The sequence below is a fragment of the Azospirillum sp. TSH100 genome (assembly GCF_004923295.1).
GTDB lineage: Bacteria > Pseudomonadota > Alphaproteobacteria > Azospirillales > Azospirillaceae > Azospirillum.
The window spans coordinates 1,030,001-1,077,500 of sequence record NZ_CP039635.1; the positions used below are offsets into that span (position 1 = coordinate 1,030,001).

Annotated in this window: 36 protein-coding genes and 2 rRNA genes (2 of these 38 cut by a window edge); 21 read left to right on the forward strand and 17 right to left on the reverse strand. The window is 68.2% G+C overall.

Annotated features, from left to right (window positions below):
* A 23S ribosomal RNA gene (locus E6C72_RS17255) occupies positions 1 to 736 on the forward strand (it extends 2,011 nt beyond the left edge of the window).
* Between the two features lie 148 nt (positions 737 to 884).
* Positions 885 to 1,000, forward strand: a 5S ribosomal RNA gene (gene rrf, locus E6C72_RS17260).
* A gap of 107 nt (positions 1,001 to 1,107) precedes the next feature.
* Here the strand turns inward: rrf and E6C72_RS17265 are convergent.
* On the reverse strand, positions 1,108 to 1,527 hold the full coding sequence (locus E6C72_RS17265; RefSeq protein ID WP_109085640.1) for a hypothetical protein: 420 nt from the start codon (positions 1,525 to 1,527) through the stop codon (positions 1,108 to 1,110).
* 160 nt (positions 1,528 to 1,687) lie between these two features.
* On the opposite strand from E6C72_RS17265, the gene E6C72_RS17270 reads away from it, so the two are divergent.
* A complete protein-coding gene (locus E6C72_RS17270; RefSeq protein ID WP_109085639.1) occupies positions 1,688 to 3,487 on the forward strand; it encodes a thiamine pyrophosphate-requiring protein in 1,800 nt (599 codons plus the stop codon).
* A 54-nt stretch (positions 3,488 to 3,541) separates the two neighbouring features.
* On the opposite strand, the gene E6C72_RS17275 is transcribed toward E6C72_RS17270, so the two are convergent.
* The 6 genes from E6C72_RS17275 to kdpF all read right to left on the reverse strand — a co-directional run bounded on the left by E6C72_RS17275 (position 3,542) and on the right by kdpF (position 11,629).
* Entirely contained in the window at positions 3,542 to 4,258 is a 717-nt protein-coding gene (locus tag E6C72_RS17275) for a response regulator (RefSeq protein ID WP_247875681.1), read from the reverse strand.
* Positions 4,203 to 6,989 carry a sensor histidine kinase KdpD gene (locus tag E6C72_RS17280; protein WP_199228732.1) on the reverse strand — a complete coding sequence of 929 codons (2,787 nt, stop codon included), beginning with the start codon at positions 6,987 to 6,989 and terminating at the stop codon, positions 4,203 to 4,205. The genes E6C72_RS17275 and E6C72_RS17280 overlap by 56 nt, the downstream gene beginning before the upstream one ends.
* 143 nt (positions 6,990 to 7,132) lie before the next feature.
* The gene (kdpC, locus tag E6C72_RS17285) at positions 7,133 to 7,714 is read right to left on the reverse strand and encodes a potassium-transporting ATPase subunit KdpC (protein WP_109085637.1); all 582 of its coding nucleotides are present in this window, start codon (positions 7,712 to 7,714) and stop codon (positions 7,133 to 7,135) included.
* A 13-nt stretch (positions 7,715 to 7,727) separates the two neighbouring features.
* Positions 7,728 to 9,791, reverse strand: coding sequence for a potassium-transporting ATPase subunit KdpB (gene kdpB / locus E6C72_RS17290; RefSeq protein ID WP_169055237.1), 2,064 nt, complete (start codon positions 9,789 to 9,791; stop codon positions 7,728 to 7,730).
* A gap of 14 nt (positions 9,792 to 9,805) precedes the next feature.
* Positions 9,806 to 11,515 (reverse strand): potassium-transporting ATPase subunit KdpA, encoded by a 1,710-nt coding sequence (gene kdpA, locus E6C72_RS17295; protein ID WP_109085641.1) that lies wholly within the window; start codon positions 11,513 to 11,515, stop codon positions 9,806 to 9,808.
* 24 nt (positions 11,516 to 11,539) lie between these two features.
* Positions 11,540 to 11,629, reverse strand: coding sequence for a K(+)-transporting ATPase subunit F (kdpF, locus tag E6C72_RS17300; RefSeq protein WP_063828251.1), 90 nt, complete (start codon positions 11,627 to 11,629; stop codon positions 11,540 to 11,542).
* 357 nt (positions 11,630 to 11,986) lie between these two features.
* Between kdpF and E6C72_RS17305 the strand changes: the two genes are divergently transcribed.
* From E6C72_RS17305 to E6C72_RS17375, 14 genes are all read left to right on the forward strand, one after another.
* Positions 11,987 to 12,493: a response regulator gene (locus E6C72_RS17305; RefSeq protein ID WP_247875680.1), complete on the forward strand. Its 507-nt coding sequence runs from the start codon at positions 11,987 to 11,989 to the stop codon at positions 12,491 to 12,493.
* A gap of 94 nt (positions 12,494 to 12,587) precedes the next feature.
* Positions 12,588 to 13,529, forward strand: coding sequence for an NAD-dependent epimerase/dehydratase family protein (locus tag E6C72_RS17310; protein WP_136700796.1), 942 nt, complete (start codon positions 12,588 to 12,590; stop codon positions 13,527 to 13,529).
* A 70-nt stretch (positions 13,530 to 13,599) separates the two neighbouring features.
* Positions 13,600 to 14,496 (forward strand): endo alpha-1,4 polygalactosaminidase, encoded by an 897-nt coding sequence (locus E6C72_RS17315; RefSeq protein WP_109865383.1) that lies wholly within the window; start codon positions 13,600 to 13,602, stop codon positions 14,494 to 14,496.
* Entirely contained in the window at positions 14,493 to 16,766 is a 2,274-nt protein-coding gene (locus tag E6C72_RS17320; RefSeq protein ID WP_109865382.1) for a hypothetical protein, read from the forward strand. Before E6C72_RS17315 ends, E6C72_RS17320 begins: the two co-directional genes overlap by 4 nt.
* A 7-nt stretch (positions 16,767 to 16,773) precedes the next feature.
* Positions 16,774 to 19,779, forward strand: a complete 3,006-nt coding sequence (locus E6C72_RS17325; RefSeq protein WP_109865381.1) for a tetratricopeptide repeat protein — start codon at positions 16,774 to 16,776, stop codon at positions 19,777 to 19,779.
* 97 nt (positions 19,780 to 19,876) lie between these two features.
* Positions 19,877 to 21,484 (forward strand): hypothetical protein, encoded by a 1,608-nt coding sequence (locus tag E6C72_RS17330; protein WP_247876155.1) that lies wholly within the window; start codon positions 19,877 to 19,879, stop codon positions 21,482 to 21,484.
* Positions 21,485 to 21,525: 41 nt separating this feature from the next.
* A complete protein-coding gene (locus E6C72_RS17335) occupies positions 21,526 to 22,239 on the forward strand; it encodes a hypothetical protein (RefSeq protein WP_199229013.1) in 714 nt (237 codons plus the stop codon).
* On the forward strand, positions 22,236 to 23,654 hold the full coding sequence (locus tag E6C72_RS17340; RefSeq protein WP_247876154.1) for a GAF domain-containing protein: 1,419 nt from the start codon (positions 22,236 to 22,238) through the stop codon (positions 23,652 to 23,654). Before E6C72_RS17335 ends, E6C72_RS17340 begins: the two co-directional genes overlap by 4 nt.
* Positions 23,651 to 24,775: a hypothetical protein gene (locus tag E6C72_RS17345; protein ID WP_109865380.1), complete on the forward strand. Its 1,125-nt coding sequence runs from the start codon at positions 23,651 to 23,653 to the stop codon at positions 24,773 to 24,775. The genes E6C72_RS17340 and E6C72_RS17345 overlap by 4 nt, the downstream gene beginning before the upstream one ends.
* On the forward strand, positions 24,772 to 26,325 hold the full coding sequence (pelF, locus tag E6C72_RS17350; RefSeq protein WP_109865379.1) for a GT4 family glycosyltransferase PelF: 1,554 nt from the start codon (positions 24,772 to 24,774) through the stop codon (positions 26,323 to 26,325). The genes E6C72_RS17345 and pelF overlap by 4 nt, the downstream gene beginning before the upstream one ends.
* Position 26,326: 1 nt before the next feature.
* Complete coding sequence (gene pelG / locus E6C72_RS17355; RefSeq protein WP_109865378.1) at positions 26,327 to 27,706, forward strand: exopolysaccharide Pel transporter PelG; 1,380 nt, start codon at positions 26,327 to 26,329, stop codon at positions 27,704 to 27,706.
* Entirely contained in the window at positions 27,703 to 28,164 is a 462-nt protein-coding gene (locus tag E6C72_RS17360) for a hypothetical protein (protein WP_109865377.1), read from the forward strand. Before pelG ends, E6C72_RS17360 begins: the two co-directional genes overlap by 4 nt.
* A 377-nt stretch (positions 28,165 to 28,541) precedes the next feature.
* Positions 28,542 to 29,924, forward strand: coding sequence for a YcjX family protein (locus tag E6C72_RS17370; protein ID WP_109442705.1), 1,383 nt, complete (start codon positions 28,542 to 28,544; stop codon positions 29,922 to 29,924).
* Positions 29,921 to 30,937, forward strand: a complete 1,017-nt coding sequence (locus E6C72_RS17375; protein WP_109442706.1) for a TIGR01620 family protein — start codon at positions 29,921 to 29,923, stop codon at positions 30,935 to 30,937. Before E6C72_RS17370 ends, E6C72_RS17375 begins: the two co-directional genes overlap by 4 nt.
* 7 nt (positions 30,938 to 30,944) lie before the next feature.
* Here E6C72_RS17375 and E6C72_RS17380 read toward each other — a convergent pair whose 3' ends face one another.
* The 9 genes from E6C72_RS17380 to E6C72_RS17420 all read right to left on the reverse strand — a co-directional run bounded on the left by E6C72_RS17380 (position 30,945) and on the right by E6C72_RS17420 (position 41,993).
* The gene (locus E6C72_RS17380; RefSeq protein WP_109442707.1) at positions 30,945 to 31,475 is read right to left on the reverse strand and encodes an arsenate reductase ArsC; all 531 of its coding nucleotides are present in this window, start codon (positions 31,473 to 31,475) and stop codon (positions 30,945 to 30,947) included.
* A gap of 129 nt (positions 31,476 to 31,604) precedes the next feature.
* The gene (locus E6C72_RS17385) at positions 31,605 to 32,303 is read right to left on the reverse strand and encodes a pirin family protein (RefSeq protein WP_109442716.1); all 699 of its coding nucleotides are present in this window, start codon (positions 32,301 to 32,303) and stop codon (positions 31,605 to 31,607) included.
* A 119-nt stretch (positions 32,304 to 32,422) separates the two neighbouring features.
* Positions 32,423 to 33,871 (reverse strand): ATP-binding protein, encoded by a 1,449-nt coding sequence (locus E6C72_RS17390; RefSeq protein WP_109442708.1) that lies wholly within the window; start codon positions 33,869 to 33,871, stop codon positions 32,423 to 32,425.
* Between the two features lie 93 nt (positions 33,872 to 33,964).
* A complete protein-coding gene (locus E6C72_RS17395) occupies positions 33,965 to 34,645 on the reverse strand; it encodes an RluA family pseudouridine synthase (protein WP_109442709.1) in 681 nt (226 codons plus the stop codon).
* Positions 34,646 to 34,652: 7 nt separating this feature from the next.
* Complete coding sequence (locus E6C72_RS17400) at positions 34,653 to 34,970, reverse strand: CcdB family protein (RefSeq protein WP_109442710.1); 318 nt, start codon at positions 34,968 to 34,970, stop codon at positions 34,653 to 34,655.
* Positions 34,967 to 35,209: a type II toxin-antitoxin system CcdA family antitoxin gene (locus tag E6C72_RS17405; protein WP_109442711.1), complete on the reverse strand. Its 243-nt coding sequence runs from the start codon at positions 35,207 to 35,209 to the stop codon at positions 34,967 to 34,969. Before E6C72_RS17405 ends, E6C72_RS17400 begins: the two co-directional genes overlap by 4 nt.
* A 142-nt stretch (positions 35,210 to 35,351) precedes the next feature.
* Positions 35,352 to 36,977: a fumarate hydratase gene (locus E6C72_RS17410; RefSeq protein WP_109442712.1), complete on the reverse strand. Its 1,626-nt coding sequence runs from the start codon at positions 36,975 to 36,977 to the stop codon at positions 35,352 to 35,354.
* Positions 36,978 to 37,220: 243 nt separating this feature from the next.
* A complete protein-coding gene (locus tag E6C72_RS17415) occupies positions 37,221 to 41,327 on the reverse strand; it encodes a Pls/PosA family non-ribosomal peptide synthetase (protein ID WP_109442713.1) in 4,107 nt (1,368 codons plus the stop codon).
* Positions 41,328 to 41,690: 363 nt separating this feature from the next.
* Positions 41,691 to 41,993 (reverse strand): hypothetical protein, encoded by a 303-nt coding sequence (locus tag E6C72_RS17420; RefSeq protein WP_136700798.1) that lies wholly within the window; start codon positions 41,991 to 41,993, stop codon positions 41,691 to 41,693.
* 63 nt (positions 41,994 to 42,056) lie between these two features.
* On the opposite strand from E6C72_RS17420, the gene E6C72_RS17425 reads away from it, so the two are divergent.
* Together E6C72_RS17425 and E6C72_RS17430 are read left to right on the forward strand one after the other, a co-directional pair.
* Positions 42,057 to 42,836: an SDR family NAD(P)-dependent oxidoreductase gene (locus E6C72_RS17425; protein ID WP_247875903.1), complete on the forward strand. Its 780-nt coding sequence runs from the start codon at positions 42,057 to 42,059 to the stop codon at positions 42,834 to 42,836.
* A 53-nt stretch (positions 42,837 to 42,889) separates the two neighbouring features.
* Positions 42,890 to 44,167: an MFS transporter gene (locus tag E6C72_RS17430; RefSeq protein WP_109442714.1), complete on the forward strand. Its 1,278-nt coding sequence runs from the start codon at positions 42,890 to 42,892 to the stop codon at positions 44,165 to 44,167.
* Between the two features lie 7 nt (positions 44,168 to 44,174).
* Here E6C72_RS17430 and E6C72_RS17435 read toward each other — a convergent pair whose 3' ends face one another.
* Positions 44,175 to 44,657 (reverse strand): Lrp/AsnC family transcriptional regulator, encoded by a 483-nt coding sequence (locus tag E6C72_RS17435; protein ID WP_109442715.1) that lies wholly within the window; start codon positions 44,655 to 44,657, stop codon positions 44,175 to 44,177.
* 132 nt (positions 44,658 to 44,789) lie between these two features.
* Here E6C72_RS17435 and E6C72_RS17440 point away from each other — a divergent pair, with 132 nt between their 5' ends.
* Positions 44,790 to 47,201 (forward strand): transketolase, encoded by a 2,412-nt coding sequence (locus tag E6C72_RS17440; protein ID WP_136700799.1) that lies wholly within the window; start codon positions 44,790 to 44,792, stop codon positions 47,199 to 47,201.
* Between the two features lie 89 nt (positions 47,202 to 47,290).
* Positions 47,291 to 47,500, forward strand: the start of a protein-coding gene (locus tag E6C72_RS17445; protein ID WP_136700800.1) for a hypothetical protein. 246 nt of this gene lie beyond the right edge of the window; only the first 210 of its 456 coding nucleotides appear in the window; the start codon lies at positions 47,291 to 47,293; its stop codon lies off the right edge, out of view.

The window sequence follows — 47,500 nt, forward strand, 5'->3', positions numbered from 1 at the left end:
GGGTGGAGCCAACCTTGAAATACCACCCTTGAAGTCTCTGGCATCTAACCGTGGCCCGTTATCCGGGTCCGGGACCCTGCATGGCGGGTAGTTTGACTGGGGCGGTCGCCTCCCAAAGTGTAACGGAGGCGCGCGATGGTGGGCTCAGAGCGGTCGGAAATCGCTCGTCGAGTGCAATGGCATAAGCCCGCCTGACTGCAAGACTGACAAGTCGAGCAGAGACGAAAGTCGGCCATAGTGATCCGGTGGCTCCACGTGGACGGGCCATCGCTCAACGGATAAAAGGTACGCCGGGGATAACAGGCTGATGACTCCCAAGAGTCCATATCGACGGAGTCGTTTGGCACCTCGATGTCGGCTCATCACATCCTGGGGCTGGAGCAGGTCCCAAGGGTTCGGCTGTTCGCCGATTAAAGTGGTACGTGAGCTGGGTTTAGAACGTCGTGAGACAGTTCGGTCCCTATCTGCCGTGGGTGTCGGAGTTTTGCGAGGATCTGTCCCTAGTACGAGAGGACCGGGATGGACATACCTCTGGTGCACCGGTTGTCACGCCAGTGGCATGGCCGGGTAGCTAAGTATGGACGGGATAACCGCTGAAAGCATCTAAGCGGGAAACCCACCTCTAAACCAGAGCTCCCTTGAGAGCCGTGACAGACCATCACGTCGATAGGAGGCATGTGGACGGGCAGCAATGTCTGAAGCTAAGCCTTACTAATCGCTCGATCGGCTTGATCTCGACCCCACAAACCGCGCCATGCGCAGCAGCAAGCCTGCTCACAAAACAGCAGCTTGACAGCACGCGCCGCAGTTCGATACTCCTCCCTCACTTGCACTGAACAAGCTACAAGCTTCGGAAAAACAGCGTCGGTCTTGAGCCTGGGTGACCTGGTGGTCATGGCGAGGTGTCAAACACCCGATCCCATCCCGAACTCGGCCGTGAAAAGCCTCCGCGCCAATGGTACTGCGTCTTAAGACGTGGGAGAGTAGGTCGCCGCCAGGTCACTCAGCCTCAAGAGACGCTCAACACAAAGCTCATCCTTGCATCTTCACCCGCCATCCAAAACGCCCCGGCCCAAAAAGCCGGGGCGTTTGGCGTTTCGTATTTTATCATCCGCCGTGGAAGCCGGTCAGCCTCTCTTCGCCGCGACCGATGTCCGGCTTGAACCGCACCCCTTTCGCGGTCTCCACCAGCTGATCGATGAATTTGCGGTACTCGTCGGCGGCCTCGCCTGGAGTTTCGCCGGTTGGTTCGACCGAGCCGGAATAGGGATCGGCGGCTTCGGCGGCGCTGTCGTGACTGCGGAAAGCCGCAACGAAGACGGTGTCTCCCCCAGGGTTTCCTTCCCCGACATGCCGCGTGCTGCGCGAAAGCTCGATCCGCCCGTCGGGATCGGCGGCGGACAGGATGGTCACGCCATGAACCGTCGTCGCGTCGCTGCGCGCGTTCGCCGCCGCATCCTGTTCGAAGGCGTACCGGTCATAGGCCCGTTCGAGGCTTGAGCGGTCATCGATGTTGGCCTCGGCCATCGCGGTCTCCCTGTTGCTGCAAACGATAACGCCCTGCCGGCCGGATCGGTCCGACAGGAGGATGGGCAAAAAAAACTGCGGCCTCCGGCGAACCGATGGGGCGGCACACAGTTGAAACAGGAACGGCGGTGACATCCGAGCAGAGACAAGAGAGGCGACAATGGCTCCGAACGTCAGCGACTTTTTCTGGCAGCGGCTCTCCGAGTGGGGCGTGAAGCGGGTCTTCGGCTATCCCGGCGACGGCATCAACGGGCTGGTCGGCGCGCTCGCCCGTGCCGGCGACCGGTTCGAGTTCATCCAGCCCCGCCACGAGGAGCTGGCGGCCTTCATGGCGACCGCGCATGCCAAATACACCGGCGAGATGGGCGTCTGCCTCGCCACCTCCGGCCCCGGCGCCATCCACCTGCTGAACGGCCTCTATGACGCGAAGCTCGACCACCAGCCCGTGCTCGCCATCGTCGGCCAGCAGGCGCTGACGGCACTCGGCGGGCAGTACCAGCAGGAGGTCGACCTCGTCTCCCTCTTCAAGGATGTGGCCGGCGAGTATGTGCAGATGGCCTCCACCCCGGCGCAGGTGCGGCACATCGTCGACCGCGCGGTGCGCGTCGCCAAGGCCGAGCGGACGGTGACCTGCATCATCATGCCCAACGACCTGCAGGAGATGGACGCGGTGGAGGCGCCGGCGCGGGCCCACGGCACCATCCATTCCGGCGTCGGCTATTCAGCTCCCGTCGTGCGCCCGGCCGAGGCCGACCTGCGTCGCGCCGCCGATGTGCTGAATGCCGGCTCCAAGGTGGCGATCCTGGTTGGCGCCGGCGCGCTGAACGCCACCGACGAGGTGATCGGGATCGCCGACATCCTGGGGGCCGGCGTCGCCAAGGCGCTGCTCGGCAAGGCGGCGCTGCCCGACGACCTGCCCTTCGTCACCGGCTCCATCGGCCTGCTCGGCACCCGGCCGAGCTACGAGATGATGGTGAACTGCGACACGCTGCTGATGATCGGCTCCGGCTTCCCCTATTCGGAGTTCCTGCCCAAGGAGGGGCAGGCGCGCGGCGTACAGATCGACATCGACCCGAAGATGCTGAGCATCCGCTATCCGATGGAGGTGAACCTCGTCGGCGACAGCGCCGGCACGTTGCGCGAGCTGATCCCGTTGCTCGAACGCAAGCAGGACCGGTCCTGGCGCGAGTGGATCGAGACGGGTGTCGCCGAGTGGTGGCAGGTGCTGGAAGCCCGCGCCATGAACGATGCCACGCCGCTGAACCCGCAGCGTGTCTTCTGGGAACTGTCGCCACGGTTGCCGGATGACGTGGTGATTGCCTGCGACACCGGGTCGGGCACCAACTGGTATGCCCGCGACATCAAGATCCGCCGCGGCATGAAGGCGACGCTGTGCGGCGGCCTCGCCACCATGGGGCCGGGCATGCCATACGCCCTGGCCGCCAAATTCGCCCATCCGGACCGCCCGGTGCTGGCCATCGTCGGCGACGGCGCCATGCAGATGAACGGCATGAACGCGCTGATCACGCTGTCCAAATACTGGAAGCGGTGGAGCGACCCGCGCTTCGTCGTGCTGGTGCTGAACAACCGCGATCTCAATCAGGTGACCTGGGAGATGCGCGCCCAGAACGGTGATCCGAAATTCGAGGGCTCGCAGGAGCTTCCCGATTTCCCCTATGCCCGCTATGCCGAGCTGCTCGGTTTCAAGGGCCTGTTCGTCGACAAGCCTGAAGACCTCGCCGGTGTCTGGGACGAGGCGATGGCGACCCGGGGCCCGGTGCTTGTCGAGGCCTACACCGATCCCAACGTCCCGCCGTTGCCGCCGCACATCACGCTGAAGAACGCCGCGGCGATGATGGCGACGCTGGCCAAGGGCGATCCGGAGGCTTGGGACATGTTGAAGGACACCGCCAAGGACCTCGTCCAGAGCTACCTGCCGCATGGAGGGAAGAAGCGCTGACGATCGTCGCGGCCTGGCGGAGTTTTGGAGGAGGAGAGGCGCCATCACTCTCCTTCACTCCACCCCCGTCCTGAACCGGTACCCCACCCCCGGTTCCGTCACGATCAGCGCCGGCAGGTTGGGGTCGGCCTCCAGCTTCTGGCGAAGCTGCTTCACATAGACCCGCAAATAGGCGGTGTCATGCACATGGGCCGGCCCCCAGACCTCGCGCAGCAGGTCGGTGTGGGTCAGCACATGGTCGGCATGGCGGGCCAGCATCGCCAGCAGCTCGTACTCCTTGCGCGACAAATGGAGCTCGTCGCCATCGCGTTCCACCACCCGGCGGGCGAGGTCGATGGTGATCGGGCCGGCCGTGATGAGGGTGGCCGGCTCCGCGTCGGCCGGACGTTGGCGCAGGACGGCGCGCACACGGGCCATCAACTCGCCGACGCCGAAGGGTTTCACCACGTAATCGACGGCGCCGCGGTCCAGGGCCTCCACCTTGTCATATTCCTGGGCGCGCACCGACAGCACGATGATCGGCACCGTCGAGGTCTGGCGCAGCGCGCTGATCACCTCCTGGCCGTCGAGGTCGGGCAGGCCGAGGTCGAGGATCACCAGATCGGGCCGCTGGCCGGCACAGGCCTCGACCCCCTCGCGTCCGCTTTCCGCCTCCACCACCCCATAGCCGTTGGCCGACAGGCTGATGCGCAGGAACTTGCGGATCTGCGGCTCGTCATCGATGACCAGGATTTTCGCCGCCGGACTCTTCGCAGCCAGACTCTTCGCCACTCGCGCTGTCTCCTTCGATGTCGGCGATCTCCGGCCCGGCCGGGACCGGCAGCTGGAGGACGATGCAGGTGCCCATACCGTGATTGGTGGCCCCGTCGTGCCCGGGCAGCGCCCGGATGCTGCCGCCATGCGCCTCCACGATACCACGGCAGATGGCGAGGCCAAGGCCGGTCCCGGCGCTCTGCGTGTCGCCGGCCTCCACGCGATAGAACATGTCGAAGATGCGTTCGCGGTCGGCCTCCGGAATCCCCGGTCCGCGGTCGCACAGCTCGACCCGCACCTCCGCGTCACGGCAGCGGGCGGCGATGGTGATCGGGCTGCCCTCGGGCGAGTATTTGCAGGCGTTGTCGATCAGGTTGAAGAACACCTGTCCGACCAGCACCGGGTCGAGCCGCAGCAGCGGCAGCCCCGGCTCCAGCTCCAGCCGCAGCGGACGGTCGCCCAGCATGCGCTTCGCCCGCTCCAGCGCCGCCGCGATCACGTCGGAAAGCTCGACCCAATCGGTGCGCGGCTTCAGCGTGCCTGATCCGATCCGCGTCATGTCCAGCAGGTTCTGCACGAAGCGGTTCAGCCGTTCCGCTTCCTCCTGGATGGTCTGCACCAGCTCCGCCCGTTCCGGCGGGGCCAGCGTCTCGCCATAGCTGGTCAGGCTGGACGAGGCGCCGAGGATGGAGACCAGCGGCGTGCGCAGATCGTGCGACAGCGAGGAGAGCAGTGCCGAGCGCAGCCGCTCGGTCTCGGCGGCGACGCGGGCCGTCTCGATGTCGGCGACCAGGGCGGTGCGTTCGATGGCGACCGCGGCCTGATCGGCCAGCGTGTCGAGAAGCCGGCCCTGCTCCGGCGACAGCAATTGCTGCCCCGCCATGGCCTGTCCCTGCATCGCCTGCACGCCCAGCACGCCGATCGGACCGCGCCCGGTGCGCAGCGGCAGGAACAGCCAGTCGGCGGCGGGCAGGGTGGTGGAGCCGCGGCCGGCGGTCTTGCCGTTCTCCCAGGACCAGCGGGCCGCCGCCATCGACTTCTCGTCAAGCGTATCCTCGGGCGGATAGCCGGCGGCGACCTCCAGTCGGCCGTCGCGCGGCAGCAGCACCAGCGAGCGGCCGTTCATGGTGGCGGCGACATGGTGCACCACAGCCCACAGCACGTCGTCCAGCCCGACCGCCGCCGAGACGCGGCGGTTGAAGTCGTAGAGGTTCGCTGTGCGCCGGGCGCTCAGCCGCGTCGTCTCCACCTGGGCGCGGACGCGGGCGGCGAGGTTGGAGGTGATGACCGCCGCCACCAGGAAGAAGAACACCGTCATGATGTTCTGCACGTCGGTGATGGCGAAGGTGTATTTCGGCTCGGTGAACAGGAAGTTGAAGGTGAGGAAGCTCAGCACCGACGCATAGATCGACGGCGCCAGCCCGTAGCGGATCGCCACCAGCAGCACGCCGACCAGATAGGCGACGGAGATGTTGGGAAGCGGCAGCCACACATCGATCAGCAGCCCGACCGCGGTGGCCGCGGCGACGGTCAGCGTCGCCACGATGTAGGCCGGCCAGTCGAGCACGGGGGAGGGCGCCCGCGTCTCCAGGCTGCGCGCCGGCCGCTCCTCCTCGCCGGCCACCACCATCACGTCGAAATCCTCGTCGCGGGCCAGCAGGTCGGTGGTGACCGACTGGTGCAGCACGCGCAGCCGGCGCCGGGGATGGGCGCGGCCGACGATGATCTGGCTGACGTTGCGGGCGCGGGCGAAGGCCAGGATTTCCGCCGCCGCCCGCTCGCCCTGGACCACCGCCGTCTCGCCGCCCAGCTGTTCGGCCAGCCGCAGCGCCTGGGCGATGCAGTCCTTGTCCTCCTCCGACAGGGAATGGTGGCGGTGCGTCTCGACATAAAGAGCCACCCAAGGGGCGTCTCGCCGCTCCGCCGCGCGCTTGGCGGTGCGCACCAGCCGCAGGGCCTGCGGTCCGTCGCCGATGCACACCAGGATGCGCTCGCGCGTCGGCCAGGGGCCGGCGATGGCGTGGGTGCGCATGTAGCGCAGCATCTGCGCGTCCACCCGCTCCGCCGCCTGCCGCAGCGCCATCTCGCGCAGCGCGGTCAGCGTTCCGGCGGAAAAGAAATGGTCGGCGGCGCGTTTCGCCTGTTCGGGCACATAGACCTTGCCCTCCTGCAGGCGGCGGATCAGCTCCCGCGGCGGCAGGTCGATCAGCGCGATCTCGTCGGCCCGCTGCAACACGCTGTCCGGCAGCGTCTCGCGCACCTTGATGCCGGAGATGCGCTCGACGACGTCGTTCAGGCTTTCCAGATGCTGGACGTTCAGCGTGGAACAGACATCGATGCCGGCATCGAGGATCTCCTCCACATCCTGCCAGCGCTTGACGTGGCGGCTGCCGGGGATGTTGGTGTGGGCCAACTCGTCGACCAGCACCAGCTTCGGCCTGCGGGCCAGGATGGCGTCCAGGTCCATTTCCTGGAATGCCCGCCCGCGATAGTCGATCCGCCGCCGCGGCAGGATGTCCAGTCCGTCCAGCAGCGCTTCGGTGTCGCGGCGCCCGTGGGTCTCGACCACGCCGACGACCACCCCGGTGCCGTCGCGCATCCGGGCGCGGGCATCCTCCAGCATCGCATAGGTCTTGCCGACCCCGGGGGCGGCGCCGAGGAAGATCTTCAGCCGCCCGCGGCGCTCGCGGTTGGCTTCCTCCAGCAGCGCGTCGGGCGACGGGCGGTCGTCGGTGTCCGGGTCGGCCATCAGCGTGCCGGTGCGCTGGATGTGGTCATGGTGAACCTCTCAGGGGCGGAGCAGGGTGGCGGCATCGCTGCGCGGCGTCAACGGATGGGAGGCCTCCCTCTCCCTGATCGGGAGAGGGAGAGCTTCGGTGCGTCAAGGCACGCTCACCGCCCCAACGGCATCCTCTCGTCCAGCGCCAGGTTCAGCAGCAGCACATTCACCCGCGGCTCGCCGAACAACCCCAGTTGCCGGCCTTCGGTGAACTCCGCCACCAGGGCGCGGACCTGGTCCGCCGGGACGTTGCGGGCCTTGGCGACGCGCTCCACCTGGAAGGCGGCACCGGCCGGCGAGATGTGCGGGTCGAGGCCGCTGGCCGACGCGGTGGCGAGGTCGGCCGGAACCGGACCCTGCGCATCGGGATTCTCCGCCTGCAACTGCGCCACCGTCTTGCCCAGCGCGTCCACCAACGCCTTGTTGGTGGCGCCCAGGTTGCTGGCGCCGCTGCCGCTGGCGTCATAGCCCTGACCGGCGGCCGACGGGCGCGGGTGGAAATAGGCCGCCCCGGCAAAGGACTGCCCGATGAGGGACGAGCCGACGACCGTGCCGTTGCGCTCGATCAGGCTGCCGGCGGCCTGCGCCGGAAACAGCACCCGCGCGGCGCCGGTGATCGCCAGCGGGTAGAGAAGGCCGGTCAGCACCGTCATCACGACGATGAGGACGAAGGCCGGGCGAAGTTCCCTGGTCATGCGATGAGACTCCTCACACGAGGCCGAGCGTGGTGACGGCGATGTCGATCAGCTTGATGCCGACGAAGGGCACCGCCAGACCGCCCAGGCCATAGATCAGCAGGTTGCGCCGCAGCAGGCTGGCCGCGTCGGCCGGGCGATAGGCCACACCCTTCAGCGCCAGCGGGATCAGCGCGACGATGATCAGCGCGTTGAAGATGATGGCCGACAGGATGGCGCTCTGCGGGCTGGCAAGCCCCATGACGTTCAGCGCCTGCAGCTGCGGATAGGCGGCGATGAACAGCGCCGGGATGATGGCGAAATATTTCGCCACGTCGTTGGCGATCGAGAAGGTGGTCAGCGCGCCGCGGCTCATCAGCAGCTGCTTGCCGATCATGACGATCTCGATCAGCTTGGTCGGGTCGCTCTCCAGATCGACCATGTTGCCGGCTTCGCGCGCCGCCTGGGTGCCGGTGTTCATGGCGACGCCGACATCCGCCTGGGCCAGCGCCGGCGCGTCGTTGGAGCCGTCGCCGCACATGGCGACCAGCCGCCCTTCCGCCTGAAAGGCGCGGATCAGCTCAAGCTTCCTTTCCGGCGTCGCCTCGGCCAGGAAATCGTCGACCCCGGCCTCGGCGGCGATGGCGGCTGCGGTCAGCGGGTTGTCGCCGGTGACCATCACCGTCTTGATGCCCATGCTGCGCAGGGTCTGGAAGCGCTCGCGGATGGCGGGCTTGACGATGTCCTTCAGATAGACGACGCCCATCGCGCGGCCATCGCGCGCCACCACCAGCGGCGTGCCGCCGGCCTTGGCGACCCGCTCCACCGCCAGCGTCAGGTCGCGGCCTGCGCCGCCGATCATCGAGACGATCGTGTCGGGCGCACCCTTGCGGATCCGTGTTCCCACCCCGGCGATGCCCAGTCCGGCGACATCCACCCCGCTCATCCGTGTCTGGGCGGTGAAGGGGATGAAGGTCAACCCGCCGCGATCCAGCGCCGCCGGGTCGAAGCCGAAGCGCTGCTGGGCCAGCGCGACGATGGACTTGCCTTCCGGCGTGTCGTCGGCCAGCGAGGAGAGGAAGGCGGTTTCGGCAAGCTCGCGCTCGGCGACGCCGCCGACCGGGATGAACTCCGCCGCCTGCCGGTTGCCCAGCGTGATGGTGCCGGTCTTGTCGAGCAGCAGCACGTCGACGTCGCCCGCCGCCTCCACCGCGCGGCCGGACTTGGCGATGACGCTGAAACGGACGAGGCGATCCATGCCGGCGATGCCGATGGCGGACAGCAGGCCGCCGATGGTCGTCGGGATCAGCGTCACCAGCAGGGCGATCAGGAACACCACCGGGATGGCCGCGCCGGAATAGGCGGCGAAGGCCGGCAGCGTCATCACCACCAGCAGGAAGATGATCGACATGCCCGCCAGCAGGATGTTCAGCGCGATCTCGTTGGGCGTCTTCTGCCGCTTGGCGCCCTCCACCAGCGCGATCATGCGGTCGAGGAAGCTTTCGCCCGGATTGGCGGTGATGCGGACGACGATGCGGTCCGACACCACCCGCGTGCCGCCGGTGACGGCCGAGCGGTCGCCGCCTGATTCGCGGATGACGGGGGCGGATTCGCCGGTGATGGCGCTTTCGTCCACCGTGGCGATGCCGGACACCACGTCGCCATCGCCGGGGATCACGTCGCCCGCCTCGACCAGCACGAGATCGCCGGCGCGCAGGCTGGCCGCCGGCACCGCCTGATGGGTCGTGGCGTCGATGGCGGCCAGCTTCCTCGCGGCCGTTTCGGTCTTGGTCCTGCGCAGGCTGGCGGCCTGGGCCTTGCCGCGCCCCTCGGCGACGGCCTCGGCAAAATTGGCGAACAGCACGGTGAACCACAGCCATGCCGCGATCTGGCCGGCAACACCGATACCGGTGCCGCCATGCCCGAACCCGGCGAGGTCGCGCAGGACCAGCAGGGTGGACAGCGCCGCCACCACGGCGGTGACGAAGATCACGGGATTCCGGACCAGTTCGCGCGGGTCCAGCTTGCGGACGGCGACACCGGCCGCCTGGACGGCGATCTTCACGTCGAACAGGGAACTCTCCGAAGTGCGGTGCATCATCGGTGGCATCCTCAGAAGAAGGTCCCGGTGCCGAGCATCAGGTGCTCCACCACCGGCCCCAGCGCCAGCGCCGGGAAGAAGGTCAGGCCGCCGACGATCAGCACGATGCCGACCAGCAGGCCGATGAACAGCCCGCCATGCGTCGGGAAGGTGCCGGCCGACGCCGGAACCGTCCGCTTGGCCGCCAGCCCGCCGGCGATCGCCAGCACCGGCAGGATCACCAGGAAGCGACCGAGCAGCATGGCGAGAGCGATGGTGGTGTTGTGGTACAGGCTGTTGGCGGCGAAGCCGGCGAAGGCCGACCCGTTGTTGCCGGTGGCGGAGCTGTAGGCGTACAGCACCTCGCTCAGCCCATGCGGACCGGGATCCTGGATGCCGGCCAGCCCGGCCGGCAGCACCAGCGTCAGCGCCGAGAAGAAGAGAACGCCCAGCGGCAGGGTCAGGGTGGCGATCATCGCCAGCTTGATCTCCTTCGCCTCGATCTTCTTGCCGAGATACTCCGGCGTGCGGCCGACCATCAGACCGGCGATGAAGACGGCGAGGACGACGAAGATCAGCATGCCGTAGAGCCCGGCCCCGACCCCGCCGAACACCACCTCGCCCAGCATCATGTTCACCATCGGCACCATGCCGCCGAGCGGCATGAAGCTGTCATGCATGGCGTTGACCGACCCGTTGGAGGCGGCGGTCGTCGCCACCGCCCACAGGGCGGAATTGACGATGCCGAAGCGGACCTCCTTGCCCTCCATGTTGCCGGCGGCCGCATCCAGCCCGGCGGCGACGGCGGCCGGATTGGCCTGGTATTCGGCCCAGCAGGCGACGCCGAGGCCGGCGAGGAACAGGATGCCCATGGCGGCGAAGATGGCCCAGCCCTGGCGCCGGTCGCCGACCATCCGCCCGAACGTGTCGGTCAGGCCGGCGGCCAGCATCAGCAGGAAGACCATCTCGACGACGTTCGCCAGCGGCGTCGGGTTCTCGTACGGGTGCGCCGAGTTGACGGAGAAGAAGCCGCCGCCGTTGGAGCCCAGCTGCTTGATCGCCTCCTGCGAGGCGACCGGGCCTTGCGCGATCACCTGCCGCCCGCCCTCCACCGTGGTGGCGACGGTGTAGCTGTCAAAATTCTGCGGCACGCCCTGGCTGACCAGGAACAGCGCCGTGACGATGCTGAGGGGCAGCAGCACATAGAGCGTGGCGCGCGTCACATCGACATAGAAATTGCCGACCGTGCGCGCCGAGCGCCGCGCGAAGCCACGGATCAGCGCCACCAGAACGGCGAAGCCGGTGGCGGCCGACACGAAATTCTGCACGGTCAGCCCAGCCATCTGGCTGAGGTAGCTCAGCGTGCTTTCGCCGCCATAGGCCTGCCAGTTGGTGTTGGTCATGAAGCTGATCGCGGTGTTGAAGGCGAGGTCGGGCGCCACCGGCGCCATCCCGGCCGGGTTCAGCGGCAACCAGCCTTGCAGGCGCAGCAGCCCGTAGAGCAGCAGGAAACCCAGCAGGTTGAAGGCCAGCATGGCCAGCGCATAGGCGGTCCAATGCTGTTCCTGGTCGGCGCGGATGCCGCACAGCCGGTAGATGCCCCGCTCCACGGGGCCGAGAATGCGGTCCGGCAGAACACGCTCGCCGGTGAAGACGCGGGCCATATAGCCCCCGACCAGCGGGGTGAGCGCGATCAGGACGAGGCAATAGAAGATGATCTGGAGACTGTCCCCGGCATTCATCGGAGAATTCATGGGCGTTGCTCCTCAGAACCGCTCGGGACGGATCAGGGCATAGCCGAGGTAGCCGAGCAGCCCCACGGCCACCAGCCCGCCCAGGATGAGATCGACGGTCATGGTCGGTCGCCTTTCCCGCTCACAGCCGGTCGAAGGCGCGGATGGCGGCGACGCTGGCTCCGAAGAACGCCAGCGTCACCGCCAGGAATAGAATGTCGAGCACGCGATTGCCCTCCCTTGTTACGCGTGCCTTTTCAATTGCGCAGGTTCGCGTAAAGGGTCGATGCGGATTTCCGCAGCCGGGATAAAGATTTCATAAAGAAAACCTGCCGGCACGATTGTTCGTGCAGCATGCTTTCTTCGCGCCTCCGTCGGGCGCCGGTCCTTCCGCCACACGGAGGAGGCGCATAACCCGGCGCAATTTCCATGAGACACTTCCCCAATCGGGGTAGGGGATTGTCGCGGATGGCTTGACCGGTGACGCAAAAAGGGATAGACAGCAAATCATGCGTGAAATTCGGTATTGCTGCGCAGCGTAGGGTCGCGCCATGCCCGGCATCGGCGGGGCCGCTCACGCCGCAAGGTCTGGATGGCGAGATGTTGGACACGGTCGAAAAGACGCGGACGATCCTGGTGGTCGAAGACAATGTGTTGATGCGCAAGCTCTTCGTCCGCTGCCTGGAGGAAGGCGGCTTCACCGTTGTCGAGGCGTCCGACCCCAGTTCGGTGCTCGACCTGATGCGCGACATGGCGCCCGATCTCGTCGTGATGGACATTGTCATGCCCGGCCTGTCCGGGCTGGATCTGATCCGTCAGATCCGCGCCGATGGCGATCTCGCCGCCACGCCGGTGCTGGCCGTCACCAACCTCGCCACGCCCGCGGACAAGCGTCGCCTGGCCGATGCCGGCTTCGACGGTCATGTCTCGAAGCCGATCAAGCCCAAGGAATTCCAGGCCGCCGTCGCCGGTTTTCTCACCGCCTGATTTTTTCCGCGCCCGATATGAAATTGTCCAAATCCGGCGGCTTTGACTTCGCGTATCACTCCAAACACACGCAAAAGCCGAGGGAGCCGCAGCGATGGCGCGTTATCTTGTCACCGGGGGTTGCGGATTCATCGGCTCGCACCTGATCGAACGGCTGCTGGCGGCCGGGCACGAGGTGCGGGTGCTCGATGACCTGTCCACCGGCAAGCGCGAAAACCTGCCGGACGGCGTGCCGGTAACGATCGGCGATGTGGCCGATGCCGAGGTGGTCCGGGCCGCGATGTCGGGAGAGGACGGCAAGGGGGTGGACGGCTGCTTCCATCTGGCCGCCGTCGCCTCGGTCGACCGCTCGCGCGAGGCGTGGCTGGAAACCCACCATGCCAACCTGTCCGGCACCATCGCCGTCTTCGATGCCGCCCGCCATGCCAATCCGGCCGGTCCGGTTCCGGTGATCTACGCCTCCTCAGCCGCCGTCTATGGCGACAATCCCGACATGCCGCTGAGCGAGGACGCGGCGACCCGTCCGCTGTCGGCCTACGGCGCTGACAAGCTGGGCTGCGAACTGCATGCGCGGGTGGCCGACGGGGTGCATGGCGTGCCGACCGCGGGTTTCCGCTTCTTCAACGTCTATGGTCCGCGCCAGGACCCGAAATCCCCCTATTCCGGTGTCATTTCGATCTTCGCCGGCCGGATCGCCAGGGGAGAGCCGATAACTGTCAATGGGGACGGCGAGCAGGTGCGTGATTTCATCTTTGTAAAGGATCTGGTGCGATATTTGACCGCTGCGATGGGACATCCGCAGCCGGGCGCCCCGGTCTACAATGTCTGCACCGGCCGTCCGACCTCGGTCAACCGGCTGGCGGAGGTGCTTGCTGAACTGTCGGGCCGGCCGCTCGACCGCCGTTACGGTCCGGCGCGGCCGGGCGACATCCGGATGTCCATCGGCGATCCCACGCGTCTGATCGCCGCCTTCGGCATGAGCTGCGACACGCCGCTGGAGGATGGGCTGCGCCAGACGCTGGCGTGGCTTGATTGAAAGCTTTGCCGGGACATTCCCGGCACAGAAATTCGATAAAAGTTCGTCTGGACAATAGGGCAGGGGTGGCGTGATCGGTGGTTTGATCAGGCGGCGGGCGGTCTTCGGCGGGCTTTTGTCGGGTGCGGCGCTGCTGGCGCTGCCCAACAGAACTTCGCGGGCCGCGACCTCCGCTCAAGCTTCCGGTCAATCCGCTGCGGCTCCCTGGGCGGTCTATTATGCCGACGCCGCACCTCTGACCGCCTTCCAGCCTTATCGCCTGCTGGTCCTCGACAGCCGCACCCACCCGCCGCTGCAACCGCTGGCCGACCGCGGCAAGACCCTGCTCGGCTATCTCAGCGTGGGGGAGGTCGAGACGCACCGCCCCTGGTTCGACCGAGTGAAGAGCTGGGGCATTCTGGATCAGGAAAACCCCAACTGGCCCGGCAGCTTCTATGTCGATGTGCGCGACCGCCGCTGGGTCAAGCTGGTGGTGGAGGAGCTGGTCCCCGCCATCCTGCGCGAGGGGTTCCACGGCCTCTTTCTCGACACGCTGGACAATCCGCCGCATCTGGAGCGCACCGACGCCAAGCGCTGGCATGGCATGACCGACGCGGCGGCGGCGCTGGTGCGGGCCATACGCCGCAACTGGCCGGACATCGGCCTGATGCAGAACCGCGCCTATGAGATCCTGCCGCAGACCGCCCCGCTGCTGAGCCACGCGCTGGGCGAGAGCGTCTATGCCGGCTGGGATTTCGCCGCCAAGCGTCCGCACCGTCAGAGTGCGGAGGATTACCGGTTCCAGGTCGACGCCCTGAAGGCCGCCGGGGCGCTGAACCCGACGCTTGCGCTTCACACGCTGGATTACTGGGATCCGGCCGACGCGGCGGGGATCCGGGCGATCTACGACCTGCAACGGGCCAACGGCTTTTCCCCCTATGTCGCGACGGTCGAACTCGACCGCCTGATCCCGGAGCCGCCGCGATGAGGGGCCTGTTCAAAGCGGCGGCCCTCGCCTTTGCCATGCTCCTGTCCGGCATGGCCGTGTCGGCCCACGCCGCCGGCTCGCCGCCCGCGACGGCCCAGCAGACCGTGCCGCGCACCATTCTGGCGCTGGTCGACCTGCGCGAGGAACGCACGATCCGCCTCAGCCGCATCCACACGATGGCGGAGATGCCGCTGAACCATCTCGGCCTGTCGGTGGTCTATTGGAACGTCGCCGACGGGCTGCCCGACCTGTCGCGCTACCCCGACCTGCGCGGCGTCGTCACCTGGTTCGCCGGCGAACCCTTCGCCGATGTCGGCGCCTATGTCGGCTGGGTGGCCCGCGCCATCGACCGTGGCGTCCGCTTTGCCGTGCTGGGCCAGCCCGGAGTACGGCTGGAGCATGGCGGCAAGCCGGTGCCGCTCGCCGTCTCCAACCGCTTCTTCGCCCGCTTCGGACTGCGCGACGACGACGGCTATTCCGACCTGACCTACAAATCCAAGCCGGCGCTGGCCGACGGCATGATCGGCTTTGAACGGCCGCTGTCGGGGGTGTTGCCCGGCTATCCGCTGTTCCGCAAGACCGACGAGCGCTTCGCCTCCCATCTGGTGATGCGGCGCGGCGGCGATCCGGCCAGCGACAGCCATCTGGTGGTCACCGGCCCGTCCGGCGGTCTGGTGACGGAGGGGTATGGCCGTTATTTCGACCCCGAATACAACCGGCGCCAATGGATCATCGATCCCTTCGCCTTCTTCCGCGACAGCTTCGCCACCGACGATCTGCCGAAGCCCGACGTCACCACCCTGTCGGGCCGCCGGCTCTATTTCAGCCACATCGACGGCGACGGCTGGCGCAACGTGACGGAGGTGGCGCCCTATGCCGCCCGCCGCGTCCTGTCCGCCGACATGGTGCGGATTGCCGCCATCGAACCCTTCCCCGACCTGCCGGTGTCGGTCGCTCCGATCGTCGGCGACCTCGATCCGACCTGGAAGGGCACGCCGGAGTCGCTGGCGGCGGCCAAGGCGCTGTTCGCCCTGCCGCAGGTCGAACCGTCCAGCCACACCTGGACGCATCCCTTCCAATGGGCCTTCTTCAAGGACTACAGCCGGCAGAACGAAACCCCTTTTCTCGACCGCGAGGGCAAACGCAAGTCCGGCAGGGGTCCCGGCAATGGTGACGACCACGCGGCGGAGGAGGCCGGCGAGGTGTCGGACATCGGCCGCTACGCCGTGCCGCGCGCCTATCTGCAACAGCCCTTCGACCTCGATCAGGAAATCGGCGGCGCGCTCGATTATTTCACCCGGCTGGCCCCGGCCGGCAAGCGGGCGGTGCTGGTGCAATGGTCGGGCGACACCTCGCCCTTCGAGGCGGCGCTGGCTGCGGTGCGCAAGGCGGGCGGGGTCAACATCAACGGCGGCGACGCCCGCTTCGATGCCGATTTCCCCTCCGTCACCGGCCTGCCGCCCATCGGTCTTCCGGTGGGGGCGGAACGCCAGATCTACGCCGCCGGCAGCAATGAGAACACCTATACGGAACTGTGGACCAGCCGCTTCTACGGCTACCGCAATCTGGTCAACACCATGCGGCATGCCGGCAGCCCGCTGCGGCTGAAGCCCTTCAACGTCTATTACCACATGTACAGCGGCCAGAAGGCGGCCAGCCTGAACGCGCTGGTCTTGGTCCTGACCGCCGCTCATGCGCAGGAGTTGGCGCCCGTCGCCGCCTCCACCTATGCCCGCATCGCCGAAGGCTTCTACAGCATCCGTTTCGAGGCGCTGGACGGCGCCCGGCGCTGGCGCGTGCGCGACCGCGGGGCGCTGAACACGCTGCGCTTCGACCATGCCAGCGCCGATGCCGTCGATTTCGTCCGTTCCAGCGGTGTGCTGGGCCAGCGCCACAGCCAGGGCAGTCTCTATGTGGCGCTCGACCCCGCGGTGGCGGAGCCGGTGGTGGCGTTGGCGGAACCCGGCCGCGCCGACCGCGACCCGCCCGCAGCACGGCCCTATCTGGTCGAGGGCCGCTGGGCCTTCTCCGCCCTTACGCCGGAGAGCCAGGGATTTCACGTCGCCGCCACCGGCTATGGCGGGGGCAGCATGGTCTGGCAGGTGCCGCGTCCCGGCCGCTGGACCGTCACGGCGGAGCGTGACGGCACCCGGCTATGGACCGGCAGCGCAGATGCGGACCCCGGCGGCCGGCTGGCGCTGAGCGTGCCGGTGTCGGCCATCGCACCGCTGCTGCTGCGCTTCCGCCCGGCCGACGGTGCGGCGGGGTAGGGCGGCGATGCGCGCGAACATCCTCGTCGTCCTGCTGATCCTGCTCGCCGGCATCGGCGCCAGCCTGCTGCTGATTCCGCACGGCGCCGAGCTTGCCCTGCAGAAATTCCGCGACCGCGATTATGACAGCGCCCGCGCCGCCTACGAGCAGCGCTATGCCGCCGGCGACCGCAGCGGCGCCACGGTGATGCCGCTCACCCGTCTGACATTGGCCCAGGGCGACGTCGACCGCGCCATCGCGCTGACCGAGGCGTTCCTGGCCGCCGAGCCGTCCTCCGTCGAAGCGCGCGAACTGCTCGACCGCCTCTATCAGGATGCCCAGCGGCCGGGCGACCGGCTGGAGAACCTGAAGGCGCTGGCGGAGATGCGCAACAGCGCCGACCTGTTCCGCGAACTGGCCTATGCCGCCGGCTTCCGCAACCGGATGGCGCTGAAGGCGGAGGCACTGGTCCGCTATTGCACCCTGCGGCCGGAGGATGTCGAGGCCCAGCAGGAACTGGCTGCCCTGCTGGCGTCGCGCGGCGACCATGCCGGCGCGGTGGACTGGCTGCTGCGCGCCGACGACCGCGCCAGGGGCAACATCGAACCCGACAGCCGCGAACTGCTGATGAGCCTGCTGATCGACCTCGTCCGCGAGGACGAGGCCTATGAGCGCGCCCGCCGCTGGCTGGGCGAGCGGCCGACTGTCGCCGACATGATCGGTCTGGCGAGCCAGCTTGCCGCGGCAGCCCGTCCCGATCTCGGGCTGCGGCTGATCGAGCCACAGGTGACAGGACCACAGGTGACCGGCCGCGCGCATGATCTGGCGCTGGAGCTGACCTACATCGACCTGTTGATCGCCACCGACCGGCGGGAGCAGGCGCGGACCCGCTTGTCGGCGCTGAGCGGACCGGTGGAGGACGTGCAGTTCGGCCGGCTGCTGGCGCTTGAGGTGAATGCCGGCATGCTGCGCGCGGCGCTGGAGGCGACCAAAGGGCGCGATCTGCATCTGGTGCCCGACTGGGTGCTGGCCGGGCTGGCGGAGACCGCCCTGCGCGAGGGTGATCGGAACTTTCCCGACCGGCTCTACCGCGAGCTGGGTGACGAGTTCCTCGACGATTACCCGCTGCTGGCCGCCAACATCGCGCTCGGCCGTGGCGACCCGGCGGCGGCGGCGCAGTGGGCGGAGCGCGGGTTGGCCGGCGATGGGCTGGCGACGGGCGACCGGCTGGGCGCCATCCGCATCCTCGACCGCGCCGGCCGCCACGCCGCCGCCTCCGCCGCCTTCGACCGGCTGCCGCTGACGGGCAATGTCCCGGAGGAGTCGCTGGAGGAGCTTGCCGCCCTGTTCATCGACCTCGACCGTGCGTCCGCCGGCCTCGCCTGGTTCACCGCGCGGCGGCAGGCGATGCCGTCTGCGGCGGCCGGTCAGGGCTGGGCACGGCTGGCCGCCAAGGCCGGTGATCCCGCCGCCGTCGCCGACTGGCTGGCCGGTCAGCCCAAGCTGCCGCTCGCCCTGTTGCAGGACATTGCCGGCAGTGCCGCCGAACGCGCCGCCTCCGGTTCCGATGCCAATCGTCCCGCCGCGGCATTGGCGCTGGCCGCCGCGCAGCGTGCCTTCGCGCTCGATCCTTCGCCGCGCAGCCGTCTGGCGCTCGCCACCGCCTTGACCGCCACCGGCCGGCCAGCCGACGCGCTGCCCTTGCTGGCCCCCCTGCTGGATGCCGGTGGCGCGGAGGTGGAGGCCGCCTATATCGCAGCACTGGACGGCGCCGGCCGGTCGGAGGAGCTGGCCCGCCACCTGACCGCCAAGCTGGCGCGCGACAACCTGTCCGATGCCGACCAGCAGGCGATCGTCACCATGCTGCTGGACCACAAGGCCTACCGTGCGGCACTTCCTCTGCTGCGCGGCTGGGCGGAACGGCAGGGCGGGGACTGGCTGAGTGTCTATGCCGACGCGGCGGCCAAGGCGAACGCGCTGCCCGATCTCGCCGACCTGCTGCAAAGCCGCGCCGCCGCCGCGCCGCTGGCCGAGTCCGAGGATTCCCTTTACCGCGACACGCTGACCAGGCTGGGCCGCAAGGCCGATCTGCGCCGCTACCTGCTGGCCCGCGCCACCGACGACCGGCTGCCGGCCGACCGGCGGCGGGAGCCGGCATCGTCCCTGCTGGCGCTCGGCGACAAGGCGGGGGCCGAGCAGGCGCTGCAAAGGCTGGCGGCGGGGCAGGGGCCGCAGAGCGAGGATTTCAAGCAGCTCGCCTATCTCTGGGGACCGCGCCCGCCGGCCGCCGGCCTGGACTGGATCGAGGCGCGGGCCAAGGCGGCGACCAGCCCGGCCGAGCAGGCGGCATGGTACGAGCGCCTTGCCGACTATGGCGGTGGCCGCCGGGTCATCGCCGGGCTTGGCGGACAGGGTGCCACTCCGGGCCAGCCTGCGCTCAAGACCCCCTACATCGAGGCGTTGGCCGCCGCCGGCAAGGGCAAGGAGCTGGCCGACGCCGTGCGCGCCGCCTTGGCCGAGGAAAACTCGCCGGACCGCTTGCGCCGCTACGCCCGCCTTGCCGAGCAGACCGGCCAGCGGGCCGCCGCAGCCCAGGCCTGGACCGTTCTGCTGGCGCGCAAGCCGGACGATGCCGACGCGCTGCGCCAACTCGGCATGCTTGCCTATGACGAGAACCGCCTCGCCGATGCCGAGCGCCTGCTGCGCCGCTATGTCGCCTCCGGTCCCGACGATTACGAGGCGCATTATTTCCTGGGCGAGGCGCTGACCGCGCTGAAGCGCCCCGCCGCCGCGGTTCCCTTCTACCGCACCTCCCTGACTCAGCTGCGCGCCCGCGCCGGCCGCGGCGACGCGGCGATCCAGACGGAGGCGAACCTGTTGAACCGGCTGGGCAAGGTCGACGACGCCGTGGCGCTGTTCGAGGGCTTGCGCAAGCGCCGCCCGGCCGACCGCCAGCTGAGGGCCGACTATGCATCGATGCTGATCGAAAACGGACGACTGCCGGAGGCCCGCCGTGTCCTGGCCCTTCCGTGATCGCTTTCCACGTCTCGCGCTTTACACCCCCTCTCCCCCCCGGGGAGACGGTCGGGGTGAGGGGGAGGCATCGCGTGACTTCCCGAGAATCCTCGCCGTGCGACCCCCTCACCCTAACCCTCTCCCCGGGGAGGAGAGGGGATTTCTGCCGGTCCTGATAACCCTCGCCCTCCTCGTCGCCACGCCGGCTCACGCCCAGCCGGTGCGCCTGGAGGCGGTGCGCGAGGACCGCACCGCCCGCTTCGCCCTGCATTGGCCCGGCAGTGTCGCCACCGAAACCCAGCGCGACGGCCGCGAACTCGTCCTCCGCTTCAGCCGTCCGCTTGGGGGCGTCCCGCTCGACCGCGTGCCGGAGCGGCTGGAGTCCTGGGTCGACAACATCCTGTACGGCTACGACAGCGTCGTGCTGGTGCTTGGCCCCGGCGTCGAGGCTACGGTCGCCACCGACCCCGCCGGCCTCAGCGTCGCCTTCACCCGCTCCCCCACCGCCGCTCCCAGCCGCGAGGCGCAGGCCGCCGACCGGGCGGCTCAACGGCGCCTCGACTATTTCCGTGCCCTTGCACTGGTGGAGGGTGGCGACCTTCGGCCGGCGCGCGCCCTGTTGCGCGCCCTGCTGGCGCAGGGCCAGAAGGACGCCCAGTCCACCGCCCTGCTGGCCCAGGCGGAGGAGCGGCTCGGCCGCTGGCGCGACGCGATCATGGCCTATGACACGGCGCTGGAGCTGACGCCCGACGAACCCTCGCTGGTCCAGGGCAAGGCGCTGCTTCTGCACGAGAATGCCGACCGCAGCCGCCTCGACCTCGACTGGCAGAAGGTGCGCAACGCCGACATGCAGCGCATCGCCCGCTTCAGCGGTGTGCAGGAGTTCGGCCGTTCCACCGCCCTCACCTGGAGCATCGAGCGCCGCGAGGTCGATGTCGACGGCGCCCGTCGCGGCGACGGCCGGCTGGAACCCTTCCACGGCGCCCGCTCCCGGCTGGAGGCGGCGCTGGTTCATGACTGGCCGGAGTTGGAGCGCTCGACCCTGGCGCTCTACGCCGCCCCGCAGACCCTTGGCGCCGGCTACAGCCATTTCTGGCGCGGCGACCAATCCGAGACCCGCGCCGGCTTCGCCTGGAGCGAACCGAGCTTCGCCTTTCTGGAGGGCATCGTCGATGGCGGACGGCGCGACCGCCTGTTCGTCCAGCACGAGGACCGGCTGTCCGACCGCTGGTCGCTGTCGCTCGGCGCCGGCTACAACCGCTATGGGTTGGCCGGCACCGCCGATCTGGCGCGCAGCGCCACGCTGGAGGGATCGCTGCGTTACACGCTGAACCAACCGGGCCCGCTGACCAGCGTCGCCTATGTGCTGGACGCCGAATATGTCGCCCATCGCGAGGAAAGGCGCAGCGGTGACCGGCAGGACGCCGACGGAAACATGATAGAGGGCCAGCCCTACGTCCCGTTGCCGGCGGCGACGCGCGAGGTCCATGCGCTGCAGCTGAACGTCGAGGATTACCTGACCGACTATGTCCGTTACGCCGCGCAGATCGGCTACGCCTATGACCGGCGGGGCCGCAGCGGGCCGCAGGGGGCGCTGTCGCTGGGATGGGAGCCGACGGACAATCTGGAATTGGGATTCCGCGCCAGCCATGCCCGCTCCACCGCGCGCGGCACCGCCAGCGCGGTGAACAGCGCCGGGGTCACGCTGGTCTGGCGTTATTGACGGTGTGTCAACTCTTCATGGTTAAAAAAGGTGGACGAGAGATGCGGCAGACGGGTGCGGGGATGATGGGCAAGGGCGCACGGAGCTATGCGGCGCTGCTGGCGGCGGGTCTGCTGCTCGCGGGGTGCAGCTTCGGCCGGATCAACAGCCGCGATTTCGCCCAGCCGGGCGCGGTGCTGCCGATCGGCACGACCGTGGCCGTCCTGCCCTTCGAGAATCTGACCAACCACCCGAACGCCGGCCAGATCGCCGCCGACCTCGTCTCCACCGAACTCTACGGCGTCGAGGGCCTTCGCACCGTGGAAGCCAGCCGCGTCCGCAGCCGCCTCTCCGCCGCCAAGCCCGTGGGCGATGCCGCCTCAGCCACCGCCACCGCCACCGACGGTCAGTCCGACGCCGCTCCGCTGGACGCGCAGGCCGCCGGCCGGGCGCTGGGGGTGGATGCCGTGCTGGCCGGCAGCGTGTCGGAATACGGTTACCAGCATGGCCTGCGCGAGGAGCCGGTGGTCGGTCTGAACGCCCGGCTGGTCCGCACCTCCGACGGCGCGGTGCTGTGGACCTCCAGCCAGTCGGAGGCCGGCCGCGGCTATTTCAGCCGCGACAGCGTCAACAACGTCGCCCAGCGCGTGGTGACCCGCATGATCGACAGCCTGCGCCCGGTCGTCGCGACTCCTGCCGTCCAATCCTCTCCGTGGGCCTCTCCGGGTGCCGCAACCCCGGAATCCGACTTCCCGAACGATTTGCACCGCGAATGAGCACGCTCGAGTCCAGCCCTGCTCCGGCTCCCGCTCCGGCCCCCGTTCCGGCATCGCCCCGCCGCTGGTTCGGTCTGCGGCCGGTCGCCCTGCTGGAACTGATGCTGTTCTTCGGCGTCGCGCTGGGTCTTGATGCCTGGATTGGATCCGGATTGCGCTTCGAGGGGGTGCAGCCGCATCCCTTCTGGATCCCGGTCCTGCTGCTGGCGATCCAGTACGGCACCAACGAGGGCGTGCTGGCCGCACTGGTGGCCTCGGCGGCCCTGCGGCTCGGCAACATGCCCGATGCCGGGATCGACCAAGACCTCTACGACCATCTCTTCACCCTGACGCGCGAGCCGATCCTGTGGCTGGTCGCCGCCGTGCTGTTCGGCGAGCTGCGGATGCGCCAGCTGCGCGAGCGCGAGGAGCTGCGTGCCGGTCTCGCCACCGCCCGGCAGGAGGCGGAGGCGATCGCCCGGTCCTACCGCGCCCTGAAATCGGTGAAGGAAAGCCTGGAAACCCGCGTCGCCGGCCAGCTGCGCACCGTCTTCACCCTCTATCAGGCCGCCAAGTCCATCGACCATCTCGACGAGGGCGAGGTGATGCTGGGCATCGCCGACCTCGTCCGCACCGTCATGAAGCCGGAGAAATTCTCGCTGTTCCTGCTGAACAACGACGTTCTCGAATCGGTGACCAACGAGGGGTGGGACGATGAGAACGACAGCTACGCCCGCTGGTTCGACAGCGGGACGCCGCTGTTCCAGACCGTCATCGCCCGCCAGCGCCAGCTTTGCGTCAACCGGGCCGACGACGAGCGCATCCTGGCCGGCGAAGGCGTGCTGGCCGGTCCGCTGATCAGCAGCGACACCGGCGAGGTCGTCGGCATGGTGAAGATCGAAAGCCTCGGCTTCACCGACCTCAGCGTCAACACGGTCGAGAATTTCCGCATCCTGTGCGAATGGATCGGCACCGCGCTGGCCAAGGCACGCCAATACCGCACCGCCAACGAGCAGCGCGTCTTCACCGACGAGGCGCTCTACTCCTCCAGCTATATCGGCCGGCAGGCGGAGTTCCTCGCCCTGCTCGGCCGCCGCATGGGGTTCGAGACCACCGCCATCACCATCCGCCCCACCGGCCTGTCGCGCCTGTCCGTCGCCCAGCGCGCCGATCTTGCCGCCGCCATCGGCGAGGCGGTGCGCGGCAGCCTGCGCGACACCGACCTCGCCTGCGATTTCGGCCATCAGGGCACGTCCTTCGGCGTGGTCCTGGCCGGCACGCCGCTGGAGGGCGCCAAGCAGGTGGAGGCGAAGCTGGAACGCGCGGTGCGCGAGGCGCTGCCCGCCGGCCTGTCCAACATCCCCATCGGCTTCGTCACCCGCCGCATCGACCCGCCCGAATCCGCCGCGCCGAGTGCCGGGGAGGGCATGGCATGACCGGTTCCGCTTCCGCCGCGCCCGAGGCCGATGGCGCGCTGGCGGGCGACCGCCCGGCCCCGGGCACGGCCGAACTGGCGGCGGTGACGCTTGCCGCCGGGCTGCTCGACGGCGGAGCGCTGGCGCTCGGTCTGTCGGACATGCCCCATGCCGTCTGGTCCGCCGCGGCGCTGCATCTGCTGTTCTGCGCCCTGGTCGGGCTGTGGCTGCGCAGCCGGGCGCGGCGCCGGCGCGACCTGCGGCTGGCCGGGCTGCTGCTGGTCACCCTGGGTCCGCTGGGTCCGCTGGGCGCCGTCTGCACGCTGGTGGCAACGGCGCTGCTGGCGGTGTTCAGCCGTTATGCCACCGGTTTCCAGGACTGGTATCTCTCTCTCTTCCCCGACAGCGAGACCGGCCCGGCGCAGGAACTGTACGAGCTGATCGTGACCGGCCGCGAGAACGCCCATCTGGTGGCCGGCGAATCCTTCACCGACGTGATGTCGGTCGGCTCGCCGCAGCAGAAGCAGGCGGTGATCGCCCTGGTCGCCCGTCATTTCCGCCCGGCCTTCACGCCGGCCCTGAAGGCCGGGCTGGCCGACGCCGACCCGTCCGTCCGCGTCCAGGCCGCCACCGCCACCGCGCGGGTGGAGCATGAGTTCAACGAGCGCTGGTTGGCGCTCGACCACACCGCCCGCAGTCATCCCGACGATGCGAATTCCCTCGCGGCGCTGGCCCGCCATCTCGACGACTATGCCTTCTGCGGCCTGCTGGACTCCAACCGCGAGGCCGAGATCCGCGACAAGGCGCTGGACGGCTACCGCCGCAGCCTGGACCTCGCCCCCGCGGACGACGGCATCCGCCACGATCTTGGCCGGCTGCTCCTGCGCTGCGGGCTGGCGGGCGAGGCGGCGGACCGGCTGGCGCCGATGATCGACCGTACGACCGACCGCCGCATCCTGTTCTGGTATGCCGAGAGCCTGTTCCGGCTGGGCCGCTTCGCCGATCTGCGCGCGTTGCCCTTTCGTCGGCCCGACCTGCTGGGCGATCAGGCGGACCTGCCCGACACGCTGAGCGACGTCTTCGCCCTGTGGCGCGACGATGCGGCCGATGCCGGCTATGCGACGACGGAGCTGGCCGCATGAGCCGATCTCTCCCTGAAGCTCCCCGGGCCCCGAAGGCCGACGTCTGCCTGCTGATGGAGGGATCCTATCCCTATGTCGCCGGCGGCGTGTCGACCTGGACCCACGACCTGATCCGTTCCCATGCCGACCTGACCTTCCACATCGTGGCCCTGGTCGCCGACCGCAGCGCCCGCAAGCTCGCCTACGACCTGCCGCCCAACGTGACCGGCCTGACCCATGTCCATCTCCAGGATCCCCCCGCCGGCTGGCGCTGGCAGCCCGGCACCGGCCGGCTGCTGCGGGATCTGGAGCGGCCGCTTGCCCGCTTGCAGCAGGGGGGAGGGCTGGCCGAGGTGGCCGAGGTTCTCCGGCTGCTGGCGCCGCGCCGCGGCCGGATCGGCAAGCGGGCGCTGCTGAATTCCGAGGACGCCTTCCGGATGGTGGTGCGCATGTGCAGGGCCGCCCTGCCGGACGCTTCCTTCCTTGAGTATTTCTGGGGCAGCCGCGCGTTGATGAGCGGTCTGTTCGCCACGCTGCTGGTGCCGATGCCGCAGGCCGCCGTCTACCATGCCATCTCCACCGGCTATGCCGGGCTGTTCGCCGCGCGGGCGCGGCTGGAGACCGGCCGGCCGGCCCTGCTGACCGAACACGGCATCTACACCAACGAACGGCGCATCGAGATCCTGATGGCCGAATGGCTGTTCGAGGGGGCCGACACCTCGCTGGCGCTCGACAAGAAGAAGCGCGACCTGCGCGATCTGTGGCTGGACACCTTCGCCAGCTATTCCAAGGCCTGTTACGACGCCTGCGACCGCATCATCACCCTGTATGGCGGAAACCAGGAGTTCCAGCGCCGCCAGGGCGCCGATCCGGCCAAGCTGATGATCGTGCCCAACGGCATCGACTATGCCGGCTATTCCCAGGTGCAGCGCGATTCCACGCCGCGCCCGCCGACCATCGCCCTGATCGGCCGCGTCGTGCCGATCAAGGACGTGAAGACCTATATCCGTGCCGCAGCCATCCTGCGCGAGGACATCCCCGACCTGAAGGCGATGATCCTGGGACCGCTGGAGGAGGATCCCGGCTATGTCGAGGAATGCCGCACCATCGTGAAGCATCTGGGGTTGGAGCAGACGGTGATCTTCGCCGGCCGGGTCAGGCTGACCGACTGGTTGGGAAAGGTCGATGCCATCGCGCTGACCAGCGTCAGCGAGGCGCAGCCGCTGGTGATCCTGGAGGCCGGGGCGTCCGGCGTGCCGACCGTGGCGACCGACGTCGGGTCCTGCTCCGAACTGCTGATGGGCCGCCCGGACGAGGTGCCGCCGCTGGGGCCGGGCGGGGCGGTGACGCCGCTGGCCAGCCCGCTCGACACCGCGCGGGAGCTGCGCGCCCTGCTGCTCGACCGTCCCTGGCGCGAGCGCTGTGCCCAGGCCATCGCCCGGCGCGTCGCCCAGTCCTACGACAAGGTCGCCATCGACCGCATCTATCGCGCCATCTATGACGAGCACATCGCCATGCCGACCCGGCCGACGCATGACCAGCAGGACTTCCAGCTGAGCGGGGCCGCCTGAGATGGCCGGCATCGGCTTCGCGCTCCGCCGGCTGGCCCGGCGCGACGACCTGCTGGGCGTGTTGCAGGGCTATGCCCATTCCGCCTTCATCACCTCCGGCCCCTGGATGTTCACCATCCTGGCGCTGGCCGGCATCACGCTGTTCGGCCGCGATCTGGTGGGGGTGGAGGAGCTGACGCTGTTCCGCGTCGTGGTGATCTACAATTTCTGCTTCTCGGTCGTCTTCACCGGACCGCTGGTGCTGGTCGCCACCCGCTATCTCGCCGACGCCATCTATGCCAAGGAGGTGGAGGCCGCACCCGGCATGCTGCTGGCGACGCTGGGTCTGGCCTATGCCATCGCGGCCTTGACCGCCGGCCCCTTCTATCCGCTGTTCAGCGGCCTGCCGATGCCGGTCATGCTGGGCGGGCTGGTGAACTTCTTCCTGGTCTGCGGCATCTGGGTGGTGTCGATCTTCCTGTCGGCGCTGAAGGACTATCTGGCCGTCACCGTCGCCTTCGGCGTCGGCATGGCCACCGGCATGGCCGGTGCCGTGCTGCTGGGCGACCGCTTCGGCGCGGCGGGGATGGTCTGGGGCTTCTCCGCCGGGCTGGCGGCGATCCAGTTCGGGCTGATCGCGCGGGTTCTGGCCGAATATCCCTATCCGGTGGGGCGGATGTTCGCCTTCCTCGGCTATTTCCGCAAATACGCCGATCTTGCGCTGATCGGCCTGTTCGCCAACGCCGCGGTGTGGACCGACAAGTGGATCATGTGGTTCGCGCCGGAACGCGAACTGGTCTCCGGCGCCATGGCGATCTACAGCGCCTATGACGGCGCCATGTTCATCGCCTATCTGACGACCCTGCCGGCCTTGACCCTGTTCACGGTGAACATCGAGACCCGCTTCTTCGAGCATTACCAGGGCTTCTATCGCGACATCCAGAAGCACGCGACCTACGACCAGATCGCCCGCAACCACAGCGCCATCATCGCCGCCCTGCTGGACAGCAGCCGCAACCTGATCATCCTGCAAGGGGCGGTCTGCGCCGTCTGCATCTTCCTGGCCCCGGCCATCGTCGGCGTCCTCGGCCTGCAATACCAGCAGATCGGCATGTTCCGCTTCGGCGTGCTCGGGGCCTTCTTCCAGGTGCTGTTCCTGTTCTGCACGGTGATCCTCGCCTATTTCGACCTGCGGGCGCGGAACCTGACGGCGCAGCTTGTCTATCTGGTAACCAACGGCGGCTTCACCCTGCTGTTCAGCGGCATGGGCTTCCCCTGGTACGGCTACGGTTATTTCCTCGCCTCGCTGCTGGCCTTTGCGGTCGCCTATCTGATGGTGGCGGACGCGGTGCGCCGGCTGCCCTATTTCGCCTTCGTCGCCAACAACCCGTCGGTGCGATGACCCGCCGCCTCGCCGCCCTGCTGCTGACCGTTGTTCTGCTTCCCGCTGCCGCCGGGGCGCAGGAGGTTCTGCGCACCGACCGCACCGAACCCGGCCATCTGCGTCCGCCCTTCCGCGCCTATGAACCGCCGCCGCCCGGCCACGAGCCGCGCTTGCGCCGCACCGAGAGCCGTGCCGTCTACAAGCTGCCGCAGGGGTTGAAGGGCTTCGCCACATTGGACCGCACCCTGTCGCACCTGTGCCAGCGCGGCGCCTTCCTGCAACAGATTGACGGCCTTTATTGGGCGGCGACGCCGGACTACCGCTATGGCGTCGCCTTCTCCGGCGGCGCCAATCTTGTCGATCCGCAGAACCGCCGCCAGCCCGGCAAAGCCTATTTCTTCCGCAACCAGGACAGCCGCTGCGAGGTCTGGATCGGCGATCAGGCGAAGCTGATGCCGCACTATATCGGGGGGTGAACCATCTCCCGCTCTTGATATCCCCTCTCCCCCCCGGGGAGAGGGTTAGGGTGAGGGAGACGCGCTACGAGGATTCTCGGTATAGCCACCCGGTGCATCCCCCTCACCCCGGCCCTCTCCCCGGGGGGAGAGGGGGACCTCCTGTTTTTCACCCCGCCGTTACCCGCTCCCCCTGTCCATGATACGAATGACCGCTGGTCCCCACCTGCAAAGGTCCCCGCCGATGCCGTCCGGATTGAACAGTGAACACAGCTCCGAAAACTGTTTCATGCTGTTCCAAACGTCGCATCCGGTTCCCCCTCGCATCCCTGCCTCTCGCATCCCGCTTGCCCGACCCCATATAGGGCCGGTCATCGGCCAGACGTGAACGACCGCCCGTGCGCATTCCCGACCTGAACAGCCTGTACGACGCCGGCAGCCGGCTTCTCCTGGAATCGACGGTCCGCGTCGGCGTCACCGGACTGCGACGGGCGGGCAAGACCGTCTTCGTCACCGCCCTCGTCGACAACCTGCTGAAGGCCGGGCGGCTGCCCTTCGTCGATGCCGTCTCGTCCGGCCGCTTCCAGGCGGCGCGGCTGCGGCCGCAGCCCGATCCCGACGTGCCGCGCTTCGATTTCGAAGGCCATCTCGCCGCCCTGACCGGACCCGATCCCCATTGGCCGGAGCCGACACGCGGCATCGGCCAGATGCGCGTCTCGCTGCGCTACCGTCCTGATTCGGCGCTGAAGCGCTCGGTGCAGCCGGTGGCGACGCTGAATCTCGACCTCGTCGATTATCCCGGTGAATGGCTGCTCGACCTGCCGCTGCTGCGCCAGAGCTTCGCGGAATGGAGCGCCCAGACCATCGAACTCGCCGCCCGCCCGCCGCGCGACGAACTGTCGGCCTCCTGGCGCGGCTGGCTCGCCACCATCGACCCGTCCGCTTCGGCGGAGGAGGAGACCACGCGGCGCGGGGCTGCGCTCTACACCGACTATCTCCATGCCTGCCGCCGTGCCGACACGCTGCTCAGCCTGATCCAGCCCGGCCGTTTCGTCGAGCCCGGCGACATGAAGGATGCGCCGCTGCTGACCTTCTGTCCCCTGCGCGGAGCCCCGCGGGGCAGGGGAAGCCTGTGGGCGCTGATGGAGGAGCGGTACGAGGCCTACAAGACCAACGTCGTCCGCCGCTTCTTCGCCGAACACTTCGCCCGGCTCGACCGCCAGATCGTGCTGATCGACGTGCTGGGCGCGCTGAACGCCGGCCCCGCCGGGATGGCCGACATGAAGCGGGCGCTGGAACTGAGCCTTGAACCCTTCCGTCATGGCGCGTCGGGCTGGTTCGACTGGCTGTTCGGCAGCAAGATCGACCGCGTGCTTTTCGCCGCGACCAAGGCCGACCACATCGCCGCCCACCAGCATGCCCAGCTGCGGGCACTGCTCGACCGGCTGGTCGGCGACGCCCGCAACGCCATCCGCTTTGAAGGCGCCCAGGTCGACACCATGGCCATCGCCGCGCTGAAATGCACCGAAAGCGTGGTGACGGAGCATGAGGGCCGCCAGCTGCGCTGCGTGCGCGGCGTCCCCGTCGGGCGCGACCGCCCGACCGTGCTGTTCCCCGGCGAGATTCCGGAGGATGCGGAGGCCTTCCCGCCCGGCCGCGACCGTCCCTACAATTTCCTCGCCTTCCGTCCGCCCGACGACCTCGGCCGGGACCCGCGCGGCCTGCCGCACATCCGCGTCGATAAGGCCCTGCAATTCCTGCTCGGGGATTACCTGACGTGACGGAGCACGACACCCGCAACGCCTCGAAGGGTTGGGTTCCGCCGATGGAGCTGGACCTCGACCGCGCAGCTCCGGTGCCGGTGGAGGAGGAAACCGCCCTGCTGACCGGCAGCGGCGATCCGGCCGATCTGCTGCCGGCCCCTGCCACGCCGGTGCGCACCACGCGCAGGCTCGGCCGCTGGCTGTTCGGGGCGTTGGCGGCACTGGTGCTGGTGGCGCTGGGCTTCGACACCGCCGACCTGCTGGCCCGCGCCTTCGCCACCAGCCTTGCGCTGGGCGTGCTGGTGGCATTGCTGGCCGCCACCGCCGGCATCGCGGCGATCGCGATGCTGGTGACCGAACTTCTGTCGCTGCGCCGCCTGCGCCGGATCGAGGAGCTGCGCGCCGAGGCCGGCCGGCTGGAGCTGGAGGCGCCCGGCGGCCGGGCCGACCGTTTCGCAGGCTCCCTGGTGGCGCTCTACGCCGACCGGCGGGAGCTGGCCCCGGCGCTGGCCCGCGTGCGCGACCATGTCACCGACGCCCATGACGAGCACGAGGTGGTCCGGCTGCTCGACCGCGAGGTGCTGAGCCCGCTCGACCGTGCCGCCTATCAGCGGGTCCTGCGCGCCTCGCGCGACACCGCCGTCGCCACCGCGCTGAGCCCGGCGGCTCTGCTGGATTTCGCCGTGGTCCTCTGGCGCAACCTGAAGCTTGTGCGGGAGATCGCCGCCCTCTATGGCGCCCGGCCCGGCTATGTCGGCTCGCTGCGGCTTTTGCGCCGGATGCTCGCCAACATCGCCGTCGCCGGTGTGGCGGAAAGCGCCCACCATGTCGCGGTGGAGGCGCTGGGCGGCTCGCTCGCCGCCGCCATTTCGACGCGGATGGGGCAGGGGGTGATCAACGGCCTGCTGACTGCGCGGGTCGGGCTGACCGCCATGCACCTGTGCCGCCCCATCGCCTTCGGCCCCGAAAACCGTCCCAGCCTCAACCGCATCAGGAAGGAGTTGCTGTCGTTGCCCAAACAGGTGCTGTGACGTGACCTCAGGCGTCGGCCATCATGTCCGCTTCGGAACCGCGAACAGTGCCGATGGCATGCAGCGAGCTTTGCAGGGTCAACCGGTCCAGCTGCTCCACCCGCAAGCTGGCGAAGATCTTGATGCGGCTTTCCAATTCCACATAGGCGCGGCGGAAGGCCATGCGGATGCGGTCCTCCGTCCCGGTGGCGGCGGATGGATCCTCGACTCCCCAATGGGCGACCAGTGGCGAACCGCTCCACACCGGGCACATCTCCCCCGCCGCCTGATCGCAGACGGTGAAGACGAAATCCAGCGCGGGTGCGTCGGGGCGGGAGAACTCGTCCCAGCTCTTGGAGCGCAGACCGTCGGTCGGCAGGTTGAAGGCCTTCAATGTCGCCAGAGTGTGCGGGTTGATCTGGCCGGCCGGATGGCTCCCGGCGGACCAGGCGTTGAAGCGGCCGGCGCCCCACCGGCGCATCAGGCATTCCGCCATGATGCTGCGCGCCGAATTGTGGGTGCAGAGAAACAGGACATTGTAGGTTTTCTGCTCGGTCATCGCCTACCCCAGGGTGCGGCCCGCCGGCAGGGCGTCGGCGGGAACGGGACGGCGGCACTCTGCCGCCTGCCCCGCTCCCGGTTCAAATCAAGCTTTTATGTCAAGCCTGACGCCTTACGCCCGACTGTATCAGGCGAGGTCGAAGACCAGCACTTCGGCATCGTCGGCGCGGTCCAGCGTCACCGCCTCCTCGTCCGTCAGCGCGGCGCCGTCGCCAGCCTTCAGCAGGGTGCCGTTCAGATGGACCCGGCCGCGGGCCACCTGGACCCAGGCATGGCGACCGGGGCGAAGCGGCAGCGTGGCGCTTTCCTCGCCGTCCAGCAGGGCGGCGTACAGATCGACGTCCTGATGGATGATGGTGCTGCCGTCCCGGCCATCACGCGAGCCGACCAGTTTCAGCGTGCCGCGCTTCTGTTCGGCCGGAAAATCCGCCTGCTGGTAGCCGGGCGCCAGATTGTTGGCTTCCGGCAGGATCCAAATCTGGAGGAAATGCACCGGCTCGGTGTCCGACGCATTGTACTCGCTGTGGCGGATGCCGCGGCCGGCGCTCATCACCTGGACCTCGCCGGGACGGATCACCGAACCGGTGCCGATGGAGTCCTTATGCTCCAGCGCGCCGTTCAGCACATAGGAGACGATCTCCATATTGGCGTGCCCATGGGTGGGGAAGCCGGCGCCGGGGATCACCCGGTCCTCGTTGATGACGCGCAGGGCGCGGAAGCCCATGTGGCCGGGGTCGAAGTAATGGCCGAACGAGAAGCTGTGGTTGCTGTTCAGCCAACCCATGTTGGCGACCCCACGCTCGTCGCGATGGCGAATGGTGATCATGATGGAACCCTCCATATCGTTGGGGTGTGTGCCGTTGTCTGGAGGGGAATTTGGCACCCAACGGCTTATGGAACAATCCAGGCCGTTCGCATCAGATAGTTTCTCCGGGAGGGACAATATCACCCGGTCAGCGGCACCCCCACGGCGAACACGGTTCCGCGCCCTTCCGCCGAGCGAACCGTCACCGGATGGCCCAGCAGCCGGGCGAGACGTTCGACGATGGCGAGGCCCAGCCCGATGCCCTCGCTACGGTCGCGGTCGGGGCGATCGAGCTGGACGAACTCCTCGAAGATGCGCTTGCGGTCGGGTTCGGCGATGCCGCGGCCGGTGTCGTAGACCTCGATCCACAGAGTATCGCCGCGGGTACGGCAGCCGACCAGGACGCCGCCGGTCTCGGTATAGCGGATGGCGTTGGCGATCAGGTTGCGGACGATGCGTTCCAGCAGGGCCGGGTCGCTGCGCACCACGGCTTCGGTCGGAATGGCGCGCAGCCGCAGCCCCTTCGCCTCCGCCTGCCCGGTGAATTCCGCCTCCAGCTGGTCGAGCAGCGGAGAGAGCGGCAGGTCCGCCGGCTTTGGCGTCACCACCCCCGATTCTAGCTTGGAGATGTCGAGGATGGCGTTCAACAGGTCGCGCATCGACCGCTGCGCCGCCTTCAGGTCGCTCAGCAGCGCAGTCGCCTTGACGCTCTGCGGCTGGCGCTCCAGCATGCCCGTGAACATTCCGATGGCCTGCAGCGGCTGTTGCAGGTCGTGGCTGGCATGGGCAAGGAAGCGGGACTTGGCGCGGTGGGCCTGCTCCGCTGCCGTTTTGGCGGCATGCAGTTCGGCCGTCCGTTCGCGCACCTGCTGTTCCAGCGTGGCGTTCGCCCGCTCGATGGCTTCCGCCATGCGCAGGATCTCGGTGAACTGGCGGCGTACCTGCCGGGTCATCGGCCGGAAGATCGCCAGCGCTTCTACCGCCAGGATCAGCAGGGTTGCCAGCAGCACCGCCAGCCCCAGCCGGTGCAGGGTCAGGAAACCTGCCTCTCCTTCCTCCTGATAGAGGGCGACCATCTCCTCCAGCCGATCCAGCAGCGGGCCGAACGCCTGGGCGGTGATGCGGTCGGCCTCGGCCGGGTCCGGCGCTTGTCCGGTCGATGCGGCGGCGATGACGCGGCGCAGGGCGGCGATGTGTTCGGTCACCACCGGGTCCAACGGATTGGGGCCGCTGTAGAAAAGGTCACGGGGAGGAGGGCCCAGTGCCGGGCCCTCCTCCGGCCCGGCTTGGCCGCTCAGGCGCCGGTGGGTGGCCTCGAACATGTCCGTTGCGTCATCCAGCCGTCGGGCAAGGTCGACGCGCGTTGCCGGATCGGTCGTGTTCTTCAGCTGCTCCACCAGCAGAGCCGTCCGCTGGGACAGCATGCGTTGCCGTCCGGAAACGTTGACGACCTCCAACATGCGTTCGTGCTGGCCGATCACCCGCTCGGTCATGATAAAGCCGGCCAGCGTGCCCAGCGCGATGAGCGTCAGCGCCAGGGCGTAGCGCACGGTCATCCAGCGGGCTGTCGTCGTGCCGATCGGTATCATACCCTCGCCCCTTGGCCGTGATCGCCCCAGTTCCCGACACCGATCATGGGGCAGCCTGCCGCGTCGCAGCAAGGCTGGAGCGTGGCGGCGGCGCTATGACGCTTCGGTGAAGCCGCAAGTCTCCAGTGCCGCCCGCATGTGCGGCGGGATCGGGGCCTCGGCGCCGACCGGATCACGCTTGGGATAGAGCGGCAGCGAGATGGCGCGCGAATGCAGATGCAGCGGCTTGTCCTCCGGCCCGCCATATTGCGGGTCGCCGACCAGCGGGCAGCCGATGGAGGCGCAATGGACACGGATCTGGTGGGTGCGACCGGTGTGCGGCGTCAGTTCCAGCCAGGTCAGCCCGTCGGCCTGCCCGCGCACGACATAGTCGGTTACCGCCGCCTGTCCCTCGGGCGAACCGACGATGCGCCAGCCACCGGTCTTGTTGGAAACTTTGGCCAGCGGCAGCTCGATCCGTCCGGACTCCTGCGGCGGCGTGCCGGCGACCACCGCCCAATAGGTTTTGTCGACCTTGCCGTTCTGGAACAGGATGCCGATCTTGCGCAGCGCCTTGGCATGGCGGCCGAGGATCAGGCAGCCCGAGGTATCGCGGTCCAGCCGATGGGCGAGGGATGGTGGTTTGGGGAAACCGAAGCGCAGCGCGTCGAAATGCCGCTCCAGGTTCGGTCCGCCGGCGGGGCCGGCATGGACCGGCAGCCCGGCTGGCTTGTCGAGGATCAGCATCAGCCCGTCGCGGTACAGGATGCGGTCTTGGATTTGGGCGGGTGTCACGGGCTACTCATCCCCAGGCACGGGAAATCAGAAGGTCGATGGCGGAAATGATGCGGTCGCTGTCGTCGGCGAGGCAGCAGACTTTTTCGCCGAGTCGTTCGGTGCGGACCGTCACGGTCTGTAGTGGATGAAGAACCACCGAGCGTCCATCGATTTCAAAAGACGGATTCAATTCAGGATCGATGGGCGGTTCCGCGCGCTTGTCGATCATTGGAATGACGACGCGACTGCGTGCTCTGTCGAACCTTCCCGATTGAATGACAACCACAAAGGGAGTCGTCTGTCGGCCGGCGCCGGTGTTTCTATGGACGTCGAACTGGCTCATAAGATGTCGTCGACATGCTGGTCCGCGAAAGACCCATGTTTTTCATCGAAGCGGTTCCATGCGTCGATCACGTCATCCAGGCGACGCTCACGATCCGCTTTCGCCACCTCGTCGGCCAGCATCTTTTCGACCCGTTCCGACAGGTCGCCGGGAAGGGACTGGGCGCGCTGCAGGATATCCTTGTCCAGTGACAAGGTGATGTCCCGCTTCGGCGCGCGCCGGTCATAGACACCGTCCATTGCACAGTCCTCCCCGATCCCGATGCCCCGATCCCGATGCAATCAAGATAGGCGCCCCCGGTGCCATCCCGCAAGCGGGCAGGGAAAAGGGCGCGGTGCATCCTGCAAGGCGCCGCGCCCCTTAACGTCCTGTCAGCCAGGATCAGGCGAGCTTCAACTCCTTGAAGAAGTCGTTGCCCTTGTCGTCGACGATGATGAAGGCCGGGAAGTCCTCCACCTCGATGCGCCAGATGGCTTCCATGCCGAGTTCGGGATACTCGACGCATTCCACCTTCTTGATGCAGTCCTGGGCCAGACGGGCGGCGGCGCCGCCGATCGAACCGAGATAGAAGCCGCCATGCTGCTTGCAGGCCGCCGTCACCTCCGGGCTGCGGTTGCCCTTGGCGAGCATGACCATGGAGCCGCCGGCCGCCTGGAACTGATCGACGAAGCTGTCCATGCGCCCCGCCGTGGTTGGCCCGAAGGAGCCCGAGGCGTAGCCTTTCGGCGTCTTGGCCGGGCCGGCATAGTAGATCGGGTGGTTCTTGAAATAGTCGGGAAGCGGCTCGCCGGCGTCCAGGCGGGCGCGAAGCTTGGCGTGGGCCAGATCGCGGGCGACGATCAGCGGGCCGGTCAGCGACAGGCGGGTGCGGATCGGGTACTGGCTCAGCGTGGCGCGGATCTGCTCCATCGGCTGGTTCAGGTCGATCTTCACCACCTCGCCCGACAGATGCTCGTTACCGATTTCCGGCAGATACTGGGCCGGATCGGTCTCCAACTGCTCCAGGAAGATGCCGTCCCTGGTGATCTTGCCCACCGCCTGACGGTCGGCCGAGCAGGACACGCCGATGCCGATCGGCATCGAGGCGCCATGGCGCGGCAGGCGGATGACGCGGACGTCGTGGCAGAAATACTTGCCACCGAACTGGGCGCCGATGCCCATGTTCTGGGTCAGCTTGTGGACCTCGGCCTCCATCGCCAGATCGCGGAAGGCGTGCGCGTCCTCACCGCCCTCGGTCGGCAGGTTGTCGAGATAGCGGGCCGAGGCCAGCTTCACCGTCTTCAGGTTCTGCTCCGCCGACAGGCCGCCGATGACGATGGCGAGGTGGTAGGGCGGGCAGGCAGAGGTGCCGAGATAGCGGATCTTGTCTTCCAGGAACTTCAGCAACCGGTCGGGCGCCAGAACCGACGGCGTGGCCTGATGCAGGAAGGTCTTGTTGGCCGACCCGCCGCCCTTGGCCATGAACAGGAACTTGTAATAGTCCTCGCCCTCGGAATAGATGTCGATCTGAGCCGGCAGGTTGTTCCGGGTGTTCTTCTCCTCATACATGGAGATCGGCGCCAGCTGGCTGTAGCGCAGGTTGCGCTTCAGGTAGGCGTCGCGGGCGCCTTCCGACAGGGCGGTCTCGTCGCCGCCCTTGGTCCAGACGCGGCGCCCCTTCTTGCCCATGATGATGGCGGTGCCGGTGTCCTGGCACATCGGCAGGGTGCCGGCGGCGGCGATGTTGGCGTTCTTCAGCAGGTCGAGCGCCACGAAGCGGTCGTTGGCCGACGCCTCCGGATCGTCCAGAATCCTGGCGAGCTGGGCCAGATGGCCCGGCCGCAGCAGATGGTTAATGTCGGAGAAGGCAGCCTCGGCCAGCAGGCGCAGACCTTCCGGTTCGACCTTCAGGATCTGCTCGCCGTCGAACTCGACGACCGAGACGTGATCCGAGGTCAGCTTGCGGTAGGTCGTGTCGTCCTTGGCGAGCGGAAACAGGCCGCGGGCTGAGGCGATGTCGTCGGGCATTGGGGCGTTCCTTCATGACGATCCGACGGCCGCCATTCGCCTCCGCGGAACGCGCCCGGCCGGGCGCGCGAAGGGGGCAGGCCGCGCTCGGCCCCCCTTATACACCGCTGCGGGGCGGAGACAACCATCGGAGAGAGTAACGGCGCGCGACGGTTTGTCGTCAGATGAAGACAGGCAAAAGAAAAGGCCGGCACACCGCAATGGTATGACCAGCCTCGTCTTTCCGTCACTGGCGCCGGCTGCTTACGCCGCCGCCCTGACCCGTCCAGCGACCGTGCTGTCGGCATGGGCGGCCGGTTCGGCCGGGGCGCCGACCCAGTCGCCATGAGCGGGGATTTCCTCGCCCTTCATCACCAGGGTCAGCGGACCCAGCCGGGCGAAGTCGCCGACATGGGTGTCGTACAGCACGGTGGCGCCGGCCCCGACGGTGACGCCGGTTCCGACCGTCACCCGGCCGACCTTCATCACGCGGTCCTCGTAGAGATGGGTCTGGAGGGCCGACAAGGCGTTGATGGCGCAATAGTCGCCGACCGACACGCAGTCGAACTCGGTGATGTCGGTGGTGTCCATGTAGACGCCCTTGCCGAACTTCGTGCCGAACAGGCGCAGCACCCAGGGCAGCATCGGCGTGCCGCGCAGATGGTCGAGCAGAACCTTGCCGGCCAGGCCCCAGTACAGCACCGCCACTGCCTCGGTCCGCATCGCCCACCAGGACCACATCGGCTTCATGGTGGGGGCGTAGCGGCCCATCAGCAGCCACTTCACCAGCGCCACCACCAGCACCATCGCCACGGGGATGGCGACGCTGACCGCCAGGAACTGCCAGGCGAAGGCGCCCCAGCGCTGGTCGAGGATGGCGGGGGCGAAGAACTCCACCGCGAAGGTGCCGAAGGTGATGAACAGCATCGACGGCATCGACAGGCTGAACGCCTCGAAGATGCCGCGTCCCAGACGGCGGGCGCGCGACGGCTCGAAGGTCCAGTTGGCCGACACGTTGTCGAACTTCTGGCGCACCGGCAGCTTGATCGGCGGGCTGCCGAACCAGGTGTCGCCGGCCTGCATCTCGGCATTCGCCGGCGGCTTGGATTTGATGCCGATCAGCGTGCCGGTGGGGATGGAGGAGCCCGGCGGCACCACGGCGTCGTTGCCGACGAACACGCGGGCCTCGGTCTTCACCGGTTGCAGATGCATCCAGCCGCGGCGGATATCCTCGTCGCCCAGCACCACCTCGTCGGCGATGAAGCACTTCTCGCCGATCTCCACCAGATCGTAGCGGCCGGCGAGGTTGGTCGAGATCTCGGCGTCGCGGCCGATCTTCGCGCCCATCAGCCGGTACCAGGCCCGCATGTAGACGGTGGCGTAGAGCGAGCTGAGGGTCTCCAGCATCACTTCCGTTGCCAGTGCCACGACCCATTTGCGGACGTAGAACCAGCTGTGGACCGAGTAGGAGCCGGCCTCCACCTTCGGCAGCACGATCCAGCGCATGGCGGCGATCAGCAGCACGGTGAAGGCGACCAGAAACATTGCGGTCGGCCAGGCGATGGCGGGAACATAGTAGAGGTAGTTGACCTTGAACACCCCGCCCATCCAGCTGTCGAGCTTGTCGAACAGGTAGAAGGCCGGGAAGATCGGGATCAACGCCACCGGCGGCAGGCCGACCAGGGCGACCAGATAGATCAGCGACTGGGCGGCGCGCTTGACGACGCCGGCACTGGGTTCCTGCGGCAGGGTGGTGCGATCGACCGTGCCGACCTTGCGAGCGGGCGAGCCGTCCCAGGACTCGTAGTCGCCGGTGTGCGTGCCGGCGGCCAGCGCCGTCAGGTCGGCCAGTTCGGTGCCCTTGCCGACGATGGCGTCGTGGCCGATGACGCAGGAGGTGCCGACATAGGCGTCCTCGCCGATCTCGATCGTGCCGATCACCAGCTCGTTGCCGATCACCTCGGCATTGGCCATCTTCACTTTGCCGCCGGTCGAGGCGCCGCGGCCGATGCTGACCAGATCGATGGCGCCGGATTCGAACTCGCCGATCATCGCATCGGCGCCGACCTTGGCGCCGAGCGCGCGCAGGAACAGCCGCATCACCGGCGATCCCTGGAACCACTTCAGATGGACCAGCGCGATGAAGCGCTGGGCCAACCACCAGCGGTAATAATAGACGCCCCACAGCGGGTAGCGGCCCGGCTTGGTCCGGCCGATGATCAGCCACTTGGCCGCGATTGCGATGGCGACGGTGGCGATGTTGATGACGACATAGACGCCGAACAGCGTCGTGATCTCGCCGAAAATCCCCGCATCCTCGCCGGACAGCAGCATGTAGCTGACGAACACGCCCAGCCACTGCACCGTCATCAGCGCCAGGATGACCGGCAGCGCCGCGGCCTGGGCCAGCCCGCACAGCAGGCGGCGGGCGAGCGGCGGCGGATCGAAGGACAGGTCGGCCGGCTTGGCGCCATGACCGGCCGGCGCCTTGGCGTCCAGCCGTTCGGCCATTGCGCGCAGCGTGCGGGCGCCATAGACGTCCTGAAGGGTCAGGCTTGCCAGCCCGGCGGTCTCGCGCACCGCCGAGACGAAGCGCGCCGCCAGCAGCGAATGGCCGCCCAGGTCGAGGAAGAAGTCGGCCTCCAGCGGGATCGACTGGCCGGGGAGGACCCGGCGGGCGGCGTCCAGCAGCGTGGCCTCGGTCGGGCTGCGCGGCTCCTCCTGCTCGCCGGCACCGGCATGCTCGGTCAGCGGCATGGCCTGCAAGGTCTTGCGGTCGGCCTTGCCGGAGGTCAGGCGCGGCAGCTCCGCCACCTGTTCATAGTGCGCCGGCACCATGTAGGCGGGCAGTTGGGCGCGCAGCGCGTCGCGGAGCGCGGCCTTGTCGAGGGATGAGCCGGGCTGCGCCACCAGGAAGGCGACCAGACGGTCCAGGCCGTTGTCGGTGCGCAGAACCACCGTCGCCTGTGCGACGCCGGGCAGATCGGTCAGCTTCGCCTCGATCTCGCCCAGCTCCAGCCGGAAGCCGCGGATCTTCACCTGATCGTCGATGCGGCCATGGAAGCGCAGGTTGCCGTCGGCATCGACGCTGACTGCGTCGCCGGAGCGGTAGAGCAGCGGATCGGCTCCGCCGGAGCGGAACGGGTTGGCGATGAACTTCTCCGCCGTCAGTTCCGGTCGGCCGAGATAGCCCTGGGCCACGCCGGGGCCGCCGATCAGCAACTCGCCCTGGGTGCCGGGGGCCACCGGCTGCAATGCCTCGTCCACCACATAGCATGTGTAGTTCGGAATCGGGCGGCCGATGGTGACGGGGGTGTCAGGATGAACCTCGGCCACCGTGGCGACGACGGTCGCTTCGGTCGGGCCATAGCTGTTGAACAGGCGCCGGCCCGGCCGGCACCAGCGCGAGGCGACGGCCGGCGGGCAGGCCTCGCCGCCCAGGATGACGACGCGCAGCGACGGGATATCCTTCGGCAGCATCGCCAGCAGGGTCGGCACGGTGTCGAGAACGGTGACGCCGGCCTCGGTCAGCACGTCAGCCAGCCGGTCGGCCTCGTCCAGCACCTGGCGGCTGGCGACCCACAGGGTGGCGCCGGCCAGATAGGGGACGAAGATTTCTTCGAGCGACAGGTCGAAGGCCACCGAGGCGCCCTGGAAGGCCACATCGTCGGCCGTGATGCCGTAGACGCTGTTGGCGGCGCGCAGGTAATGGCAGATGTTGCGGTGGCTGATGACGATGCCCTTGGGCTTGCCGGTCGAGCCCGAAGTGTAGATCGCATAGGCCGGGCTGTCCGGCGTTACCCCATCGGCGCGCAGATCGAACGGCTGCTCGTTGTCGCTCAGCACGTCGCCGATGCGCAGCACCTGGACGTCGGCGCCGGCCGCTGCCAGCGTCGCGGCCTTGGTGCCGGTCACCAGATCGATCAGGATCGCCGGGGCGGCGCAGTCGGTCAGGCTGACGGCCACGCGCTCCGCCGGAGCGTCGGCGTCGAAAGGAAGATAGGCGGCGCCTGCCTTCAGGATGCCCAGCAGCGCCACATGCAGGTCGAGCGACCGTGCCATCCACAACCCGACGAAGCAGCCCGGGCCGATCCCGCGTGCCCGCAGCCCGCGGGCGACCCGGTTGGCGCGCGCGTCCAGTTCGGCATAGGTGACGCGCCGGCCTTCATAGATGATGGCCGTGCGATCCGGATGCGCCCTGGCGGTTGCCTGCGGAATGTCGGACAGCAGTTCGTCGCGCAGAAGGGACGGGTCGATCGCGCCGCTCAGAGTCGGAACCGTCGGAGTGGCGGTCCAAGGAGCGGAGATCGTCGATTGACCGGCCGGGGAAACATCGGTCGGGCCGTTGGCCCGCGCAGTCAGCAGAGTCACGCTGTGTCAGCCTTCCAAAGGGAATCAGCGCGGTGGCGCCAAATGGACCCGATCGTTATGCGGTCCCGGCGGTCGGCTGAACGCGGCGATGGGCCGCTCTCAAGTTGTGACGCTTCATGGTTAACGAATGCTTGCCGCTCGGCATGTCGGCACCCGTACCGATGGGAGATGACAAGTCTTGGGCTGCCCAAGCGCTGCGAAAGCAACATTCGCCCAACCGAAAGAAAGTGTAAGACCCGACGGCACCGGATACATGCAGTTACATGAACGCGCATGTTCGCGCCTTCATGATCCCATGCGCGGCGACGGTCAAGCTTATCCTTATGGAACTGAATCGAAGGGCAGGGCCCTGTGTCGGGGCTATCACATGCCCTGCCACAATGTCCGCTGACCGGTGACTTCCGCCAGGGCGGTCGCCATGCGCCGTTCCGGTTGCCGGTGATCGGCTGTGCTGCAACCAAGACCAGAATAAGCCTCCCGAATGGGTGGGCATTCACGGGCTGAGGCCATCGCGCCGCCGCGGTTCCCGTCCGTTCCGCGCACATGTGGTGTCGCCCGCTGCATTGCGCCATTCGGGACGCGCATGGCTGAGGTTCCGGGATTCCGGGTTCGTCCGGTATTTACATTATGGACATCATCAAAACAAAAAATAATGATGACCGTCATCAATAGCGTCCGGTATCGGCGAGAGGCGCAAATGCCGGACGAAGGACAGGAGAGGGTAGGGTTATGACGGTTGCGATGAACATGATCGGTGCGGACATGAGCGGGCGGGTGGCCCTGGTGACCGGCGGCACCTCCGGAATCGGTCGAACGACGGCGCTTGCCTTTGCCGGCGCGGGGGCGACGGTGATCGTCACCGGCCGACGCGAGGCGGAAGGGCGGGAAACGGTGGAGCTGATCGGCCGTGCCGGCGGCAGCGGCCACTTCGTGGCGGCCGACGTCGCCGACGCCACCGAAGTCGCCGCCCTGTTCGACCGGATCGAGCGTGACCATGGCCGCCTGGATGCCGCCTTCAACAATGCCGGCATCCATTTGGCCGCGCCGCTGACCGAGATGGAAGAGGAGGCTTTCGACCGGGTGCTGACTGTCAACGTCAAAGGCGTCTGGCTCTGCCTGAAGCATGAACTGGCGATCATGCGCGGCCAGGGGCGTGGCGCGGTCGTCAACACCGGGTCGGTGCTGGGCCAGATCGGCATGGCCGGCAATGCCGCCTACTCCGCCAGCAAGGCGGCGGTGGAGGGGCTGACCCGCACCGCGGCCATGGAGGTTGCGGCCTTCGGTGTGCGCGTCAACGCCGTCTGCCCGGCGATCATCCAGACGCCGATGAGCCAGGCTTCCTTCGGTGGCGCCGATCGGGTCGAGGCCGCGCTGGGACCGCTTCACCCCGTCGGCCGTGTCGGCCGTCCGGAAGAGGTCGCCGCCGCGGTGCTCTGGCTCTGCTCCGACGCCGCCGGCTTCGTCACCGGACAGTCGATCAACATCGACGGCGGCGTGACTGCCCGATAACCCGGCCCGATAACCGGGCCCAACAACAGGCAAGCCACCGGAGATCCCAGCCGATGCTGTCCGCTCCCCTCGCCGCCGCTCTGGCCCGGCGCGACATCCACTATGCCTGGATCGTCGTCGCTGTCACCTTTCTGTCGATGCTGGTGTCCGCCGGTGCGGTCGGTGCGCCCGGTGTCCTGCTTCTGCCGCTTCAGCGGGAATTCGGCTGGGACACCGCCGACATCTCCACCGCCATGGCGATCCGCCTGTTGCTGTTCGGGTTGATGGGCCCTTTCGCTGCCGCGATGATCAACCGCTTCGGCGTTCGCCGCATGGTGCTGTCCTCCCTGACGCTGGTCGGTGGTGGGCTGCTCGCCTCGCTGGCGATGCGGGAGGTCTGGCAACTGATCCTGCTGTGGGGCTTTGTCGTCGGCTTCGGCACCGGCCTGACCGCCATGGTGCTGGGCGCCACCATCGCCACCCGCTGGTTCGTCGCCCGCCGCGGGCTGGTGATCGGGCTGCTGACCGCCAGTTCGGCCACCGGGCAGCTGGTGTTCATGCCGCTGCTGTCGATGCTGACGGAGGCCTATGGCTGGCGTACCGCCATCGCTCTGCTGTGCGGTCTGATTGCTGTGGCCGCCCTGGCGATGCTGGCGCTGATGCGGGATCGCCCGGCCGACCTTGGCCTGTCCGCCTTCGGCGAGGTGGAGGGGGCTCCGCCTGCCGCCCCTTCCGGTGCCATCCTGTCGGCCGCGCTGGGCGCCCTGCGTGATGCCGCTGTGACGCGGACCTTCTGGGTGCTGTTCGCCACCTTCTTCATCTGCGGCGCCAGCACCAACGGCCTGATCCAGACCCACCTGATCCCGCTCTGCGTCGATTTCAGCGTGCCGGAGGTGCAGGCGGCCGGCCTGCTGGCGGTGATGGGCATCTTCGACTTCGTCGGCACCGTCGGGTCGGGCTGGCTGTCCGACCGTTACGACAACCGCTGGCTCCTGGTCTGGTATTACGGCCTGCGCGGGCTGTCGTTGCTCTACCTGCCTTATTCCGACTTCACGCTCTACGGCCTGTCGGTCTTCGCCGTCTTCTACGGCCTGGACTGGATCGCCACCGTACCGCCGACCGTGCGGCTGACTGCGGAGCGTTTCGGCCGGGAACGCGCCAACCTCGTCTTCGGCTGGGTTTTCGCCGGCCACCAGCTGGGTGCCGCCGCCGCCGCCTTCGGCGCTGGCCTGTCGCGCAGCGCGCTTCAGACCTATCTGCCGGCCTTCGCCACCGCCGGCGCGCTCTGCCTGCTCGCGGCGGTGCTGGTGCCGATGATCGGCGGCCTTGCCAAGCCGGCTGCCGCAGAGTGATGAAGCATCACTCCCCCAGATGCTCCAGCGGCAGGGCAGTGCGGTAGCGCACCTGCTTCAGGGCGAAGCTGGAGCGGATGCTGGCGACGCCGGGGATGCGGGTCAGGTGCTCCTTCAGGAACCGCTCATAGCTGGCAAGGTCCGGCACCACCACCCGCAGCAGGTAATCGGCGTCGCCGGTCATCAGATAGCATTCCAGCACCTCCGGCCGTGCCATCACCGCCGCCTCGAACCCGTCGAGCCGCGCCTCGATCTGCCTTTCCAGGCTGACATTGACGAAGATGTTGACCGGCAGATCGACGGAGGCCGGATCGACCAGCGCCACATAGCGGGCGATCACCCCAGCCTCCTCCAGCGCCTTGACCCGGCGCAGGCAGGGGGAGGGCGACAGGCCGACCCGCTCCGCCAGTTCGTTGTTGGGCAGCCGGCCATCCTGCTGAAGGGCGGCCAGAATCCTGCGGTCGATGCGGTCGAGGGCATGTCTTGGCATCGGATACCGTTTCCACTGCTGTTCTGGCATCCAATGCTAAAACGGAACCGCAGCCGGCGCCACTTCGCAAGCACCTGCCGGGTCACAGATGATAGGCTGCTCAAACCATAACCCCCGTTCGGGAGCAGACCAATGCCCGCGATCCAGCCGTCCTCCGCCGATCTCGCCTGCCTGGCCGAGCTGGAGCGCAAGGTCCTCTGGCTCGCGTCCTGGACCATCCACAACGCCAACCATGTCCGCTCCAACCTGGATGGACTGAAGATCGGCGGCCATCAGGCCTCCAGCGCCTCGATGTCGACCATCCTGACGGCGCTTTATTTCTCGGCCCTGCGGCCGGAGGACCGGGTGGCGGTGAAACCCCATGCGAGCCCGATCTTCCACGCCATCCAGTATCTGCTGGGCAACCAGACGCGGGAGAAGCTGGAGAATTTCCGCGGCTACAAGGGCGCCCAGTCCTACCCGTCCCGCACCAAGGACGTGGACGACGTCGATTTCTCCACCGGTTCGGTCGGGCTGGGAGTGGCGCAGACCCTCTTCGCCTCGCTGGTGCAGGATTACCTGAAGGCCAAGGGCTGGGCCGCCGGCCTGCCGGAAGGCCGCATGGTCTCGCTGGTCGGCGACGCCGAGATGGACGAGGGCAACATCTTCGAAGCCCTGCAGGAGGGTTGGAAGCATGGCGTGCGCAACACCTGGTGGATCGTCGACTACAACCGCCAGAGCCTGGATGCGGTGATCCGTGAAGGGCTGTGGGAGCGGCTGGAGAACATCTTCCGCGCCTTCGGCTGGGACGTGGTGATCCTGAAATACGGCACCCTGATGCAGGAGGCGTTCAAGGAGCCGGGCGGCGAGCGCCTGCGCCACTGGATCGACACCTGCCCCAACCAGCTCTATTCCGCCCTGACCTATCAGGGGGGCGCCGCGTGGCGCCGCCGCCTGATGGACGATCTCGGCGACCAGGGCGATGTGACCCGCCTGATCGAGCGTCGCAACGACGAGGAACTGGCCCGGCTGATGGGCAATCTCGGCGGCCATGACCTGCCGTCGCTGCTGGAGGCGTTTGCCCAGGCCCGCACCCACGACCGGCCGGTCTGCTTCATCGCCTATACCGTGAAAGGCTTCGGCCTGCCGCTGGCCGGCCACAAGGACAACCATTCCGGCCTGCTGACCCGCGAGCAGATGGACGGCTTCCGCGCCGCCAACAAGGTCCGTCCCGGCCATGAATGGGACCGTTTCGAAGGCCTCGCCCTGCCGGAAGCCGTCCTGGGGGAGTTCCTGCGCCGGGTTCCCTTCGCGCAGAAGGGCCGCCGCCGCTACGAGGCGCCGGCGGTGGCCGTGCCGGCCGCGCTGGCGGTGCCGACGCAGAAGAGCCTGTCGACCCAGGCCGCCTTCGGCCTGATCCTGAACGAGATCGGGCGGGAACGCTCGGCGCTGGCCGAACGCATCGTCACCACGGCACCCGACGTCACCGTCTCCACCAACCTCGGCGCCTGGGTGAACCGCCGCGGCCTGTTCGCCAGGAACGAACTGGCCGACCTGTTCAAGAAGGAACGAATCCCCTCCACCTACAGCTGGGAATTCTCGCCGAAGGGCCAGCATCTGGAACTGGGCATCGCGGAGTCCAACCTGTTCATCCTGCTGTCGGCGCTCGGTCTGTCGCACAGCCTGTTCGGGGAGCGGTTGCTGCCGATCGGCACCGTCTACGACCCCTTCATCATGCGCGGTGCCGACCAGCTGAATTATGCCTGCTATCAGGATGCTCGCTTCATGCTGGTGGCGACGCCGTCCGGCATCACACTGGCGCCGGAGGGCGGAGCGCATCAGTCCATCGCCACGCCGCTGGTCGGCATGGCGCAGGACGGGCTGGCCTATTTCGAGCCGGCTTTCGCCGACGAGTTGGCCGTGGTTATGCGCTGGGCCTTCGACTACATGCAGCGGGACGGCGAGGGTGCCCCTGGCGAGCGCAACTGGCTGCGCGACGAGACCGGCGGGTCTGTCTATCTACGCCTGTCCTCCCGCGCGCTGGAGCAGCCGATCCGGACGATGGACGAGGAACTCGCCCGCGACATCGTCGATGGTGCCTATTGGTTGCGCAAGCCGGGGCCGAACGCCCAGGTGGTGATCGCCTATACCGGCGCCGTGGCATCGGAGGCCATCACCGCCGTCGGCATGCTGGGGGAGGACCGGCGCGATGTCGGGTTGCTGGCGGTGACCTCCGCCGACCGCCTGCATGCCGGCTGGAGTGCTGCCCAGCGGGCGCGAGAGCGTGGTCTCGGCCATGCACGGGGTCATATCGAACGCCTGCTCGACGGGGTGCCGCCCCATTGCGCTCTGATCACCGTGGTGGACGGCCACCCGACGACGCTGGGCTGGCTGGGTTCCGTTGGCGGCCACCGCACGCGGGCGCTGGGGGTGGAGCATTTCGGTCAGACCGGAACCATCGCCGACCTTTATCGCCATTACGGCATTGATGCCCGCGGCATCGCCGCGGCGGCGGAGGCCGTCTCTCCCGGCCGGCCGGTCCGTTACTTGCGTGCGATTGGCTGAATTGTCAGCCTCCAGCCTGCACATGACGGGTGGCCTGAAGCGCAGGCTGTGGCATGCTGTTGAACGGATTTGGCGACAGGACATGACAGATGCTGTGGAGAGCCGAAGTCGGTGAAGACCTGTTCGGGATGGGGCGGAATCGTCGTTTTCATTCGTCCCGGCGATCGGTCGGCGTGGTGCTGGCGGCCTTTGCAGTCTGCATGATGATTGCGGGTGGTGCATCGGTTGCCAGGGCCGATGTCCCTCCGCGATTCTCTGCAGCATTGGAACCGATGACCGACGCTGAGGCGGTGGGCATG

What these genes read in the sequence shown, in the direction of transcription:
- E6C72_RS17340 (WP_247876154.1), top strand. Translation starts at nt 22,236, where the DNA reads ATGAGCACGCTCGAGTCCAGCCCTGCTCCGGCTCCCGCTCCGGCCCCC.
- E6C72_RS17345 (WP_109865380.1), top strand. Translation starts at nt 23,651, where the DNA reads ATGACCGGTTCCGCTTCCGCCGCGCCCGAGGCCGATGGCGCGCTGGCG.
- E6C72_RS17405 (WP_109442711.1), bottom strand. Translation starts at nt 35,209, where the DNA reads ATGGACGGTGTCTATGACCGGCGCGCGCCGAAGCGGGACATCACCTTG.
- kdpB (WP_169055237.1), bottom strand. Translation starts at nt 9,791, where the DNA reads ATGCACCGCACTTCGGAGAGTTCCCTGTTCGACGTGAAGATCGCCGTC.
- E6C72_RS17430 (WP_109442714.1), top strand. Translation starts at nt 42,890, where the DNA reads ATGCTGTCCGCTCCCCTCGCCGCCGCTCTGGCCCGGCGCGACATCCAC.
- E6C72_RS17325 (WP_109865381.1), top strand. Translation starts at nt 16,774, where the DNA reads ATGCGCGCGAACATCCTCGTCGTCCTGCTGATCCTGCTCGCCGGCATC.
- pelF (WP_109865379.1), top strand. Translation starts at nt 24,772, where the DNA reads ATGAGCCGATCTCTCCCTGAAGCTCCCCGGGCCCCGAAGGCCGACGTC.
- kdpA (WP_109085641.1), bottom strand. Translation starts at nt 11,515, where the DNA reads ATGAATGCCGGGGACAGTCTCCAGATCATCTTCTATTGCCTCGTCCTG.
- E6C72_RS17390 (WP_109442708.1), bottom strand. Translation starts at nt 33,871, where the DNA reads ATGATACCGATCGGCACGACGACAGCCCGCTGGATGACCGTGCGCTAC.
- E6C72_RS17270 (WP_109085639.1), top strand. Translation starts at nt 1,688, where the DNA reads ATGGCTCCGAACGTCAGCGACTTTTTCTGGCAGCGGCTCTCCGAGTGG.
- kdpF (WP_063828251.1), bottom strand. Translation starts at nt 11,629, where the DNA reads ATGACCGTCGATCTCATCCTGGGCGGGCTGGTGGCCGTGGGGCTGCTC.
- E6C72_RS17380 (WP_109442707.1), bottom strand. Translation starts at nt 31,475, where the DNA reads ATGACCGAGCAGAAAACCTACAATGTCCTGTTTCTCTGCACCCACAAT.
- E6C72_RS17320 (WP_109865382.1), top strand. Translation starts at nt 14,493, where the DNA reads ATGAGGGGCCTGTTCAAAGCGGCGGCCCTCGCCTTTGCCATGCTCCTG.
- E6C72_RS17420 (WP_136700798.1), bottom strand. Translation starts at nt 41,993, where the DNA reads ATGACGGTCATCATTATTTTTTGTTTTGATGATGTCCATAATGTAAAT.
- E6C72_RS17410 (WP_109442712.1), bottom strand. Translation starts at nt 36,977, where the DNA reads ATGCCCGACGACATCGCCTCAGCCCGCGGCCTGTTTCCGCTCGCCAAG.
- E6C72_RS17335 (WP_199229013.1), top strand. Translation starts at nt 21,526, where the DNA reads ATGCGGCAGACGGGTGCGGGGATGATGGGCAAGGGCGCACGGAGCTAT.
- pelG (WP_109865378.1), top strand. Translation starts at nt 26,327, where the DNA reads ATGGCCGGCATCGGCTTCGCGCTCCGCCGGCTGGCCCGGCGCGACGAC.
- E6C72_RS17310 (WP_136700796.1), top strand. Translation starts at nt 12,588, where the DNA reads ATGGCGCGTTATCTTGTCACCGGGGGTTGCGGATTCATCGGCTCGCAC.
- E6C72_RS17425 (WP_247875903.1), top strand. Translation starts at nt 42,057, where the DNA reads ATGACGGTTGCGATGAACATGATCGGTGCGGACATGAGCGGGCGGGTG.
- E6C72_RS17435 (WP_109442715.1), bottom strand. Translation starts at nt 44,657, where the DNA reads ATGCCAAGACATGCCCTCGACCGCATCGACCGCAGGATTCTGGCCGCC.
- E6C72_RS17385 (WP_109442716.1), bottom strand. Translation starts at nt 32,303, where the DNA reads ATGATCACCATTCGCCATCGCGACGAGCGTGGGGTCGCCAACATGGGT.
- E6C72_RS17280 (WP_199228732.1), bottom strand. Translation starts at nt 6,989, where the DNA reads ATGGCCGACCCGGACACCGACGACCGCCCGTCGCCCGACGCGCTGCTG.
- E6C72_RS17265 (WP_109085640.1), bottom strand. Translation starts at nt 1,527, where the DNA reads ATGGCCGAGGCCAACATCGATGACCGCTCAAGCCTCGAACGGGCCTAT.
- E6C72_RS17440 (WP_136700799.1), top strand. Translation starts at nt 44,790, where the DNA reads ATGCCCGCGATCCAGCCGTCCTCCGCCGATCTCGCCTGCCTGGCCGAG.
- kdpC (WP_109085637.1), bottom strand. Translation starts at nt 7,714, where the DNA reads ATGACCAGGGAACTTCGCCCGGCCTTCGTCCTCATCGTCGTGATGACG.
- E6C72_RS17400 (WP_109442710.1), bottom strand. Translation starts at nt 34,970, where the DNA reads ATGAGCCAGTTCGACGTCCATAGAAACACCGGCGCCGGCCGACAGACG.
- E6C72_RS17360 (WP_109865377.1), top strand. Translation starts at nt 27,703, where the DNA reads ATGACCCGCCGCCTCGCCGCCCTGCTGCTGACCGTTGTTCTGCTTCCC.